Annotated in this window: 52 protein-coding genes (1 of these 52 only partly in view); 19 read left to right on the top strand and 33 right to left on the bottom strand. The window is 35.9% G+C overall.

The features are described from left to right. The first annotated feature begins 407 nt into the window (after nucleotides 1-407). The 5 genes from ACP5P5_RS09550 to ACP5P5_RS09530 all read left to right on the top strand — a co-directional run bounded on the left by ACP5P5_RS09550 (nucleotide 408) and on the right by ACP5P5_RS09530 (nucleotide 4,848). A complete protein-coding gene (locus ACP5P5_RS09550; RefSeq protein ID WP_428285879.1) occupies nucleotides 408-875 on the top strand; it encodes a VOC family protein in 468 nt (155 codons plus the stop codon). A 77-nt stretch (nucleotides 876-952) separates the two neighbouring features. Then, entirely contained in the window at nucleotides 953-1,603 is a 651-nt protein-coding gene (locus ACP5P5_RS09545) for a tetratricopeptide repeat protein (protein WP_428285878.1), read from the top strand. Nucleotides 1,604-1,622: 19 nt separating this feature from the next. Next, complete coding sequence (locus ACP5P5_RS09540) at nucleotides 1,623-2,063, top strand: hypothetical protein (protein ID WP_428285877.1); 441 nt, start codon at nucleotides 1,623-1,625, stop codon at nucleotides 2,061-2,063. Nucleotides 2,064-2,228: 165 nt separating this feature from the next. After that, nucleotides 2,229-4,406, top strand: coding sequence for a TonB-dependent receptor (locus ACP5P5_RS09535; RefSeq protein ID WP_428285876.1), 2,178 nt, complete (start codon nucleotides 2,229-2,231; stop codon nucleotides 4,404-4,406). Nucleotides 4,407-4,632: 226 nt separating this feature from the next. Further along, on the top strand, nucleotides 4,633-4,848 hold the full coding sequence (locus ACP5P5_RS09530; RefSeq protein ID WP_428285875.1) for a YgaP family membrane protein: 216 nt from the start codon (nucleotides 4,633-4,635) through the stop codon (nucleotides 4,846-4,848). Between the two features lie 64 nt (nucleotides 4,849-4,912). Here ACP5P5_RS09530 and pgl read toward each other — a convergent pair whose 3' ends face one another. The 3 genes from pgl to gndA all read right to left on the bottom strand — a co-directional run bounded on the left by pgl (nucleotide 4,913) and on the right by gndA (nucleotide 8,739). Next, nucleotides 4,913-5,644, bottom strand: a complete 732-nt coding sequence (pgl, locus tag ACP5P5_RS09525; RefSeq protein WP_428285874.1) for a 6-phosphogluconolactonase — start codon at nucleotides 5,642-5,644, stop codon at nucleotides 4,913-4,915. Between the two features lie 114 nt (nucleotides 5,645-5,758). Further along, a complete protein-coding gene (gene zwf / locus ACP5P5_RS09520) occupies nucleotides 5,759-7,282 on the bottom strand; it encodes a glucose-6-phosphate dehydrogenase (protein WP_428285873.1) in 1,524 nt (507 codons plus the stop codon). Between the two features lie 44 nt (nucleotides 7,283-7,326). Beyond that, nucleotides 7,327-8,739, bottom strand: coding sequence for an NADP-dependent phosphogluconate dehydrogenase (gene gndA, locus ACP5P5_RS09515; protein ID WP_428285872.1), 1,413 nt, complete (start codon nucleotides 8,737-8,739; stop codon nucleotides 7,327-7,329). Nucleotides 8,740-8,865: 126 nt separating this feature from the next. Here gndA and ACP5P5_RS09510 point away from each other — a divergent pair, with 126 nt between their 5' ends. Further along, nucleotides 8,866-9,210, top strand: coding sequence for a carboxymuconolactone decarboxylase family protein (locus ACP5P5_RS09510; RefSeq protein ID WP_428285871.1), 345 nt, complete (start codon nucleotides 8,866-8,868; stop codon nucleotides 9,208-9,210). Nucleotides 9,211-9,270: 60 nt separating this feature from the next. Further along, on the top strand, nucleotides 9,271-10,305 hold the full coding sequence (locus tag ACP5P5_RS09505) for a 2-oxoacid:ferredoxin oxidoreductase subunit beta (RefSeq protein WP_428285870.1): 1,035 nt from the start codon (nucleotides 9,271-9,273) through the stop codon (nucleotides 10,303-10,305). Nucleotides 10,306-10,376: 71 nt separating this feature from the next. On the opposite strand, the gene ACP5P5_RS09500 is transcribed toward ACP5P5_RS09505, so the two are convergent. Both ACP5P5_RS09500 and ACP5P5_RS09495 read right to left on the bottom strand, forming a co-directional pair. After that, nucleotides 10,377-10,985 carry a hypothetical protein gene (locus tag ACP5P5_RS09500; protein WP_428285869.1) on the bottom strand — a complete coding sequence of 203 codons (609 nt, stop codon included), beginning with the start codon at nucleotides 10,983-10,985 and terminating at the stop codon, nucleotides 10,377-10,379. 197 nt (nucleotides 10,986-11,182) lie between these two features. Then, the gene (locus tag ACP5P5_RS09495) at nucleotides 11,183-12,082 is read right to left on the bottom strand and encodes a cupin-like domain-containing protein (RefSeq protein WP_428285868.1); all 900 of its coding nucleotides are present in this window, start codon (nucleotides 12,080-12,082) and stop codon (nucleotides 11,183-11,185) included. Nucleotides 12,083-12,270: 188 nt separating this feature from the next. Between ACP5P5_RS09495 and ACP5P5_RS09490 the strand changes: the two genes are divergently transcribed. Further along, a complete protein-coding gene (locus ACP5P5_RS09490) occupies nucleotides 12,271-12,879 on the top strand; it encodes an L-threonylcarbamoyladenylate synthase (protein ID WP_428285867.1) in 609 nt (202 codons plus the stop codon). A gap of 7 nt (nucleotides 12,880-12,886) precedes the next feature. On the opposite strand, the gene ACP5P5_RS09485 is transcribed toward ACP5P5_RS09490, so the two are convergent. Further along, nucleotides 12,887-13,462, bottom strand: coding sequence for a ribonuclease HII (locus ACP5P5_RS09485; RefSeq protein ID WP_428285866.1), 576 nt, complete (start codon nucleotides 13,460-13,462; stop codon nucleotides 12,887-12,889). 104 nt (nucleotides 13,463-13,566) lie between these two features. Here ACP5P5_RS09485 and ACP5P5_RS09480 point away from each other — a divergent pair, with 104 nt between their 5' ends. Next, nucleotides 13,567-14,634 (top strand): COX15/CtaA family protein, encoded by a 1,068-nt coding sequence (locus ACP5P5_RS09480; RefSeq protein WP_428285865.1) that lies wholly within the window; start codon nucleotides 13,567-13,569, stop codon nucleotides 14,632-14,634. A 116-nt stretch (nucleotides 14,635-14,750) separates the two neighbouring features. Continuing rightward, entirely contained in the window at nucleotides 14,751-17,006 is a 2,256-nt protein-coding gene (locus ACP5P5_RS09475; protein WP_428285864.1) for a hypothetical protein, read from the top strand. Nucleotides 17,007-17,011: 5 nt separating this feature from the next. Here ACP5P5_RS09475 and ACP5P5_RS09470 read toward each other — a convergent pair whose 3' ends face one another. The 3 genes from ACP5P5_RS09470 to ACP5P5_RS09460 form a co-directional block, all read right to left on the bottom strand. Beyond that, complete coding sequence (locus tag ACP5P5_RS09470; RefSeq protein WP_428285863.1) at nucleotides 17,012-18,229, bottom strand: N-acetylmuramoyl-L-alanine amidase family protein; 1,218 nt, start codon at nucleotides 18,227-18,229, stop codon at nucleotides 17,012-17,014. Between the two features lie 81 nt (nucleotides 18,230-18,310). Continuing rightward, nucleotides 18,311-19,579: a hypothetical protein gene (locus ACP5P5_RS09465; RefSeq protein ID WP_428285862.1), complete on the bottom strand. Its 1,269-nt coding sequence runs from the start codon at nucleotides 19,577-19,579 to the stop codon at nucleotides 18,311-18,313. A 9-nt stretch (nucleotides 19,580-19,588) separates the two neighbouring features. Continuing rightward, nucleotides 19,589-20,959: a DUF4270 family protein gene (locus ACP5P5_RS09460; protein WP_428285861.1), complete on the bottom strand. Its 1,371-nt coding sequence runs from the start codon at nucleotides 20,957-20,959 to the stop codon at nucleotides 19,589-19,591. Between the two features lie 346 nt (nucleotides 20,960-21,305). On the opposite strand from ACP5P5_RS09460, the gene ACP5P5_RS09455 reads away from it, so the two are divergent. Together ACP5P5_RS09455 and ACP5P5_RS09450 are read left to right on the top strand one after the other, a co-directional pair. Then, nucleotides 21,306-22,352 (top strand): Kelch repeat-containing protein, encoded by a 1,047-nt coding sequence (locus tag ACP5P5_RS09455; RefSeq protein WP_428285860.1) that lies wholly within the window; start codon nucleotides 21,306-21,308, stop codon nucleotides 22,350-22,352. Continuing rightward, nucleotides 22,345-22,692 (top strand): DUF4907 domain-containing protein, encoded by a 348-nt coding sequence (locus tag ACP5P5_RS09450; protein ID WP_428285859.1) that lies wholly within the window; start codon nucleotides 22,345-22,347, stop codon nucleotides 22,690-22,692. The genes ACP5P5_RS09455 and ACP5P5_RS09450 overlap by 8 nt, the downstream gene beginning before the upstream one ends. Nucleotides 22,693-22,793: 101 nt before the next feature. On the opposite strand, the gene ACP5P5_RS09445 is transcribed toward ACP5P5_RS09450, so the two are convergent. Next, on the bottom strand, nucleotides 22,794-24,587 hold the full coding sequence (locus ACP5P5_RS09445; RefSeq protein ID WP_428285858.1) for an acyl-CoA dehydrogenase family protein: 1,794 nt from the start codon (nucleotides 24,585-24,587) through the stop codon (nucleotides 22,794-22,796). Nucleotides 24,588-24,633: 46 nt separating this feature from the next. Further along, the gene (locus tag ACP5P5_RS09440; protein WP_428285857.1) at nucleotides 24,634-25,074 is read right to left on the bottom strand and encodes a MarR family winged helix-turn-helix transcriptional regulator; all 441 of its coding nucleotides are present in this window, start codon (nucleotides 25,072-25,074) and stop codon (nucleotides 24,634-24,636) included. Between the two features lie 96 nt (nucleotides 25,075-25,170). Between ACP5P5_RS09440 and ACP5P5_RS09435 the strand changes: the two genes are divergently transcribed. From ACP5P5_RS09435 to ACP5P5_RS09425, 3 genes are all read left to right on the top strand, one after another. After that, nucleotides 25,171-25,977, top strand: coding sequence for an alpha/beta hydrolase (locus ACP5P5_RS09435; RefSeq protein WP_428285856.1), 807 nt, complete (start codon nucleotides 25,171-25,173; stop codon nucleotides 25,975-25,977). Between the two features lie 20 nt (nucleotides 25,978-25,997). Then, nucleotides 25,998-27,149 (top strand): glycosyltransferase family 2 protein, encoded by a 1,152-nt coding sequence (locus tag ACP5P5_RS09430; protein ID WP_428285855.1) that lies wholly within the window; start codon nucleotides 25,998-26,000, stop codon nucleotides 27,147-27,149. Between the two features lie 244 nt (nucleotides 27,150-27,393). Then, the gene (locus ACP5P5_RS09425; RefSeq protein ID WP_428285854.1) at nucleotides 27,394-28,506 is read left to right on the top strand and encodes an ABC transporter permease; all 1,113 of its coding nucleotides are present in this window, start codon (nucleotides 27,394-27,396) and stop codon (nucleotides 28,504-28,506) included. Here the strand turns inward: ACP5P5_RS09425 and ACP5P5_RS09420 are convergent. The 7 genes from ACP5P5_RS09420 to cysC form a co-directional block, all read right to left on the bottom strand. Further along, entirely contained in the window at nucleotides 28,459-29,946 is a 1,488-nt protein-coding gene (locus tag ACP5P5_RS09420) for an O-antigen ligase family protein (RefSeq protein WP_428285853.1), read from the bottom strand. The genes ACP5P5_RS09425 and ACP5P5_RS09420 overlap by 48 nt on opposite strands. Beyond that, complete coding sequence (locus ACP5P5_RS09415; RefSeq protein ID WP_428285852.1) at nucleotides 29,946-30,794, bottom strand: Wzz/FepE/Etk N-terminal domain-containing protein; 849 nt, start codon at nucleotides 30,792-30,794, stop codon at nucleotides 29,946-29,948. Before ACP5P5_RS09415 ends, ACP5P5_RS09420 begins: the two co-directional genes overlap by 1 nt. Nucleotides 30,795-30,827: 33 nt before the next feature. Beyond that, complete coding sequence (locus ACP5P5_RS09410) at nucleotides 30,828-31,295, bottom strand: Lrp/AsnC ligand binding domain-containing protein (RefSeq protein ID WP_428285851.1); 468 nt, start codon at nucleotides 31,293-31,295, stop codon at nucleotides 30,828-30,830. 391 nt (nucleotides 31,296-31,686) lie between these two features. Further along, nucleotides 31,687-32,745, bottom strand: coding sequence for a sulfotransferase (locus ACP5P5_RS09405; RefSeq protein ID WP_428285850.1), 1,059 nt, complete (start codon nucleotides 32,743-32,745; stop codon nucleotides 31,687-31,689). A gap of 363 nt (nucleotides 32,746-33,108) precedes the next feature. Continuing rightward, a complete protein-coding gene (locus tag ACP5P5_RS09400) occupies nucleotides 33,109-33,285 on the bottom strand; it encodes a hypothetical protein (RefSeq protein WP_170120430.1) in 177 nt (58 codons plus the stop codon). Between the two features lie 11 nt (nucleotides 33,286-33,296). Continuing rightward, a complete protein-coding gene (locus ACP5P5_RS09395; RefSeq protein WP_428285849.1) occupies nucleotides 33,297-34,631 on the bottom strand; it encodes an arylsulfotransferase family protein in 1,335 nt (444 codons plus the stop codon). After that, a complete protein-coding gene (cysC, locus tag ACP5P5_RS09390) occupies nucleotides 34,615-35,238 on the bottom strand; it encodes an adenylyl-sulfate kinase (protein ID WP_428285848.1) in 624 nt (207 codons plus the stop codon). The genes ACP5P5_RS09395 and cysC overlap by 17 nt, the downstream gene beginning before the upstream one ends. 121 nt (nucleotides 35,239-35,359) lie before the next feature. Between cysC and trmB the strand changes: the two genes are divergently transcribed. The 3 genes from trmB to ACP5P5_RS09375 are packed head-to-tail and all read left to right on the top strand — an operon-like array spanning nucleotide 35,360 to nucleotide 36,635. After that, nucleotides 35,360-36,064: a tRNA (guanosine(46)-N7)-methyltransferase TrmB gene (gene trmB / locus ACP5P5_RS09385; RefSeq protein ID WP_428285847.1), complete on the top strand. Its 705-nt coding sequence runs from the start codon at nucleotides 35,360-35,362 to the stop codon at nucleotides 36,062-36,064. Further along, a complete protein-coding gene (locus ACP5P5_RS09380; RefSeq protein ID WP_428285846.1) occupies nucleotides 36,051-36,260 on the top strand; it encodes a DUF5522 domain-containing protein in 210 nt (69 codons plus the stop codon). Before trmB ends, ACP5P5_RS09380 begins: the two co-directional genes overlap by 14 nt. Nucleotides 36,261-36,266: 6 nt before the next feature. Next, nucleotides 36,267-36,635, top strand: a complete 369-nt coding sequence (locus ACP5P5_RS09375) for an MGMT family protein (protein WP_428285845.1) — start codon at nucleotides 36,267-36,269, stop codon at nucleotides 36,633-36,635. A gap of 11 nt (nucleotides 36,636-36,646) precedes the next feature. On the opposite strand, the gene ACP5P5_RS09370 is transcribed toward ACP5P5_RS09375, so the two are convergent. From ACP5P5_RS09370 to ACP5P5_RS09305, 14 genes are all read right to left on the bottom strand, one after another. Beyond that, entirely contained in the window at nucleotides 36,647-37,189 is a 543-nt protein-coding gene (locus ACP5P5_RS09370; protein WP_428285844.1) for a DUF420 domain-containing protein, read from the bottom strand. Nucleotides 37,190-37,228: 39 nt separating this feature from the next. Beyond that, entirely contained in the window at nucleotides 37,229-38,053 is an 825-nt protein-coding gene (locus ACP5P5_RS09365) for an SCO family protein (RefSeq protein WP_428285843.1), read from the bottom strand. A gap of 103 nt (nucleotides 38,054-38,156) precedes the next feature. Beyond that, a complete protein-coding gene (locus ACP5P5_RS09360; protein WP_428285842.1) occupies nucleotides 38,157-38,594 on the bottom strand; it encodes a cytochrome C oxidase subunit IV family protein in 438 nt (145 codons plus the stop codon). 52 nt (nucleotides 38,595-38,646) lie between these two features. Further along, entirely contained in the window at nucleotides 38,647-39,321 is a 675-nt protein-coding gene (locus ACP5P5_RS09355; protein WP_428285841.1) for a cytochrome c oxidase subunit 3, read from the bottom strand. Between the two features lie 79 nt (nucleotides 39,322-39,400). Beyond that, nucleotides 39,401-39,982 carry a cytochrome c oxidase subunit 3 gene (locus tag ACP5P5_RS09350; protein WP_428285840.1) on the bottom strand — a complete coding sequence of 194 codons (582 nt, stop codon included), beginning with the start codon at nucleotides 39,980-39,982 and terminating at the stop codon, nucleotides 39,401-39,403. A gap of 31 nt (nucleotides 39,983-40,013) precedes the next feature. Next, nucleotides 40,014-40,925 carry a heme o synthase gene (cyoE, locus tag ACP5P5_RS09345; RefSeq protein ID WP_428285839.1) on the bottom strand — a complete coding sequence of 304 codons (912 nt, stop codon included), beginning with the start codon at nucleotides 40,923-40,925 and terminating at the stop codon, nucleotides 40,014-40,016. A 93-nt stretch (nucleotides 40,926-41,018) separates the two neighbouring features. Then, nucleotides 41,019-42,839, bottom strand: coding sequence for a cytochrome c oxidase subunit I (locus ACP5P5_RS09340; RefSeq protein WP_428285838.1), 1,821 nt, complete (start codon nucleotides 42,837-42,839; stop codon nucleotides 41,019-41,021). A 62-nt stretch (nucleotides 42,840-42,901) separates the two neighbouring features. Beyond that, nucleotides 42,902-44,005, bottom strand: a complete 1,104-nt coding sequence (locus tag ACP5P5_RS09335; protein WP_428285837.1) for a cytochrome c oxidase subunit II — start codon at nucleotides 44,003-44,005, stop codon at nucleotides 42,902-42,904. Nucleotides 44,006-44,051: 46 nt separating this feature from the next. Beyond that, complete coding sequence (locus tag ACP5P5_RS09330) at nucleotides 44,052-45,290, bottom strand: quinol:cytochrome C oxidoreductase (RefSeq protein WP_428285836.1); 1,239 nt, start codon at nucleotides 45,288-45,290, stop codon at nucleotides 44,052-44,054. A gap of 45 nt (nucleotides 45,291-45,335) precedes the next feature. Then, complete coding sequence (locus tag ACP5P5_RS09325) at nucleotides 45,336-45,953, bottom strand: c-type cytochrome (protein WP_428285835.1); 618 nt, start codon at nucleotides 45,951-45,953, stop codon at nucleotides 45,336-45,338. A gap of 23 nt (nucleotides 45,954-45,976) precedes the next feature. Continuing rightward, the gene (locus ACP5P5_RS09320; RefSeq protein ID WP_428285834.1) at nucleotides 45,977-46,567 is read right to left on the bottom strand and encodes a DUF3341 domain-containing protein; all 591 of its coding nucleotides are present in this window, start codon (nucleotides 46,565-46,567) and stop codon (nucleotides 45,977-45,979) included. A gap of 49 nt (nucleotides 46,568-46,616) precedes the next feature. After that, nucleotides 46,617-48,056 carry an NrfD/PsrC family molybdoenzyme membrane anchor subunit gene (gene nrfD / locus ACP5P5_RS09315; protein WP_428285833.1) on the bottom strand — a complete coding sequence of 480 codons (1,440 nt, stop codon included), beginning with the start codon at nucleotides 48,054-48,056 and terminating at the stop codon, nucleotides 46,617-46,619. 86 nt (nucleotides 48,057-48,142) lie between these two features. Next, entirely contained in the window at nucleotides 48,143-51,250 is a 3,108-nt protein-coding gene (locus ACP5P5_RS09310) for a TAT-variant-translocated molybdopterin oxidoreductase (protein ID WP_428285832.1), read from the bottom strand. A 99-nt stretch (nucleotides 51,251-51,349) separates the two neighbouring features. Continuing rightward, nucleotides 51,350-52,588 carry a c-type cytochrome gene (locus ACP5P5_RS09305; RefSeq protein WP_428285831.1) on the bottom strand — a complete coding sequence of 413 codons (1,239 nt, stop codon included), beginning with the start codon at nucleotides 52,586-52,588 and terminating at the stop codon, nucleotides 51,350-51,352. A gap of 337 nt (nucleotides 52,589-52,925) precedes the next feature. On the opposite strand from ACP5P5_RS09305, the gene ACP5P5_RS09300 reads away from it, so the two are divergent. Then, nucleotides 52,926-53,528, top strand: a complete 603-nt coding sequence (locus tag ACP5P5_RS09300) for a phosphoribosylglycinamide formyltransferase (RefSeq protein ID WP_428285830.1) — start codon at nucleotides 52,926-52,928, stop codon at nucleotides 53,526-53,528. A gap of 60 nt (nucleotides 53,529-53,588) precedes the next feature. Here ACP5P5_RS09300 and ACP5P5_RS09295 read toward each other — a convergent pair whose 3' ends face one another. Beyond that, nucleotides 53,589-54,185 carry the 3' portion of an NAD(P)H-binding protein gene (locus ACP5P5_RS09295; RefSeq protein WP_428285829.1) on the bottom strand. 87 nt of this gene lie beyond the right edge of the window, so only the last 597 of its 684 coding nucleotides appear in the window; its start codon lies off the right edge, out of view — the gene reads right to left on this strand; its stop codon occupies nucleotides 53,589-53,591.

Genomic DNA, 54,185 nt, shown 5'->3' with positions numbered 1-54,185 from the left:
AAATACTAAAATAATTATTACTCATCATACATCAAAACGTATTTCTACGTATTGGAATAGCATTTTTAATTAATTTATTTTTTGGCTCAATGGCTTTTTTAGTTTCTGCTTTGCTTTTATCCACCTTTCTACTCCCCCCCTCCCATACCGCTTCGAGATTGCTTCGGGTCAACAGCGTTGCGCAACGCTGTTGAGTGGGCGTTGTATCGAAGAGGAATAGAAGTTGAATGGCTGGTATAACAGTTTTACCCTTTTTTGCCTACTCGTAAATCACCGGGTGTCATCATCACCATTTTACCTATGGTAGCACTATATTTTGTGGTTTTAAAACCTTAAATAAACCTTATACAGCTAATTTGGGCGTAGTAGCCGGCTAAAATTGGTATCTTCCCATTTAAAATTGAAGTATGAAATCACTTGCTATGGCCTTTTTAGCTATCTTATTATGCAGCGGCCACACTTTGTTTGCTCAAAAAAATGCCATGGCCGGCATGCATCCTACCCTTAATCATATTGCAGTATATGTGTTTGATTTGCAAAAGCAAGCCGATTTTTATCATGATGTGATGTATTTAGACACCATACCCGAACCTTTTCACGATGGCAAGCATGTTTGGTACCGTATAGGCCCGCATAGTCAATTACACCTTATTCAAGGTGCCAAAGCGGTTAAAAACCACGATATTAATACCCATATTTGCTTCAGCGTGCCTAACTTAAAAGCTTTTATTGAGCATTTAAGTAATTTGGGCGTTGCTTATCAAAGCTGGACGGGCGAAAAGCATGGCATTACCAAAAGGCAAGATGGCGTTCAACAAATTTACCTGCAGGATACAGAGGGGAATTGGATAGAAGTAAATGACGACCGCTTTTAAAGTGCAAAAGCTGCTTTAAAATCAGGCATCTGCTTTGTACTTTTGCACCCTATCTTTGCAGCCCATAAAAAAAGCATATGAAGTTTTATAACCTGATTATTAAATATAGATTCTGGCTAGGTATTTTAGCACTTATATTAGCGGTGGTAGTAACCATTACCAGTGGTTTTTGGCCTGCTTTTGTATTGTATTTACTGGCAGTAATTGCTATTTTCACCCATTTCTTTATCGGACCCTTGCGTTTAATTCAAGACCCCATGGAACAAGGAAATGTAGAAGAAGTAGAAAAAATATTGAATTCCATTTGGTTTCCTAATTTGTTATACAAACCCGTTCGCTCAACCTATTTTACCATTAAAGGTAATTTGGCTATGATGAACCAGGATTTTGATACAGCCGAAAAACACCTGAAAAAAAGTAACGATTTGGGGGCTCCGATGCCGGAAGCAGAAGGCGCCAATAAATTGCAGTTGGGTATGATGGCTATGCAAAAGGGCGACTTAAAACAAGCCGAAACCTATATGCGAGCAGCCATACGTTTAGGTATTCCTGATAAAGAAAGTGAAGCTGTTGCCTTTTTAGGCATGTGCCAAATATTTATGAATAAGCGGGAGTTTAGAGCGGCTAAAGACTATTTCAGAAAAGCCAAAGCCTGTAAGCCCAAAACCAAACAGGTGGTTGATCAGATTAAAGAAATTGAAAAATACATTTCCCGTATTCCCGGCTAATGAACCAATACCATAACTTATGCATGTGCAGGTAATATTGCAGAATGGGCTAAAAAAAATAACGGCATTATGCCTTATTGCTGCATTAAGTTTGCATACATTGGTTACTTTACCCAACCACATAAACGCAGGTAGAAGTTTTGTTGCCTTATACAATTACTGCCTGCAAGAAGACGATAACTTGAATTTATTGGAATTTATTGGCGATAAATTATTGTGCGCCGGATTTGACCCCACCGAACAACAGGAAACGCACAAAAATGGTAGCCATCCTTTTGTGCCGGTACCCAATACTGCTGCCATTAGTTTCTCTATTTTATTTTTTCATCCGTTGCATATTTTCAACAATATCCTTTATTTTATTCCACAACAACCCTATACCGTTATTACAACTTTTAATGGCCTTGCAACCGGCTATATTGGTAATGTATTCCACCCACCTTTACCTACTGTTATTTAAGCAACACTTCCATAAAAAGTTAACTGAGCGGCATTCAAAAAATGCTTGTTGAAAACCGCTACATCATACAATTGTTGATGCAGGTGTGCAAATACTGTTTTCACAATGATTACAACGGTATACCCCTGCTGTAAATGTTTATCATTTTAACCATTTTATTTAACCATGTTACGTATATATAGCACATTATTACTTTTAATGTTTTACCAGGCAACCCTGTCGCAGCAAATATTGCGGGGTGTGGTATTGGATAGTGCCGGGCTACAGCCATTAAGTGGCGTTACTGTTAAATTGCCTGAAATAAAACAAACAACTATTACCGATAGCACCGGCCATTTTATTTTTCACTTAAAAACTGCTGAACTAAAACAAAAAATTCGCTTCAGCTATACCGGCTTAGCTAATAAAGACACTACTATTCAAATACCTGCAAAAGGCGAACTAATGCTACAAATACATTTGCAGCATACAACCAACCAACTAGCCGATGTAATAGTGGTAGCCGCTTCAAAAACCAATTCCAGAATAGAAGACTTACCGACCCGAGTGGAAGTAATTGGCTCAGAAGAAATTGAGGAAGAAACACAAATTAACCCGGGTAATATGTTGGGTTTATTGGGCGATGTAGCAGGTATACAGGTACAACAAACCAATGCCGCTACCGGTAATGCCGATTTACGTATTCAAGGATTACCGGGAAGGTATACGCAAATATTGCGCGATGGAATGCCTTTATTTGCCGGATATTCAGGCAGTTTTGGCTTGTTACAAATTCCGCCATTAGATTTAAAGCAGGTTGAATTAATTAAAGGTGCAGCGTCTACTTTGTATGGGGGAGGTGCCATTGCCGGTATGATGAACTTAGTTTCTAAAACACCCAAACGAAACCAACCCGAAAACAGTATTTTATTCAACAGAACTTCCCTATTGGAAAATAATGTGAACCTGTTTTCTTCTGCCCGTAATCAGCAACTGGGCTACACTGTATTTGCAGGCGGCAATACACAACAAGCCATTGATATTTATCATAATGGCTTTAGTACAGTACCCAATGTAAAAAGCCTGTTTATACATCCGCGTTTATTTGTTTACAATAATGCCAACAGTACCTTTATTGTGGGTTATACCCTTAATGCAGAAGACCGAAAAGGTGGAGATATGCAGGTGTTAGACGGGAAAGTGAATGCAGCGCATCAGTTCTTCATTCAAAATAAAAGCTTACGCAATACCTTTGACGCAGATTGGGAATACCAATTAACCAATGGCGCACATTTAAGCTTAAAAGGTACAACCAGTTTATATAACCGCAAGGTACTTACTAATTTATTTGGTATGCAAGCCAATCAAAATTTATGGTATACGGAATTGGCTTACAGCAAAAAAAATGATCACCATAACTGGGTTGCCGGGTTAAATTTTAACGGCGATGCCTTTGTGAAGAAACTACCTGATAGCACTTTTTTAACCAATGAAAATGGTTATACCATAGGGGCATACCTACAAGACGATTGGAAAATTACACCCAAATTAACGGCAGAAGCCGGAATGCGTGCTGACCACCATAGTGTATATGGTAATTTTTTACTGCCGCGTATATCGTTCATGTATCGGTTTAGCCCGCAACTTACCTTTCGATTGGGTGGTGGCATGGGTTATAAAACACCTTCTTTATTTTCGGGAGATGTAGATGAACGCTTTTACCGTTACCTGGCCGGATATAAAGCCGGTACCGTTGCAGAAAAAAGTGCCGGTGTAAACTTTGATGTTAATTATAAATGGCGTGCCGATGAATGGCAGTTTACCTTAAATCAAAGCTTTTTTTATACCGCCATTCAACACCCATTGCTTCTGGACTCAATTACGAACCCCTACAATATGCACTGGTACAATGCGGCACAAAACATAACTACTGCCGGTTTTGAAACCTATTTACAGGCAAGAGAAGAAGAAACCGAATTATACCTTGGATATGTATATACCAATACTAAACGGCAGTATGATGCGCAGGCTCCCAATTTTCCATTAATAGCCAAGCACAAAATTGCAGCTTTGGCCAATGTTGAGTTGGAGGATAATTTTAGAATAGGGTTAGAATTATCCTATACCGGCCAACAATATTTGGAAGATGGAACTAGCACAAGAGGTTATATACTTTCTGCCGCCATGCTGAATTATCGTTTTAAAAAAATATCATTTGTTTTAAATTGTGAAAATCTATTTAACTTTAAACAAGGCAATTACGGGCAGTTGGTTTATCCACCCTATACCAATCCGGTATTCAGTGATATTTGGGGTCCTTTAGAGGGTAGGGTCTTTAATTTGTCGGTACAAATAAAGTGGTAAAGATTAGGTGTGTGACATTTGTCATTTTTTAATGAACAATAACCCTATAATTTTATATCTTTAATGAAAGGCACCTGGTTAAAATTAATATTGGTTTGTATTATTTGTGCTTTATTAGCTTGGGGTGTGGCGGGCATTATACAATACTTTTTGCCTGATTGACAACAACAAACAATAGTATTAAAGTAGCTATTTTTAAACCAAACAAAAACATAAAAATAAAAATATGAAAAAAAACATGGGCGGTGCAGACCGCATTATCCGCGTAATACTGGCCATTGTATTTGCCATTTTGTATTTTACGCATACTGTAACCGGTACATTAGGCATAATTTTATTGGTATTAGGGGCGGTGTTTTTGGCTACCTCTTTTATTTCATTTTGCCCTTTATATACCATTTTTGGTATTAAAACCTGTAAGGTAAACCCTCAAAAACAATAATACCGCCTCAGGTTTATTGCAATTTGTTCAGTAAAAAAATCGGATGGATTACCACCCGATTTTTTTATATATCAGGTGTTAGTAATGCCGCAGCTGCCGCATCGGCAAACCAATGCAAATTACCCTTAGGCTGAATAATCTGCGAAGGGTATAAATCTACATTGCTTGGCCCTTCCAATACTTCTTTTAATGCATGGGCTTTATTGCTACCGGTAGTTATAAATGCCACATGGGCGGATTGGTTTACAATGGGTGCAGTTAATGTAATTCTATACATATTTTGTGCTGCTAACCATAATGAAGTAACCCATTTTTGGGTTTCATGAATAACAGGGGTTCCGGGAAATAACGACAAAGTATGTCCGTCATCGCCCATGCCCAATAAAACCAAATCGAAACTAAAGGGTTGGTTATTGAAGTAGGTATGCAAAATGCTTTCATAAGCTTGTGCGGAAGCTTCCGGAGTTATGTTTTCTGTTTGCATAATGTGTATGTGTTCCTTTTTAACCGGAACACTATTCAACAAGGTATCAAAAGCCATTTTGGCATTGTTACGTTCATCATTAAAAGGCACAAAGCGTTCATCGCCCCAAAAAATGTGTAGCTTATCCCATTCAATTTTATTGCGGTAAGTTGGTGAGGCTAATAATTGATGCAGACTTTTAGGGGTATTACCACCTGATAACGCTATGGTAAATCGGCTTTGTTTTTGCAGCGTATTGGCCATTAACTCAACCATCCAATTAGCAACAGTTTGCATTAATGCATTGTCATTAGGTGCTACATGAAGTGACATTTGTTGGCATTTTAAAATGAGGAATGAATTTATACTATAATGGCATAATGTTATTGTGGTGTGCCAATACTGTTCAAGCTATTTGGCCGTGCCGTTCATACATTATTATCTGCTTTATTCCTTATGGGGTAACGGCAAGGTAATCCAGTTATGTCCATCTCTGGCAATCAACGCTTCGGCATCTTCGGGGCCCCAGCTATCCGGACTATAATTTGGAAAATCAACCGGAGGCCTTATTTGCCATGCTTCTAAAATAGGCATAATAATTTTCCAGGCAGCTTCAACCTGATCGTCGCGCATAAATAGGGTGGCGTTACCCTGCATTACATCTAATAAAAGGGTTTCGTAGGCTTCCGGTTCATGGCCATCGTAAGCATCGGCATAGCTAAAAATCATATCCACCGGATTAAGGGTAATATCCTGTCCGGGCTTTTTAGCCTGAAAACGCAACCGAATATCCATATTGGGTTGAATACTAATGGTAAGCCGATTGGGGCGCCAGGTTTCTGCAGCTTCGGGCGGAAAAGCAAATTTAGGCGCCTGCTTAAACTGAATGGTGATAATGGTAGTTTTTTCGTGTAAATATTTACCTGTGCGTACATAAAAAGGCACATCTTGCCAACGCCAGTTATCAATAAAAAACTTAACAGCGGCAAAAGTTTCTACATTTGAATTGGGGTTTACATTGTCTTCTTCTCTGTATCCTTTTACTTCTTTCCCCTTCATCCATCCTGCACTGTATTGGCCTCTAACCGCATGCTCATGTGCCTGGTCTCTGGTAATTTTTCTAATGGCGTTTAATACATCTACTTTTTTATTCCGTATTTCATTGGCATCAAAACTAACGGGGGCTTCCATGGCAATCATACAAATTAATTGTAGTATATGGTTTTGCACCATATCGCGCAGTGCCCCACTTTTTTCATAATACCCACCGCGCTCTTCTACACCAACTGTTTCAGCGTTGGTAATTTGCACGTGGTCAATATAATTCCTATTCCAAATAGGTTCAAATAATGCATTGGCAAAGCGAAAAGCTAAAATATTTTGTACGGTTTCTTTCCCTAAATAGTGGTCAATTCTATAAATCTGCTCTTCTTTAAACATGCTTTTAAGTAAAGCATTTAATTCGTGCGCACTTTGCAAATCGTGCCCAAAGGGCTTTTCAATTACAATTCGCACACAATGTGCAATGTCTTCTAAATTTAATTTACCCAAACTGGTGGCAATGTCGGGTACAAGTTGTGGTGCAACGGCCAAATAAAAAATTACTTGTGGTTTAACCGCCCATTCCGATTGTTTAGCTGCTGAAAATTCTTTTAATTTATTGTAAGCAGAAGCATCTTCCCCATCCATTGATATATAGTGAATATTCTGGCTATACTCATTCCAATGTTGTTCAGATTTAGGATCGTTTTTACTGCGGCTGTACAAATCAATGCCTTTCCATAATCTTTCGCGGAAGTTTTCATCGGTGTATTTACTTCTGCCCAAGCCTACTATGGCAAATTTTTCAGGCATATAACCATCTAAAAACAAATTATATAAGGCGGGTGACAATTTCCGTTGATTCAAATCACCGCTACCACCAAAAATAAATATGATGGTGGGTGGTGGTAACAAATTTTCATTCGGCATAACCTAAGAATTAAACTTTAAATAAATAATGTATCTGTTCGCAACTAATCCCATTGAGTATGAAAGCTGCCCGGTTTATCAATGCGTTGATAAGTATGTGCACCAAAATAATCGCGCTGTGCCTGTATTAAATTCACCGGCATATGTGCATTGGTATAGGCATCTAAATAGCCTAATGCACTCATTAACCCGGCTACGGCAATTTTACTTTGAACAGCCTGAATTATTACTTGGCGTAAGGCATTTTCCTTTGACTGCAGTAATTCAGCCAATTGCGTATTTAATAGTATGTTAGACAAATCGGGATTTTTTTGGTAAGCAGTGTAAAAATCTTCTAATAAAACAGAGCGAATAATGCAACCACCACGCCAAATTTTTACCACATCTTTTAAAGGAATTTCCATGTTATAAGCGGAAGAGGCTTTATGTAACATGGCTAAACCTTGCGCATAACAAATTATAATAGCTGCTTGTAATGCATTTTCAAGCTGTGTAATAAATTCAGTTTTGTTAACAGCAATGGAGGTACGTTGTGGTTTAAAAATATTGGCTGCAGCAACCCGTTCCTCTTTATACACTGAAATATCGCGGAAAGCAACCGCAATATCAATAGTTGGAATACTGACAGGTAGGTTCATGGCTTCCTGGCTGGTCCATTTACCGGTACCTTTTGAGCCGGCTTTATCTAAAATAACATCTACCAAATCTTTACCGGTTTCCGGATCTTTTTGCAGAAAAATTTGCGCGGTAATTTCAATTAAAAAGCTTTTTAGTTGGCCTTCATTCCACTGCTTAAATACTTGGTGTAATTCACTATTTGTTAAGCCTAAACCTGTTTTCAACACATCATAAACCTCACTAATTAATTGCATAATGGCATATTCAATACCGTTGTGCACCATTTTAACATAATGGCCAGCCGCATCTTTGCCCATATAAGCCACACAAGGTTCACCATTTACCTTAGCAGATACCGCTTCTAATAAAGGTTGCAAATTTTTCCAGGCAGCAACATCGCCACCGGGCATTATACTGGGACCAAAACGAGCCCCTTTTTCGCCACCCGAAACACCCATTCCTACAAAATGTAATTGTTTACTCTGTAAATAGGTTGTTCGGCGTAATGTATCTTCAAAAAAAGAATTACCGCCATCTATAATAATATCACCCGGTTGCAATAATGGTAATAAGCTTTCAATTACATCATCAACCGGTTTACCGGCAGGTACTAACATCATTATTTTACGTGGCTGCTCTAATTGTTGCACCATTGCCTCTAAACTACTAACCGCTTTAACCGAATGCTGTGGCGTTGATTCGTTCAACAAGGCAGCGCCTTTCTGTTCATCTTTATCAAAACCTATTACCGAAAATCCATGGTCGGCAAGGTTTAATAACAAATTCCTACCCATTGTACCCAAGCCAATCATGCCAAAGTGAAACAAATTGTTGCTCATAACCTATTGTATTAATACTGCAAATTAATCAATAACCACCTAAAAAAGCTGTTTGGCACATTACATTTAACTTATTTCGTAACACGCAATCGATTGCTTACAATATTTTTACAAAAAATTTGAAACATGAGTAACATTGTTAATGAGTTTAATACATACCGTGAGAAAATGAATGAGGTTATTTTAAGTAAAAATAACCTGGTATTAAAACGTTTGTGGAATTTAGATACCAACACCTACGAGCCGGGTGAATTAGATGCAGCCACTAAGGAAATGTTAGGTTTGGTAGCCAGCATGGTTTTGCGTTGTGATGATTGTATTAAATACCATTTAGGCAAATGCAAAGAATTGGGCATAAGCACCGAAGCTATTTATGAAGTTTTTGCGGTGGCTAATATAGTGGGCGGAACTATTGTAATACCTCATACGCGCCGTGGGGCCGAATATTGGGAAGAATTACAAAAAATTTAATGAACAGCCATAGGAATTACGTAAATTCGTTAATCTATATTTTCAATTAAATCTTTATCCATGAGTGCAACTGCAGCTCCGGTTAATTTAACCGCCAAAGATTTTGCCACCGATCAGGAAGTGCGCTGGTGTCCGGGATGTGGCGATTATTCTATTTTAGCACAAGTACAAAAAGTAATGCCCACTTTAGGTATCCCTAAAGAAAATTTTGCCATTATTTCCGGAATAGGTTGTAGCAGCCGTTTCCCTTATTATATGAATACGTTTGGTATGCACTCCATTCATGGGCGTGCTACTGCCATAGCCAGTGGTTTAAAAGCTGCACGCCCCGAATTAAGTGTTTGGATTGTAAGTGGTGATGGCGACAGCATGAGTATTGGTGGCAACCATACTATTCACTTATTGCGCAGAAATTTTGATGTAAATTTTTTGGTTTTCAATAACCAAATATATGGGTTAACCAAAGGACAATATTCGCCTACATCGGAAGAACATAAAATAACCAAATCAACCCCTTACGGTAGTATTGACCACCCCTTTAACCCACTGGCTTTAGCACTAGGTGCAGATGGTACTTTTATTGCCCGCAGTATGGACCGCGACCCTAAACACTTACAGGAAACCCTTACCCGTGCTGCTAAACACAAAGGCACATCGTTTGTCGAAATATACCAAAACTGCAATATTTTTAACGATGGTACTTTTGAAATATTTACAGAAAAGGCAACCAAATTTGACGAAGGTCTTTATTTAGAACAAGGTAAGCCCCTTATTTTTGGCACCAATAAAAATAAAGGCATTCGATTAAATGGTTTACAGCCGGAAGTGGTTGAATTGGGCAATGGTTTTTCTGCCGATGATTTGTGGATACATGATGAGCATGATTTTTACAAAGCGCAAATTTTAGTACGCATGTTTGACGACCCACATAAAACAGGCATTCATTTTCCACGTCCATTTGGTGTTTTTTATGAAACTTCAAGGCCTTGTTATGAAGCAGAAATGGCGTTACAAATAGAAGACGTAATTACTTCAAAAGGCAAAGGCGATTTAGATAAATTGCTTCGCGGCCGAGAAGTATGGGAAATTGCATAATCTTGCATTTTTATATATAACGAAAAGCCATTACCGTTGTGTAATGGCTTTTATTTTGAATATTATGTAGCTTACTGAATAATCCACCTAAAATTAAGGGTTGCAGCATTTAAAATATTGCTGGCCGTTACAGTACTGTTAAAGGCAAATGAATTGCCAATATTGGGTGCTGTTTGATAGTTGTTTCCAATAATATTGGCTCGATCATTTTTTTGATGCGAAAATGTTGCCGTTAAAAAATTAGTCAACGAAATATCTACCAAAAAATTCTTTTTTATAAAATACGTAATGCCGGGATAAGCAAATGCACTAATGTTATAGCCATTTGACTTAGTATACATATAGGTGCTTGCGTAGCTACCCGATTGGTCGTACTTGGTATTATTATACCCACCGGCAATGCCTACATCATAAAATAAACTCCATTTCTCATGAATGGGAAAATATTTTCTTCTAAAAAAAGATAAGGAAACATAATTGTAATGATACCGTGCATAATCGGCCGGCGTTAATCCTGTAGTATTACTTTTTGCAAAAGTATAATTCAAGCCAACTCCATAGCCAACCGTGGCTGTTTTCATCTTTATCCAATCAACACCTAACCCTACACCATAAGTTTTTCCATTACCATAGGCATCATATGTATTGTTATTAGAATTAATACTTATGGCAGGCCCCAATAACTAATTACCCGCCACTAATTGAGACCAACTTGTAGATGCAATGACTACACCAATAAATAAAAGGAGTAATTTTTGTTTCATTGAATAAGGTTTTGTTTAGATATAAAAATAATGCATTAACATATAAAACCATGTTAATGCATTAAGTAATTAGTTAAATTTTTGTTGATATGAAATTATCAGTGTTGAATAGATTATGAATTACTAAAAACCGGTTGTTGCTGAACATAGGGAGCAGCATGGCGGTGTATGCGCTCTATTTTCCAGTTGTACCAAGGCTTTGGAGCCGTTTTTTTCATGAATGTATCAATAGTACGCATACCAAATAAATTCCATACGCCTTTAGCTTTACCGACTAAAGAAGACTGTAAGGCACGTAAGCTCATGGCAAAGCCACTATCTAAATATTCCATATGGTGCCAGTAGCCGGCAGGGATAAACAGCGTATCACCATGTTCTAAAATCACTTCATAGCCTTTGGCTTGTTTTAAAGCAGGAAAGGCTTCATAGTCAGGCAATCCATTATCCTTGTAATAGTTACTAAAGTCGGCCAAACTTAATACTTCAAAAGGTTTTCTATACAGTTTATATTGTTCTTCATAAGGAAACAACAACACCCTTTTACGCCCCATGAATTGGGTATGCAAAATATGGCTTAAATCAATATCAAAATGCATGTGGGTAATGGAGCCTTCACCACCGGTAAATAACATGGGATATTTTTTTACAAAGCCTTTCATTAATTCATCGGGCCATGTAAAATCGTTAATTAATTGTGGAGCATGTTCAAAAATATTAAATAAAAAAATGCGCCATCCGGCAGGCCCTTTGCGAATCATTTCAATGTATTCACCAAATGTTTTATAATCATCGGCTTTGTTAATGGGGGTATAAGCATCACTTTTTATGTTGTTATATAGTGCCACTTTATGGTGCCCTAATAATTCATTAAAATAATCCCAATTCCATTTTTTATATGCGGGCCACTTTTGGCTTAGGTTTTTAATAACCAAAGGTTTTAAAGGAACATAATACTGTTGTTGAAAATCAACACCCAAAATTTCATGAACTACGTCAACCGATTGTAACTGCATACACAACATTTAAGTACAAAAGTAATCACAAAACTATGATTATATGAGTGTTAGTAATGATGGACGGCAAAGAACATTTTAAAGCATCATTAGCCTGTTTATACCATACAAGGTTATTTGCGTTTATAAGCATTGATTTTACAACATAAGCATTAGCATGATTTGCCTTTTACGTATTAACTTTAACTATGCTTTTAAAATTACATCCTCAAAATCCTGAGCCAAGGTATTTGAACATGATTAAGGAGTGCTTGTTAGATGGTGGCGTAATTATTTACCCTACTGATACTATTTATGGAATAGGTTGCGATATTTTTCAACACAAAGCCATTGAACGTATTGCCCGCTTAAAACATATTGATACTCAGAAGGCACAACTCAGTTTTGTTTGTTATGACCTGAGCGATTTAAGTAAATACACGAAAAGTATTGACACTCCTTTGTATCGTATTTTAAAAAAATATTTGCCTGGGCCTTATACTTTTATTTTACCTGCCAGTAAACAGGTGCCTAAAATTTTACAAAGTAAAAAAAACACCATTGGGTTAAGAATTCCCAATAATACTATTGCTTTATCTATTGTACAACAATTGGGTCATCCTTTATTAAGCGCCTCCTTACCCGGCGAAAGAGTAGAAGAATATACTGACCCTGAAATTATTCATGCCAACTTTGAGAAATTGGTAGACATAGTAATTGATGGTGGCATTGGTGGTATAACCCCATCAACTATTATTGATTGTACACATGATGGCTATGAAATAGTACGAATGGGTGCTGGCGAATGGGAAGAATAGTCAGCGGCTATATATCAAAACTTTTCCGATGATACTTACACAAACCAAACTGAGCAATGGCATTACGATGTTCTGCCGTACCATAGCCTTTATTTTTTTGCCAATTATAGTACGGAAACTGTTGGTGTAATTGCAGCATAAATGCATCGCGGTGGGTTTTGGCTAAAATGCTGGCAGCGGCAATGGCAGCATATTTGCCATCGCCTTTTACAATGCAGTGATGGACAATGCCTAAATAAGGCTTAAATCGGTTGCCATCAATTAATAACAATTCTGGTTTTATAGTTAAGCCATCAATGGCCAAATGCATGGCCTTGTAAGTAGCTTGTAAAATATTAATATTATCAATTTCGTCATTATTGACCATTGCTACCGACCAAGCAATGGCTTGTTTTTCAATTACAGTTCGTAAAAGTTCGCGGTTGCTTTCAGTTACTTGCTTACTATCGTTTAATAAAGGATGATAAAAATGAGCAGGCAAAATAACGGCTGCGGCAAATACAGGCCCTGCATAGCATCCCCTACCGGCTTCATCGCATCCTGCTTCATAAATATCACTATTGCTAAATGTACTCGCTAACATATTGTACACCTGTTTCCCTGCAAAAATGCATTTCTTTTCATCAAAAAATAAAAAATGCTGCCGGCATAATACCTTTGCGGCAACGGATTTAAAAAGTTAAAAGCATGATGCAACAGGAAGAAAAGTCGCGAATATGGGTATCAAACTGGTTATTTGTGGGCGTAGCAATGCTCGTAGTACAGGTAATTTTAGGCGGAATTACACGATTAACCGGCTCGGGCCTTTCTATTACTGAATGGGATCCTATTATGGGTGCTATTCCCCCCACCACTGAAAGTCAGTGGCAGCATGCTTTTCAACAATACCAACAAATTGCACAGTTCAAATACATGAACTATAACTTTACACTTACCGATTTTAAACACATTTTCTTTTGGGAATGGTTTCACCGCCTTTGGGCCAGAAGTATTGGCGTTGTATTCATTATTCCTTTTGTTTACTTTATTATTAAAAAGCACATTAAGCCATGGATGATTCAGCCCTTAATAGGCTTATTTATTTTAGGCGGCTTTCAGGGATTAATTGGCTGGATTATGGTAAAGAGTGGTTTGAATGATGAAAACTTATATGTAAGTCATATAAAATTAGCTGTTCATTTTATTGCAGCCATGGTATTAATTACTTATACCTTGTTATTTGCTTTAATGATTCGTGTGCCTCAAAGCCAAAAACTAGTTAATCCTTCACTAAAAAAATTCACCCTTATCATAATAATTATTCTTTTTGTACAACTACTATACGGAGCATTTATGGCTGGTTTAAAAGCCGCTAGTGCTGCCCCAACCTGGCCAACCATTAATGGGATGTGGGTACCCGATGCTTTGGGAAATAGCCCTTTGCAACAAAGTTTATTCTTCAATAAAATTACCATTCATTTCATCCATCGCACATTGGCATATATTTTATTAATATTAATTATATTTTGGTATGCCAAAACAGCGAATATCAAACAATCGAGCTGGTTTAATTTCACCAAAAAAATGGCGATAATTTTGGTTTGTACGCAAGTGGTATTGGGTGTAGTTGCCGTATTAAGCAGTACCGGCATTGTATTGGGCAAATTTGGATTGTTTGAATGGTTGGCAGAGTTACATCAAACCATTGGTATGTTATTATTACTAACCATGATTGCCAATAGTTATTTATTATTATTTAGGCCTGCTCAATCCTAAATCACATACAGCAACAATTGGTTGTTTTATGGTTTGCCATTAACTTTATAAGTAATACACGATGATAAGTTGAAGAACAATACGTTTACGTTAGTGTATAAGTACCTTTACTTGTCATGGCATTACTTATAAAAATACCCATGAAAAAATACATTATAGGCTTTTGGTATTCGCTGCCGGTTCAGCTTTTTATTCTTCATTTCAGAAAATATCAGATTTTATTATTGTTCTGGTACATTTTATTTGCTACGGTGGCCGGATATTTTATGAATAGCTTTGGCGCTTATTCCCTTTACCTGGCCCCTGAATATTTTGACAATGTTAGTCCTTTTAGTGCAGCCATTGTTGGTTTTGCCATTGGTATTTTTATTATGAGCTGGAATATTACCACCTTTATTTTAAATGCCCGGTACATTAAATTTTTAGCAACAACCGCTGCTCCATTTTTAAAATATTGCATTAACAATGCCATTTTACCGCTTATATTCTTAGTTTTTTACTTTATAAGAGGCTTACAATTTTCGCAACAACAACAATTACAAACGTTGGGTGAATCATTATTAACCGCATTAGGATTTACAGGTGGTTTATTTCTATCTATTTTGCTGGCTTTTGTGTATTTTTTTAGTGCAGACAAAACTATTTATTATAGCATAAAGCAAGGCATATCCGATGCGAATAAACGTTATAATGCCATTATTAATAAAAATGTATTACCATTAACCAAACAAGAAATGCGTGTTGACTGGTTTTTGAGTGCCAGTTTTAAGTTGAGAAGGCCTAGAGATATTAGGCATTATAACGAATCATTTTTAGATGATGTTTTTTCTAAACACCACATTTCTGCTGTTATTGCTATACTAATTGCGTTTATCTTTTTAATTGTTTTGGGCTTTAGTGCCGACAGCAGATTGTTTCAAATACCTGCTGCTGCCAGTATTTCAATTCTATTTGCTATATTAATAGCTGTATCAGGCGCCATTTCATTATTCTTTAAAAGTTGGAGTATTCCTTTAATCATTATTATTTACCTAATACTCAATTATTTGTATCAAATTGGCATCATTGACCCCCGAAATAAAGCCTATGGTTTAAATTATGATAATAAACTAGAACGTCCTTTATATGATTCATCTGACATACGGAAACTTTGTAGCGATAGTATTATGGAGGCAGATAGGGCCTACTATTTAAAGATTTTAAATAAATGGAAGGCTCGGCAAAAAGAAGAAAAACCCATTATGTACATTATTAATACCAGTGGTGGTGGTTTAAGGAGTGCCGTATTTACCATGAATACTTTACAAAAAATAGATAGTGCATTACATGGGCAACTGATGCAACATACCTTATTTATTAATGGTGCCTCAGGGGGTTTATTAGGCGCAGCTTATTTTAGAGAGCTGTATTACCAAACCCTTTTAGGCAATAAAAATATTAACTTATATAATCCTGCCTATGTTGATGATATTGCCAAAGATTTACTGAATCCTTTATTTTCGTCGTTTGTAACGAGAGATATAATTGGTCCCGTGCAAAAATTTAATTATGAAGGGTTTGAATATATTAAAGACCGAGGTTATGCATTTGAAGAGAAATTAAATGAAAATACGCATGGTTATTTAAATAAAAACATTTACGCTTATGCCCAACCGGAAGCCAATGCCACCATACCCATTATGTTTTACAATGCTACTATTAGCCGTGATGCAAGAAGAATGATTATAGCAACACACCCCGCCCGTTTTTTAATGCGCCCTCTGTCTGACTCTTCCCATTTAACCGCGTATAATGCAGATGGAGTTGATTTTAATAGCTATTTTAAAAACCAAAATAGTGATAGCCTTAGAGTATTATCGGCTTTAAGAATGAATGCAACTTTCCCTCTTGTATTACCCAATGTTTGGCTACCCTCAAAGCCCATTATTGATGTAATGGATGCAGGCTTACGTGATAACTTTGGCCAAGAACTTACCTTACGTTTTTTGAATGTATTTAAAGATTGGCTGCAACAAAACACACAAAAAGTAATTGTTATTGAACTTCGCGATCGTAGTATTGATGATTGGGAGAACCCTTATGATAATACCAGTTTATTAAGCTTACTAACAAAGCCTTTACTAATACTACAATACAATTGGTTCCGCTTACAAGATTATTATCAACATAATGCCTTGGACTATTTTGCTGAAAGCTATGGTCCGCATTTTTATAGTTTATCATTTCAGTATTTAGCTTCTAAAACTGATGCAGCTGCCACATTAAACTTTCATTTAACAACTGCCGAAAAGAAAAGCGTAATAGATGCGTTTTATAATCAAGTAAACTTAAATGCATTACAAGTTTTATTAAAACAATCCAACTTACGTTAATATGTTTAGTTTTTTTCAGTTGCGGCATACATAAGCCAATCTTTCAGTCCGGCTACAATTTGTCGTGCTACAGCAACTCTAAATGCGGGATTTTTAATTTTAGTTTCATCGGTTTTATTGCTTAAAAAAGCAATTTCAACCAAACAGTTCACAAAGTCGGTAGGCGCATTCAACGCAAAGTTGAAACTTCCTACATTACCAAATTCGTTCAAATGAATGGCTAACATTCTTTTTAAAATATAAGTACTAAGCGGCCTAAAGCCAATGTGTTTATAATAAGTGCTTACCCCATTTACACTTGCATCATCGGCCGAGTTGAAATGTAAGCTAATTAATGCATCAGGATTTTTTTGTTGCAAAAACAATATTCTGTCTTTATTATCAAACGTTGTATCGCTTGTGCGCGTCATTATTACTTTTGCATGTGCCAATTTTAATTGTCTTTCCAGTTCTTTGGCAAATAATAACGTATAATTTTTTTCAACTAAGCCATATACATTTCCTGAAGCACCGGAATTTGAGCCTCCATGTCCCGCATCTATGGCAATAGTTAAATGTGACAAACTAACTATGGTGGGTTGACGTTTAACTTTTACCAACAATTTATGCCCCTCATAATTGATGCTATATCCCCAATGTTGAGCATGTTTTAATTGAATGGTTACTTCTAATACATCATTTTCTGTTTGGCGATAGTATAGATTTTTAATTTCTTTCAGCGACTGCAATTGGGTAATCCAATTGGTATTACTTTGAACACCATACAACTGAATTTTAATGGTGGATGGATTTAACTCCATGTGCGATGTATAAGCAACTTTTTGAGGAAGATAAATAGATACTATATCATAACAACTATCCGTTCCCCATGCTTTCCATGAGCCACTTAATACAGTAGGTTTATATTGAATGGTTGTATCGGGTAAAATCATTGATGTATCAATTAAAGCTGTGTGGTATTGCGATAATTGAACTTGAAAAAATTTTTGTGTTTTGCCAATTACTTTACAAATAACACCTGTATCAATATATCCCATAGTAGCGCCACCTAATCTGTCGGTGCCATCACCATATAAAAAAGCAGGAAGTTTTCCGACGGTTTTTCCATACCAAACTGTATCAACAGATTGTGCATGATTAGTCGGTTTTTCAGTTGTGTTAGCAGAATGACTGCAGCCTATGAATAAAAATGAAAATAAAAAAGATAAACAAATGTACTTCATGGTATAAGGTTAAGCGCCATTGCATTGCTAACCATGAAAATACTATTATTTCAACAAAGAAAATAAAGTAAAAGATTTGTCCTAATCATATCTTCTAAAATGTCGAGGCAACCAAAATTCACGAAATCCTAAAATAAAGGTTATTTGCAAATAGTCTTCTTGCACTAACCCATTAATGGTAGTACCACGAACGCCACCTTCTAAGCTAATTTGTCCGGTTAATGAACTGCGAAGAGCATTGAATCCAATGCCTACTGTTCCACCAACATTATCAATTTGTTGACCCGATACATTTACGTATGATTTACCGGCAAAAAAGCCTGCCTGATAAAATGTTTTTTCAGCTTTTAAATCACGGTAAGTATTTTTCTTACTGTACTCAAAACCCAAGTTCAACCGACTACTATTTACCAAATTATAAGAAAGCCCTCTGTAACTTAAATTTTGCCAATTTTGAAAAGTGTAATCGGCTGCAAAAGTATAATCATCTTTATAAGTAAGAGCAATACCCGCTGTATACATGTTAGGTAAGGTAAAATAGCCGACACTAAATTGCGGGTTATCTATTAAGGTAGTAGTGCCATCAGTAACCAATAATGAAGTTAAGCTATTTAGTTTGGTTTGTATTGACCCTGTAGCACCAATTGCTAATTTCCATTTTTTAGCAATTTTAGTTCGGTATTGCATACCAAACTTCAAGTAAGGATTATTTAAATAGGTATTCTTATTGGTTACAAGATTACTATCTAAACCCGTTCCTGAAATTGTTTCTGTTTGTCCTAATTGACCAAATAAATAAGAGGCTTGTAGTCCAACTGAAAAATGGTCTGAAAATTTGTAACTATTGGTTATATAGAATAAGTTAGTACTTCCTGTACCTGTATAATAAGCAGAAAATGTTTGAGGTGTACCCTGAATGACTTTGTTGGCATAAAAAGAATAGTTAGCTGTACTAAAAGGAGCCAACCCAAAGCCAATAGCCCATTTTGGCTTTACTTTAATGGCCATAGCAATTCGCTTGAATTGAATATCGGCACTTTGGTTATTGTTTACAATATCAATGGGTTGCCCATAGTAGTTTACACCACGGTATCTTACAGCAACTTCAAAATTAAAGAAATGCTCATCCAACATACTTAATGAAGCAGGATTAGCCATATATTGTGCCCTTGCGCCTGATAATGCCACCCCTGCATGCCCCATTCCCGATGTACGATCTAAATAACTTTGTTCTAAATCGCCAATGCCAATAATTGAATAAGGAGAGTTGTTATTTTGTGCATTTAGTTTTGTAAAAACACAAGTAGAAGCCAGCACTATAAAATATATGTAGTATTCAATTTTCTTCATGGGTAAGAATTAGTACGATTTTACGGATGCATAATATAAATCTAACTCAATTTGGCAATTTATGTTAGGATAAAGCCTATTGCCGGCAATTAAACGGGCAAACTGTGATTGGAAAGCCGGATTGGGAGGCGTTAGTAATAAACCAGATTGGTAAAAAGGATATTCAGGATCAGCCAAAATAGTTTTTACATAATTGGTTAAATCGTAAGAATAATAACTTTTGCCATTAAAATAATCGGTAACTAAATTCCCATATTGAACACCGGCAGCTGTTCCCGGCGATGCAACCGAAGTAATATCTTGTCCTAATTGATTCAAAATAGTGGTATTTGATAACCTTAATTGCGGAGGTAAATAGTAAAGCGGACTATATGTTCCTGCAACCGGCCTAACAATAAGTTGGGCCTTTAAAAATTTGGCGTAATAGGGTAATTTTTGAATATCCTGAATATTGGGAAAGCGAATTTTTATCATGGTATTGGAAATAGGCTGAGAAAAAGCCATATTCCCAGTTTGAGTGCTGTTAATAACATTGGTTTTACCAGCCTGATTAAGACCGCCCAAATTATTTAACATAGTTGTGGACCTGTCGGCCGTTACATGAATGAAATGTAAGTTCCGGTTTACTAAAGGAAATGCAAGCCTGGCACTATCTTTATTTAAGTTAGGATTATGATAGGCCAAATAAACTGTGCCAGAATCTGCACAAGTATAAACTGCATTACTATTACTATTAGAAGCTATTCGCAATCCATAAAAATAGCTTAGAAAATTAGCAGTGCTTTGCAAATCTAAACTCGCTGTTTGAATTTTATTAAATAACTCTTGCCCTAAAGCATCATCTAATTTTATATGAATAGAGTCATCTACTGATGGGCGGATATAAGTATTAATTACACCCAGTGGCGTAGGGAAAACGGCAAAACTGTTTTTACTATATAAAATGGTTCCCGGATCGCCATAAAATGAAGGGGGGACGATTGGTTCTGATAGTCTTGATACCTGTATTTGTATAGGTTTTGTGGTATCACCATAAAAAGTATTGCGCAATTTCAAGGTAATATACAAGGAATCGTAAATAGATTTTACATAATCAGTGGCTTTGGTGGTGGGTGGCGCTATTTCGTAAAATGTTTGGGCATCCAATCTTCCAAAGTAAGGATCATTATAACCACCAAAAACTGTTACGCCGGTTTGGCCGGTTGAAAAAGAGTCAATATAAACGGTGGATAAGTCTACACTAAATGTGTCAGTCATAATAATTTGGGTAATATTATTGTCTAATAACTGACTACTAAAATTAATGTCAGCCCGCTTACAGGCATTCATCAACAATACAGAAGCAAGGATAAAAAATAAAAAAAGTAATTTCTTAGGCATTATAATTAGTCTTAACTATTTAAAGCTTTTAGGTTTAAAGGTTTAATTTTATGTTTACACTTTTGAAATTTGCATTTCAAAGTAGCATAATTTACAAATATACAGCTACAACATTTGCAAATATGCACTTCGCCAACATATTCAAAAACAAATACAACGCAAGGTTACAAAACATAGCAGCAGCCAAAACAAAAAAACTTGTTAAATCAGTTATTTCATACAAAAAAAAGCACGCTCAAAAGTTTGACCATACCACTATTATTCACTTATCTTTGAAACCTTAATAGAAAACCGTTTTGCTTTTTTATAAAAAAAGGCAACCTAATTTCAAAAAAACTAAATGTAAATGAAGCGAATTCAGTATTATTTCTTTTTACCCGCCAGCTTGGTATTGCTGCTTATTTCTTGCGCCAGAACTGTATTAGACCCTACCCAAAGTAGTGGAAACTGGGTACTTTCACCCAATGATTTTGTGGGCGACCAACGTACTGCAGCCTGTGCATTCACTGTTGGGAATGTGGCTTATATTGGTACCGGTTACAACTTAGCTAAAAATATTCGGTATTCCGATTTATACTCTTTCGATCCTACCAAAGGTTCAAATGGCAGCTGGACACAATTAGCCAATGCCCCTAATAACTTTACACCTCGTAGCAATGCTGTTGCTTTTGCTATTGGCACCAATGGATACATTACAACCGGACAGGATAATTACAATAATTTCTTGAATGATACCTGGCAATACAACACTGTTACTAATACTTGGGTTCAAAAAGCAAGCTTCGCCGGTACTCCCCGCATTGATGCTTTAGCCTTTTCAATTGGCAACCTGGGTTATTTGTTGTGCGGATATGATGGAGGTTCTAATAAAAAAGACTCTTGGCAATATGACCCTAATGCAGATACATGGAACCTAACAGCTACCCAATTTACAGGTAGTAAACGCCAAGGTGGTATTGTATTTGTTTACCAAAACAAAGCATACATTGTTACAGGTACTAACAACGGCGAAGTAAACGACTTCACTGTTTTCGACCCCTCAAATACAACTAACCCTTGGAATCAATTACGCCCCATTACCAATGTGAGCGCTGATACTTATGATGATTTATATACGAATATTATCCGCGACCATGGTGTTGGATTTGTATTAGGTGATTCTGCTTACATTACTACCGGCCAAAATGGTAGTTACAACATTAGCACTTGGGGTTACGACTTTAAAAACGATTTATGGTTCCAAAAAACCAATTTTGAAAGAGCTGGTCGTTCCGGAGCTATTGGATTTTCTGTAGCCGGAAGAGCTTTTGTTACAACCGGTGCCAGTGGTTCTGCATACTATGATGATTTGAATGAGTGGTTACCTTACCAACCTTATAATCCAAATGATTAAAAAGAATTGGATTTATATATTATTTGGAATAGCGGTAATTATTTATGTAATTACAGGTTGGCTGAAAGATAAACAAACAAGTGCCGCTAAAATTCCGGAAATAACTTATAAAACCTATTACTCTGATAGTTTGCACTGGGGTTATGATATTTATGTAAATAATGAATTACGATTTCATCAACCCATTATTCCCGGTGCAACCGGTAAAAATGGTTTTATTTCTGAAGAACAAGCAGCAACCATTGCTCGCCTTGTGATTCAAAAAATGAAAAACCATGAAACCCATTTCCCAACTATTTCAAATGCAGAGTTAGATAGTTGCGGAATTACCAGAAATTAATCAATTCATGATATAAAAAAACCCGACAATATTAAATTGCCGGGTTTTTTATTGGTTCAAACTTACAGTTAATTTTCTCTTATACTCAATCTTGTGGTATACTAAAAAGGATAACGATTTGCTTCAATCATTACTTTAGCTATGGTTCTGCGTGCGGTTTTAGTATTGTAAGGTTCAACTTTAGTAAAGCGCTTTAAGCCAATGTGCATCATACGTAACTCATCACCATCCGCAAAACTATTTAGAGCATCTTTACCAGCCTTATTAATTCTATCAGCAGCATCGTATAAATAAGTACGCACCATAGCTGCCTGAACAGCAACTGCCTCTTCGCCCTTTTGTTGTGCCAGTTTAATTAAACGAAGCAAAGCACTTTCTACATGGTACACTTCAATAGCCATATCAGCAATATTCATCAATAGCTCTTGTTCTTTTTCCAACTGCATCATTAATTTTTGTACCGCAGCACCTGCTACTAATAAAATTGCTTTTTTAAAGTTGGCAACATATTGTAGTTCTTTTGCAAATAAACCATCCGGCTGGTTACCAAAATCAGGAATACTCATTAGTTCTTTTGCTACAGCCATTGCCGGCGACATTAAATCTAGTTTTCCTTTCATGGCTCGTTTCAACATCATATCAACCGTCAATAATCGGTTAATTTCATTAGTGCCTTCATAAATGCGGTTAATACGTGAATCACGGTAAGCTTTACTAATAATATATTCATCACTAAAACCATTACCGCCATGAATTTGAACACCTTCGTCTACCACAAAATCCAATAATTCACTGCCGAACACTTTTAACATAGCACATTCAATGGCGAATTCTTCTGCAGCACCTAATAATGATTTATCAAAACCGGCTCCATTTTCCATTAATTCGGCTTCTTTTAAATCAATCCATTTGGCAGTTCTGTATAAAGCCGATTCAGCCACCCAAATACGAATGCACATTTCAGCTAGTTTATGTTGTATAGCTCCGAAAGTAGCAATGGGCACTTTAAATTGTTCGCGGGTATTGGCATATTGTACTGAAATGGTAGCTGCCTTTTTACTGGCACCCAATGCAGCCGCATCTAATTTTAATCGACCAATATTTAAAATATTGAAAGCAATAATATGTCCACGACCAATTTCACCTAATACATTTTCAACTGGTACTTTACAATCTTGAAAATAAAGCTGAACGGTTGAGGAACCTTTAATACCCATTTTATGTTCTTCAGGCCCCTGCGTAAATCCTTCAAAGCCCCTTTCAACAATAAATGCGGTAAACTTGTCTCCGTCAATTTTTGCGAAAACCGTGTAAACATCAGCAAAACCACCATTTGTAATCCAGCATTTTTGGCCATTCAGCAAATAGTACTTTCCATCGGCACTTAAAGTGGCGGTTGTTTTAGCACTTAATGCATCACTACCACTATTGGGCTCGGTTAATCCATATGAACCTTTCCATTCACCGGAAGCCAACTTGGGAATATATTTTTGTTTTTGTTCAGGGGTTCCAAAATATAAAATAGGTAAAGAGCCAATACCTGTATGGGCTGCTATGGCTACTGAAAAAGAAAAGCCTCCGCCTAAACCTTCATTAACAATTGTAGAGGTAATAAAATCTTTACCCAAGCCTCCTAATGATTCGGGAAAAGAAGTGGAAAGCAGTCCTTGTTCGCCGGCTTTCTGCAATAATGTAGGCATTAAGCCGGGTTCTAATTGGTCAATTCTATCAATAATAGGTTCAATTTCAGCGGCAACAAACTGATGGCACATTTCCATCACCATTTGTTGTTCCTCATTAAATTCTTCCGGAATAAAAGTTTGTTCGGGCAAACTTTCTTTAATAAGCCATTCACCCCCATTAATGGCTATTGTAGTAGTATTTTTTGTTGACATATTGTACAATTTTATGGTTGAGCAATTATTTTATTGGCAGTGTTTATTATTTTAAATTATCATATACCTGCTGCAATACTTTCTTAACAATTTCTACTTCATCTTTATTAATGCCTGTTAAAGCCTCTTCCATAGTTGCATTTGCTAATTGCAGGGTTAATTCCTGCAAGCCTCGGGCAGCGGGTGTTAAACATACCAAATTAATTCGTCTGTCTGTTGGCGATGGGTGACGGTTAACTAATCCTTGCTTTTCTAAATTATCTACTAATCGGGTAATACTGGGCTTATCTCTAAATGTGCGATTGCATAATTCCTGTTGGCTTAAACAATCTTCTTTCCATAAATGATATAAAATACTCCATTGCTCAATGGTAATATCCAATCCTGCCTGCCTGAAGTTTTTTTGTAAACGTCTGGCCACTGCTATTGATGCCATTCCATTAATAACACTGTATAATTCGCCGCGTTTAAATTGGTTGTTTGGCATATAGTTAGTTATGCAACTATTTTCAAAATTGGTGTATCTTTACCAAACTGCCAATTAATATTTGCGAAATTTTTGTTGGTATTTAAATTAGTGGCCGTGATTCAAGAAAAAATTAGTTTTCAAAACTCGGTTATTCAATATTACACTACCGGAACCGGTGCACAGTACATTATTGCACTACATGGTTATGGTGAAGATGGCAATAGTTTTGCCTTTTTGGAACCCCTATTATCCCCCAACTATTCGCTTATTGCAATTGACCTTCCTTTTCACGGCGGAAGCATTTGGCAGGAAGGATTGCATTTTTCATCGGAAGATTTGTGGCAAATAATACGATGTATTACTAACAATACAACTGTACCCTATATTTTATTAGGTTACAGTATGGGCGGCAGAATGGCGTTGCAATTGTTACAATATTATCCTCAATATTTTCAAAAGGCAGTTTTATTGGCACCCGATGGATTGCACCATAACAAATGGCATTTTCTATCAACACAAACACGCTTGGGCAATAGAACCTTTAAGTGGGTAATGAAGCATCCTAAACCTTTATTTGTAGCTATGGATATATCGTGCAAACTAAAACTCTTTAATAAAAGTGTATATAATTTTGCACATTATTATTTAGATGATGCACTTGCAAGAGAACAGTTATATGTGCGATGGACTACTTTGCGGAAATTTATGCCGAACCAGGCTATATTAAAAAAAAACATAAGAAAACATCAGATACCAATACATTTGTTTTTTGGAAAATATGACAGGGTAATTAGGGCAAAGTATGGCCGGTTGTTTAAAAAAGGAATTGAGACTTGGGTTACAATTGAAGAATTGGACAGCGGCCATCAATTACTAAAAGAAAAAAATGCAGCATACATAGCACAAGCTATTTGTAAATAAAATTGTTTCTTTACAGCATCATGATTAGCTACATACTTATTATTATTTCAGCTATACTAACTTTATTGTATGCAGCGCTAATTTTATTGTACAGAAAATGGTTTTTACAGTTACGCTTATTTAATTTCAACCCATTATTTATTCCCACCACACAATTCAGTATTATTATTCCTGCCCGAAATGAAGCTGCAAATATTGGCAGCTGCTTACAAAGTATTACACAACAAAACTACCCGCAACATTTATTTGAAGTAATTGTGATTGATGATTTTTCAACGGATGAAACTTCAAGTATTGTGGAACAATGGCAACAACAATACAGCAATATTCGTTTAATGCCTTTAGCCAATGAAGTACCCACGGAACACAACTCCTATAAAAAATGGGCCATTGAAAAAGCAATAGAAAAAGCCAATGGAACCTGGATTGTTACTACGGATGCCGATTGTATTGCCAATGCGAATTGGTTGCACAGTTTAGCACAATGCATTGAAGAGAAAAAACCGGTTTTGGTTGTTGCTCCCGTTAGTTTTATTTACCATCCAACCTTACTTGGTATATTTCAGTATTTAGATTTTTTAAGCTTACAAGGTATTACAGCGGCATCAGTATCGGCAGGCATTCACAGCATGTGCAATGGTGCTAACTTAGCCTATTTAAAATCGGCTTTTTATACCGTTAATGGTTTTAAAGGCATTAACCATATTGCCAGCGGTGATGATATGTTGTTAATGAATAAGATTAAACAGCATTTTCCCAACAGCATTGCTTATTTATTTCATCCTAACGCTATTGTATTGACGCAACCTGTATTCAGCTGGAAGGAATTTTTCAATCAACGTATTCGTTGGGCCAGCAAGGCAGACAAGTATGATGATAAATCAATTTTTTGGGTTTTAGTACTGGTGTACCTTTATAATTTTATGCTGCTTGTGTTACCCATTTTGGCACTGGTATTTTTAAGTTGGCCATTATTGATTTGCTGGATTGTTTGTGTTTTAATAAAAACGATTGCCGAACTCAGCTTTATGAGGCCTGTTAGCCGCTTTTTTGGAAGTCAGCATTTAAAATGGTTTCCTTGGTTACAACCACTACATATTACCTATACCGTTATAGCAGGATGGCTGGGAAAATTTGGGCATTACGAATGGAAAGGTAGAAGGGTAGTATAATTTATTTTCTTACCAAAAATCGCTTCTTTTTTTCGGGGAATCCGACATAAAGAATTAAAACTACTAACGATAATAATACTACTGGCAAGAATAAAAAATTTTTAATTGCATGTAACATATTAGTCAATATTTTAAGTGAATAATACCGGCAAACCAACTTTTACAAACAATAAGACCAATTACCGAAATAAATGTTTAACTATATTGCTTCAATTAATTTTCAAATTAGTAAGTAAACAATAAAATGGCCGCATCAATAGGTAAACACATAAAAAATTTCGGCCAATTAATGTTGCTACACAAAAGCATGAGTATTGGTGTTGTCATCATTAGTATTGCAATCTTTATTGCAATCTTTGCCTATGTTCTTGCACCGGATAGTAGTACCAATGCCAATCGTATAATACCCGAAATAGGCAGCAAACCTCCTGGCTTTAGTATTCAACTTTTAAAATTGCCTTTGCATAAAACGAAGGAGGAGACGAGCGGTTTTATAAACAGCTTGAAGTTTTTTTTTAATGGAGAGCCCAATAGATTTAATTATATTCCTATTACGTCATACACAACTAAGAATGGCCAACTATATGCCCAAAAATATGTTGGCGATGGCGTAGAACAGCCCATAGAATTTCCGCTAAATGAACTCCCTAAACAATTTATAACAAAAACAACTTTTTATTTAGGTACTGATACTTTAGGTAGAGATATCTTAAGTCGCTTACTCATTGGCACCCGCATAAGTTTGGCTGTTGGTTTAATTGCCGTAGTAATTTCATTAACCATAGGCATTTTATTGGGCTTAATGGCAGGCTATTTTGGTGGGAAAACCGATGCAGCCATTATGTGGCTAATTAATGTAATTTGGAGTATTCCTACCATATTATTGGTTTTTGCTGTTACATTGGTATTAGGCAAAGGTTTTTGGCAAGTATTTATTGCGGTAGGATTAACCATGTGGGTAAATGTAGCCCGTATGGTACGTGGGCAAACCATGGCAGTGAAGCAACTTGATTATATAACTGCTGCCAAGGTTTTAGGGTATAGTAATAGTCGAATATTATTGAAACATGTTTTACCCAATATTGCTGCGCCTGTAATGGTTATTGCAGCAAATAACTTTGCCGGGGCTATTGTGATTGAAGCGGGATTAAGCTTTTTAGGTATAGGCATTCAACCACCGCAACCCAGCTGGGGATTGATGATGAAGGAAAACTACAATTTTATTATTACACATCAACCTGCATTAGCCTTGGCTCCAGGTATTGCCATAATGCTATTGGTAGTAGGCTTTAATTTACTGGGCAACGGCCTAAGCGATATTTTGAATGTGCCCGGTAGTATTAGAATTGGCAATTGATTGCTGTTCTAGCTTCAATTGTTTTGAAACTAACATTAACATTCCTAAGCACAACCAAAATATGCTGCCAATTTTATCGGTTTCAATTAAATCGCTCAAAAAATTTAAAGTACCCAATATGGCAATAATTACGCCTATTGTTAAGGCAGTAACTGCCCAAAATTTACTTTGCAAATGAATATATAAATATTGCGAATATCCCAACATGGCAATGTATAAACACAAAAAAATGAATAAGCCTGGCACACCTTGTTCTAATGCTGTTAATAGAAAATAATTGTGCACGGATGAGTGCTCAGGATTACTGCTTACCCAAGTTTTAAAACCACTATTAGCATACCCTTTATAAAAGTCGTAAAAATTATTGGGACCAAATCCGATGATGGGCTTTTCAATAACCATATTAGTGCCTGCTACCCAGCGATAAATTCGTTCTGCGTTCGATACATCTTTCATAGCAATAGTAGCCTTTAAATGCGCTTCAAAGTTGGTGTGAAAAATGGTATGTTGATAATCGGGCTCAAATTGCAAATACTTCTTTTGCATTACTAAACTTAAGGCCGTTATTAATAGTAAAATACTTAACACAATTAATGATGGCCAAAGAAAATTTTTATAAATTATTATTGCCATACCCAAGCCAATTACAGCAGCCAACCAAGCCCCACGTGAATAAGATAGAACCAGGCCAATTGTCATAACTATTAATGAAACCAATAACCATTTTTTTAATTGATTTGTATTGGGTGTTAGTATCCACATGGCTATTGCCATAGGCATTATGCAAACCAACATTGCAGAATAATCAACATGATTCCGAAAAAAAGGAGAAAGCATTTTTTTAATTCCTTCAAAACTAAACCCATACAAAGCATGTCTAAAAATAGCTTGTATAACCACAAAAAGCATGGGTATTAACAAACACAATACTAACTTTTTTAATTGTTGTTGTGAATACACTAAAATATTAGGCAGGAATACAAAAGGAATAATAAACCAGCTTTTAGCCAATAAAAACTTAACTGATAGTAAAATATTTTGAGAATAAATACAGGCTAAAGCAATCCATGCTATATGTATTGCTAACAGCAAAAACAAAGGATGTTTGTATACATGAGCAGGAATAACTGTTGTTTGTAATAACCACTTAAAAAAAAATAATCCTGTTATAAACATCATTATTGCTTCGTCCGGAAAATCGAGTGATAAAGATGAAGTTACTCCCCATTCGGTTGACAAAGGCAATAAACAAATTAAAATCCAAAACAAATATTGTGTGTGATGTACAACTAAATTAATTAATGGCTGAATAACCAATAATAAAAACGGGAAAATCCAAATGATGGGTTGTTGTAATACAATACCTGCAACCAATGCGGCAAACCACGTTAGTATAATTACAATAAACTGATTTTTAACATGTAAATTCAGCAATCGCATTACTCCCTTTTGTTTCTATAAAAAAGCAATACCGCGCTAGTTGCAATAACAAAACTAATACAAGCTACAGCAACTAATACCAATAAGGGTTTGGGTTTATCGGGCTTAACAGCAGGCCTAGCATATTGCACTACATACAACCCTGGTGCTACATTTTGTATTGCCAGCTGCAAATCGTTTAAATTTTTTTGGTATTGTACTAATTGTTGCAGATAAGCTTGCTCTATAATTAGTTGAGAATTAGCATTATTGTTTGTTTGCTTAGGTAACAAACTAAGTTGTTGCTGCAAATTTATTATTTGATTTTTGATGGCATTATAGGTTTTTTCATAATTATTCAACCACAAACTTTCTTCACTTTGCTTTAAAAATAAAACGGCAGCATTGGCAATAGCAGTAGCTTTTATATTGCTTTTATCCCATACACTTATTTCAAGTTGATTATTTTCGTTCTTTTTAAATTCAATATTTTTTTTCAATAATTGTTTGGCCTTAAAACGATTTACACTGGCATTCATTTCATTTAGTGCATAATAATTAACCAAATTAAAACTATCAGTTAAACGAAAATACAGCGTATCTAACTTAGTCATACCGTACAATAAATCTAAATCATCATTGTTTCCGAAGTAAGAATATAAGCGTTGTAAATTATTGTAAGCAGCGCGCTCTTTATCGGCTAATTCAGGATTAGAAGGCAATACAATGGCAGTAGCTTTATAGTATTTAGGCACCAATAGCAAGGTGATGCTTGCAATTATGAGTGATAAAACAACAACCGTAATAATTTTAAATTTATGCAAGCCAACCATTCGCAACACATCAGATAAATTAAAAGAATCGGACATAGATATTTTTTAAACTGTTATTGTATGGAATCACTATTGGTCAACCACTACATTTCGGCTAAAACTTTCTTCTAACGAAATAAAGGTTTCAGTTCGTTCAATGCCCTTAATATTTTGCAATTTATCATGTAAAACAAATCTTAGTTGTTGAATGTCTTTCGTAACAATTTCTGCGAACATACTATAATTACCGGTTGTATAGTTCAGTCGTACAATTTCAGGAATAGATCGCAATTCTTTGGCAACTGAATCGTATAGCGAACTTTTTTCTAAATATATTCCTATAAATGCAATTACGTCATAACCTAAAGCTTTTAAATCTACTGCCAACTTTCTTCCTTTCACAATATTCTGTTCCTCTAGTTTCTTAATACGAACATGGATGGTACCACCGGAAACAAATAACTTTTTCCCTAAATCGGCATAGGAAATTTCAGCATCTTCCATCATTGCCTGTATAATTTGTAAATCGAGTTTGTCAAGATTTAATTTAAGGCTCATATTGCAGTTGGTTTTTAAATAAATTTAATTAAACAATAAAAATAATGAACATTTTCTAAATTTTTAAAAATATTGTTGATTTATTTTTAAATAATGGGCAAATCTGTTTAATATTGTGCTGTCAATAACAAAAATAGTTCTTTATACTGTGGGGTGATGAAACTTTTGGCAGACATGCCCTCTCGTCTCGGGGGTGAGGACAAAAGGATAAACGTAACATAGAGCCTTTCGCAAGAAAGACCGGGGTTGACCACCGGACTTTGTGTTATAGCTAACTTCCTCGTGTAGGTTCGACTCCTACCCCTACAGCTCTCTCTAATTCTCATGTGCATTTGGGCCTTCGGAGTTTTTACTTTGAAGGCTTTTTTGTGCCGCAATGCAATCGTTACATTTATTTACATGCCTGCATGGCTTTGTCCCGCAGTGCTTCATAGACAAACATACATGCTTTTAATAAACTATCATCAATTTTTTCTTTAACAGGAAAATTAGCATTTTTAAATATAAGTGTTGATTGTTTTATTGGGATTTCTATTCGCTTTAATAAGTGTTGAAATTGCTCGGCATTATGGATAGATAAATCTTCATAACAAATGGGCACAGCATTATTCCCTACTAAGCTTAAAACTTGTTCATAATAGTTTTTCCAACAATACAGCCAGTAATTAATATCTTCAATGGAATGCTGTTGCAAAATATTGTATTGATGTTCATTCCAAATAAATGGTTTATGACCTAAACCAAATTCATAATGCCCCAACCAATTCATGTATTTTAACACAAAGGCATTTTGCTTTTGCATTTGGGTAAAATGCTTGTGCTGCTTTAATAAAGAAAAGGCATGTGCAACCGGCAACCGAAAAGGAATAACAAATGTTGCTTGTGGCATATTTGCCATTAGCGCCGGCAATCGCAATAATTGATTATTATTTTTTGATAAATAACGTTTAGCAGTATTGGTAGTATTGGAATTTAATAATACATGTTTTATGAACAACTGAAATTTTTGAAGCACTTCATTATTGGGTTCATGTGGCACTAAAAAACTTTTCCGGATATAATCATTCCCACAAAAACATTTCCAAAAAATTTCTTCAAAAGCCTCCGGACTGTTAATACTAACCATAATTCCATCAGCATGCGCTCTCTCTTTTTCTTCAACAGTTTTGTTTTTTTGAACTTTCATTTTACTCCATACTCCCGGCATTAACACAAATGGCATATCGTTATAGGTTAAGCAGGTAAAACTTTCCGTTTCATATAGTGCACGCATTAGTATGGTAGTGCCACTACGTGCAAGGCCTGTTACAATAACAGCATTTTCAGTATTTGCGAATTTATTTTTTTGAAATGCAGTTTCCCAATCAAAACTTAATTCCATTACGCTTTTATTGCCCAATGCTATTTGATGTAATATTTTGCTACTAAGCGAATAGTTGAAGTCGTACATACATTTTTTTAGCTAGATAATAAACAATGAATGCAATAATTGAAACTACAAATGCGCGTAAACTAATGAGATACGCAAACCAATGAATAGAGGGAAAAATTTGATTGATAGCCATTAATATAAGCAAAAAGGCACCTAATAATATTGTCAATAACAAAAGCAGGATAAGGCTATTTTTAAATAAACGAATAGCATACCCTAAAATAAATTGTTGCTTATAATTATCTGAACATTTAGCAAACCTTACAAAAACCGTAAAAAGTTTTGAATAACAACGAATAGAAGATTTTAAGTAACGAGCAAAAGGAAATTGTTCAGCAGCTGCATACAGCCCAATAAACCATAGGAATAATACAAAATCGTTCATTTAGTGGTTGTATGGGTTGTGTTATCGGTGTTAGATTTCCCTTTGAATTTCTTAATCAGGCGTTTTATAGGATACCAAACAATAGCAAACAATGCCATAAAAAAGGATATTAAAATTCCAATTATTACCGATAATGCTCCGCCGTCCATACCCGGCCCAATGTAGTTAAGCATATGCCTAAAATTTAGTTTTCACAATAGTTATATTTTCCTTCGCCTTTTTTAAACAGATAACGCCCCCACGATAACATACTGATATGTGTGTCATCAATTGGATATTTGAATTCCCAAAGAACATTAGTAGGGCTTACACGAAATGCTCTGCCAAAATTGGTTTCTTCCACAAAGGCAGTACCGTTAGGTAAAATTTTTGCTCTTCCTTCCGTTAATGTTCCAATACTTTTTTCGCTGAATACTTTTGAAAAGGGTTTTGTAATACTATCATTAGCAAAGTTGTACAAATACACTTCATTGTTTTTTTTAAATAGCTTATCGCCGCCTAAAGCAAATGTTCTAATAATATTGTTGCCAAATACACTAATGTGAGTACTGTCAACAAAATCGGGGCAATGCTGATTTAACCAAGGGCCGGTTTTTAACCAAATAATTTTGTGTGTAGATAGTCGGTATAAAAACACGGTACTTTTATGGCGAAGGCTAATCAGCAAATCGCCTTTTTGCCAATATTTGCTGCTATATAATGCCGGCTTAATTTCATTTAAGTGCAAAGGATCTTCTTCAATTTCCGATGTCCCCAACAACAAAGCTTTATAACCATTATCCATTAATATCTGTGCAACCGATTCTTTCAATAATACTTTTCCCTGTGGCGAAATACAAGCAATGGCATCATTTCTGTTTTTATTGGCTAATGATTCCGGTATAAAAGAGGTGTCCAAAACAGTAGGTGTCCAAATATTTCCATCAGCATCTATTTCGGTTGAATGGTGAAACACTCCATCAATCAACCACAATAAATGGTTATTGGTATCTAACCTAAACAAAGGGCCTTCATTAATTTTTGCTATTACACTTCCATCGGGTAATAGTAATGGGTGCAATGCACGGGCTCTGGTTGCATTTAGAATGTTAGAATAAAAAAAAGGATTTTGATTATGTGTAGCTGAACGAATTGCTTTTAAAGGAGGCAGCCATTGATGCACAATAGTTCCATTATTTAAATTAATGAGTTGAATGGCTGTTTGACTGTATTGGGGATTATATACTGTTGTTAATAAAGCAGCAGTATCTTTTTGAGGGATAAAATATACCAAGCCTTTAATGTTGGTATTTTTATTTGGAAGAATTTGCTGATTAAACCCAAATAAATCTTGAACTGCATCTTTCACTTCTTTAGGATATGCTGCTACTTTTACTGCCCACACACCCACAACACCTAATTTTTTACCTCCCAATAACTGATGCCTAACCAAAGCACCAAAAACTACAGTAATTAAAACACCTAGCCATATTATTACCAACAACCAACGCACCGTCACTTTTTTATGCAGTAAAGCCATTCTTTATCCATTTATTTTTTTCTAAAAATTGTAATAGCATTACTCCGGCTTCATTCACTGAAATTTGCTCTGTATTTATTTGAGCATCAGGTTGTTTCGGTATATCATAAGGAGCATCAATACCTGTAAAATTTTTTATTTCACCCGCCAATGCTTTTTTGTATAAGCCTTTCGGATCTCGTTTCATACAAGTTTCAATTGTAGCATGTACATACACTTCAATAAATAAGTCATTCCCAACAATTTGAGCGGCCAATTGTCTTTCTGTTTCTAGTGGCGCAATTGAAGCTACAATGACAACAATACCGGATTGCACTAATATTTTGGCAACTTCTGCTATACGTCTTATATTTTCATCCCTGTCTTTTTGCGAATAACCTAAATCATTACATAATCCTTTTCTTACCACATCTCCATCTAACACAACTACAGATATTTCATAAAGTTTAAGTAATCTGCTACATTCATTAGCTAAAGTTGTTTTTCCTGCACCACTTAATCCTGTTAACCATATAACAAAAGGCTTAACATTAATATTACTTTTAACCGATGAATTATCCGAAAATAAAAAAGCCGGTTTTATAGGTTCACTAAAATTAGCATGCATACTTAGCTATTAATTTAAAACAGTAAAAGTCTGCTTTCTACAGAGCAATTGCAATAAGACTCATATTTTTTAATGTAGTTTAATACAATTTCAATACAGCACGTTATTTTTGTTGTATAACATGGCACATAAAAAATTACAACGATTTCAGGAAATTAAAACCTTTCCCAATGTGTTTGAAATGCCTGAAAATATGGCTCACAAATGGGTCACACACTTCAATAATCAGCACCCGTTGGTATTGGAATTAGCTTGTGGTAAAGGTGAATATACCGTGGGACTGGCGAGGCTTCACTCTGAAAACAATCATATTGGCGTTGATATTAAAGGTAACCGAATTTGGCGGGGTGCACTCACCGCTTTGAATGAAGGGTTGCATAATGTTGCTTTTTTAAGAACCCCTATTGAACAAATTCAACAATATTTTTTACCTAATAGCGTTGCTGCCATTTGGATTACTTTTCCCGATCCTCAACTGCGATTGTCAAAAGCAAAAAAACGTTTAACCCATCCTCGTTTTTTACGATTATATCAACAAATTTTGCAACCGAATGGAGTGGTACATTTAAAAACAGATAGTCCTAACATGTACCAATTTACAAAAACTGTTATCAACCTATTTGGTTTAGAATTGTTACAAGATTATGATAACTTATATGCCGATCCGAATTTATTACCCGAGCATACTATAAAAACCCATTATGAACAATTAGATATTGCACAAAGTAACCGTATTCATTTTTTGGCGTTTAAGCTAAACCATACATTGCCAATAGAAAAAGATGTTGAATTAAAAAAATTAATTGAATTACATGGCACTGATTGAAGGAGTTGATTTTTATTACGATGAACAAGGCTTTATGGTATTAACCGAAAAATTTCATCTGGAAAAAGGATATTGTTGCGGATATGGGTGTCGGCATTGCCCATATGACTATGAAAATGTTCCTGAACCCAAGCGTTCGAATTTATTAGAAGCATCTAATAATGAATCCTCCAGTAATTCTCTCAAAGCTTCCTAATTAGTGATGGCTCCCATTAAAAAAATATTACCCAGCGGTAAAAAAGATGCTTCGTTTTTTGAACAAGTGTATGCTGTAGTAGCCTTAATTCCATTTGGAAGGGTTACCAGTTATGGTGCCATTGCTAAATTTTTAGGAACCAAAATGAGTGCCAGAATGGTGGGTTGGGCTTTAAATAATGCACATCATTTACCAAATGTACCGGCTCATCGTGTGGTTAACAGAAATGGGCAACTAAGCGGAAAAGCTCATTTCGAAACCCCTAATCAAATGCAAGAATTACTGGAATTGGAAGGTATTACCATACATAATGATTGCATTGTGAGTTTCAACACTATATTTTGGGATCCTTCAAAAGAATTGGCCATTGAATAAGTTATAAACTACTATTTATAATAAGGGCTTATAAATAAGTAAACAATAGGACCAGTAATAGCCACATACATCCACAATGGCCAAGTGTACCGAGCAATTTTTTTGTGTAAAGAAAATTCAGCAGTTAACGCTCTGTAAGCAGTAAATAATATAAAGGGTAAAATAATTGCTGCTAAAAATATATGGGTAAATAAAATAATTAAATAAATTACTTTAATGGTGCCTGTTCCACCAAATTTAGTTTCGCCGGCCAATAAATGATGAGCAATATAACTCACCAAAAACAAAATAGAAAAGATCAACGCTAAAAGCATTAAATTTTTATGTAAGGCATATTTTTTACTTTTAACCGCAATTAATGCAACTACTAATAGTATTGCTATGATGGTATTAATTATGGCATTAAAGGTGGCAAATATGTGTACGTTAAAACCAAGATTCAAATTCAGTTTGAAATTACTTAATATGATGATCACAGTAAAAACAACAAACGAAAAAATACCAATAAGCCATTTAGCTTGTGTATCATTTTTCTTTATAACTGCAGTTAACATAAAAATTAAACAGGGATTTGAATTTGAAATAACAACCAATTAATTATTTTGTTTAGGTATTTGACCAGGCTTACGTGTTAAAATAAAGATGAAGCCAATAATTAGTAACACGATAATTACCCATAACCACTTTAAAGCAACAATGGAGGCAAATACCTCACTTTTTTCTCCTTTGTCTTTTTCCAACATTAATAACCCAACATCACGAGCAAGTTTGCTTAATTCAACAGAGTCTCTTCCATCATACAAACCACGTACTACATAATTTCTATCTAAAAGTATAAATGAGGGAGTATGTAAAAATGCAGTATCTACATTGTGGCCATCAATTAATGCAATCTTTAATTCATTAAAAGCAAAATCGTAAATAGTTTTTTTGGGGCCGGTGAGCATCCACCAATTGTCGGGATTAACACCATATTGATTAGCATAAGCTTTTAATGCTGCTACACTATCTCTATCAGGATCTACAGAAAATGATATGAATTGCACAATAGAAGAATCTACCACTCGTCTACCTTGTTCATAATTTGAAAATGATTGTTGCAATTTGCGCATATTGCGTGTCAATGTAGGGCATGGATTAGGGCAACGCGTAAAAAAGAAATCCATTACAATTATTTTGCCGGGCCTATCGTACAAACTAACGGTATCACCCAACTGATTCACCAATGTAATATTTGCTGTACGATGCCAAAAACTGTCTGTTACCTCTTTCCCTTTAACAATACGGGTACTTACACTATCAAGCAGCAATTTACGCGGCATAATAGTTGCTTTATCGCTATATGACTTTAATAACACATAACTAACTACGGGAATTAAAATTGCAATTAATAGCGCCAATATGGCCTTCTTATTCATCCTGCAAATTTAGTATTGTAAATTAAAACAACCATTGTAATATTACAATGGTTGCTAAAACACTTGTTAAAAGTATAACAAAAAATATAATGCTATTACTCTACTATTCTACTGCTTTTTTCAGTTCAATAGTACCTTTTTCTTGTTCACTGTGCTGATTTTGTTTTACAGGTATATTGCTCTCCTGATCATAAGGAGCATATTTATTTCTCAACTCACGGAAGGAATTACCATCTGCTAAAAACGCAATTATAAACCAAACAAATAAGCCCAATGGCAACACAATAGTCATAATCATATTTCTTAATTCATGCTTTAAGTGCATAAAATAAGCAACTATGTAAAAGGCTTTAGCCAACATTAATATCAAAATGATACCTTTTATTAAATGTCTTGAAAAACTTTGTTCTGACATATTCACCATGGAAAAACCTAAAGCCAATTCAACAACGGTTAATATACTTAATATAATAGTAACCCTATAAACCTCTTTACGAGCAGCTTTTGCATGTGCATCGTCTAATACCCTTAAATCTTGCATATAAAATATTTTAGATAGTGATTGACTGTTAAATAACCCAATGAATTATACTTTAAACCAAATAAAAACAGGTGAATACAAATACCCACACTAAATCTACAAAGTGCCAGTATAATCCTGCTTTTTCAATCATTAAATAATGACCACGCTTTTCAAAGGTATTGTTTAAAGTCATAATAAGCATTATTACATTGATAACAACACCACTAAATACATGAAATCCGTGAAAGCCGGTAATAGTAAAAAAGAAGTTTGTAAAGTTAGTTGTAGATTGTGTTCCATCTGCATTTAAGAATGGATTACGGCCCCACCAAGCACCTTCATGATGCAAGTGCGTCCATTCCCAAGCTTGACAACCCAAGAAAGCCAAACCACCAATGATGGTAAAAATTAAGTTTGATACCACCGCACGTTTATTCATATTTTGACCAGCCTGCACAGCTAATACCATAGTTACAGAACTTAAAATCAAAATAAATGTCATTAAGCTTACAAATAATAGCGGATACCCACTGCCTAAGCCGGGAAACGAATTAAACACATGGTTTGGGTCGGGCCAGCCTTGTGTAGCAAAACGAGTGGTACCGTAAGATATAAGCAATGCACCAAAAGTAAATGCATCACTCATTAAAAAATACCACATCATTATTTTTCCGTACTCTACATTGAAGGGGCTTCTTCCGCCACTCCACCATTTAGTTGTTGCAGTTGCTGTTGTTGTTGACATGTTGGTTCATTAATTACGTTCGCAAATTTATTAGCTAATGTTTAAAAAAAATGCATAAAGTGCATAATTTTTAAACTACTTATCTGGAAAAATATAGAAATAAATATAAATAAATCCAAAGTATATCTACAAAATGCCAATAAGTACTTACCAGTTCTATAGGCATAGTGCTATATGATTTTACACGAGTACGAAATGCTCGGAAAAAAGTAACCAAAAGCGCAACAACACCTCCCAATACATGCACTACGTGTAAACCAATAATTACCACCAAAAATGATGCAGCAGCATTACTTCCGGGTCCTAATAACAAAATTCCATGATTGGCCATGGCTCTAAAACCCAAATATTGCAATACAGCAAAAAGCACTCCCAATGCCGCAGTCACTGTTATTAGTCTTTTATACTGTTGCATTTCCCTACTTTTAAATGCTTTGTAGGATAAATACATAGTAAGGCTGCTAATAAGAATTACTATGGTTGAATAAAGAAATATGGGCGACAAAGGAACTTCTTCCCAATTAGCTTGATTACGCTTTACAATATATGCACTGGTAAGGCCTGCAAACATCATACAAATGCTTCCAATACTAATCCACAATAAAAATTTATGTGGATGAATTTTCTTGCTTTTGTTCGTTGTTTCTGTTACTGCCATCATTACTTTCTATTTAAAAAAATTGTTTTAAATATTAAACCCCAGGTATTTTATTGGCTAATAAAGCAAATAATACAATGGGCAAATAAATGTAGCTGCTAAACATTACTCTACGCGCAGCTTTTACAGTCATTTCTTTATATAAACGAATGGATTGAATAACCATGAAAAGATTACAAGCCAACAATATCCACATACTTACCTGCCCGCTCATGTTTAAATAAGCAGGCAATAACCCTACAGGCACCATTAAAACACTGTACATTATTGTTTGTAAGGCAGTAAATTTTGTAGGCCCCGTTTCATTGGGTAATAATTTAAATCCGGCTTTTGAATAGTCATTATGAGCTACCCAGGCAATTGCCCAAAAATGTGGAAACTGCCATAAAAATTGAATAGCAAATAATACCCATCCTCCTGCTGAAAAGTTGTCTTGCCCTGCAACCCAGCCAATTAAACAAGGTAATGCACCCGGCACGCCTCCAATTAATACTGCTATAGAATTAATTTTTTTTAATGGGGTGTATATAAAGGCATACAAAAACAAACTAAATGCTGATAATAGGGCTGAAGACAAATTGAAAAAATACCACATCATTAATACACCAATAATGCCAGTAATGGCGGCAAAGTAAAAAGCTTCTTCCGCACTCATACGACCACTGGCCACTGGTCGTTTTGCCGTACGTTTCATTACGGCGTCTGTATCCTTTTCAACAGCCTGATTAATGGCATTGGCACTACCTGTAATTAGCAAACCGGCTATAAAAAGTAGAATAATCATTAACCAATTATACTCTACCACTTTTGGTGCCATTAAATAGCAAATAACACATGAAAAAACCACAGTAAAGCTTAGGGTAAATTTCATTAACTGAAAATAATCCTTCACTTTCGCTACAATGGCAAAAGAAACAGAAGAAGAAGTATCAATGGTTTTTGTCATGTTCATTTTACTAAAAATCAATGCCCTGATATCTCAGGGCATTGCACCTATTTTAAGTGAAGCTGAGATATATACTTCACATTGGTTAAATAATTAATGATGCTCCGTTTCATCGGCACCAATAGGCTCGGTTTGAGGAATAAACTCTCTACCATCCTTATTGTAGTCATAAGCCCAACGATGTACTTCAGGAATTTCTCCTTCCCAGTTACCATGTCCAGGTCTAATCGGCGTAGTCCATTCTAATGTAGTTGCACCCCATGGATTTTTATCTTTAACCACTCTTCCTTTGAATATAGAATAGAAGAAGTTGAAAATAAACAGAATTTGAGTAGCAAAAGTGATAATTACAACGGTACTGATAAAGCGATTTAATTCTGCAAATTGTTTAAAGCTTTCCCAGCTGCTGTAATCGTAATAACGACGTGGCATACCTGCTAATCCCTCGTAGTGCATGGGCCAGAAAATTAAATAGGCACCAACCAATGTAATCCAAAAATGGATATAAGCCAGAGTATTATTCATGTAGCGACCATACATTTTGGGGAACCAGTGGTAAATTCCGGCAAACATACCGAACATAGAAGCCACACCCATTACTAAGTGAAAGTGTGCAATAACGAAATAGGTATCATGCAGGTGAATATCAATAGCTGAATTACCAAGCCAAATACCTGTTAAGCCACCTGAAATAAATAAGCTTACGAAACCAATGGTAAATAACATACCTGGTGTAAAGCGAATATTACCGCGCCATAAAGTTGTTAACCAGTTAAATACTTTAATAGACGAAGGAACAGCGATTAATAAAGTAAGTAAAACAAATATAGAGCCAACAAAAGGATTTAAACCAGATACAAACATGTGGTGTGCCCATACCATGAAGGAAAGAATACAAATGGCAAATAAAGAACCAATCATTGCCATGTAACCAAAAATTGGTTTTCTTGAATTTACCGACATAATTTCTGAAGCCATACCCATAGCAGGTAATAATACAATATATACTTCAGGATGACCTAAGAACCAAAACAAGTGTTGATATAGAATGGCTGTACCGCCTTCATTAGGTAATGCACCTACACCATTTATGTAAATATCAGACAAGTAGAAACTGGTACCGAAATTTCTATCGAATATTAACAAAATAAAGCCAGAGAACAATACAGGGAAAGAAAGAATACCGATAACAGCAGTAAAGAATAAAGCCCAAATACTTAAAGGAAGGCGCGTCATACTCATACCTTTAGTACGCATATTTAATACTGTAGCCACATAGTTCAATCCGCCCATTAATGAAGAAACCACAAATAAAATCATGGCAATTAACCATAAATCCATACCGGTTTTTGAACCTGGTGAAGCATCACGAACTGCACTTAAAGGTGCATAAGCAACCCATCCACCACTGAACGGACCAGTTTGTACAAATAAAGAAGAAAGCATTACCAAACCACCGGCAGCAAAAAACCAGTAGGAAAGCATATTCATAAATGGAGAGGCCATATCACGAGCTCCAATTTGCAAAGGAATTAAGAAATTGGCGAAGGTTCCACTTAATCCGGCTGTAAGTACGAAGAAGATCATTACAGTTCCGTGAATAGTAACCAATGCATAATAGGCTTGAGGTGTTATGCGACCATCGTCTACCCAGAATTTACCTAATACATCTTGTAACCAATAAAAATGCGCATCAGGATATCCTAGTTGTAAACGGAACAACACACTCATCAATCCACCAATAAATGCCCAAACAATACCTGTTATCAGGAATTGCTTAGAAATCATTTTATGGTCAGTACTAAATACATATTTGGTTAAAAATGACTGATGGTGGTCATGATGTTCATGATGTTCGTGTGCCAATTCGGTCGTTAGTCCGGCACCTGCCCCCAATGCAATTTCGTTACTCATAACTTTATAATTTTAAAAGTTCTTCTTTAACAACAAATCAAACAGTTCGGTTTATAAAATAGTTAATTTTTGGCAACTGCTTTATTTAAAATTTTACTTGCAGCCATGGTTGGTTGCTTAGCAGTACTATCTGTAGCCTTTTTATTATCTGGGTCTTGGTCAGGGAAAGCCAAATAATAATAAGGTTTTTGTTTAGCCATCCAAATATCAAATTCTTCTTGCGTTACAACTTTTATAATCCCTTTCATTGAGTAATGGCCATTGCCACATAATTGATCACAAGCAATCTCATAATCAAAATTGGGATTATTAGTTATTTTACGCATTTCATCTGTAGTATATTTAGGTGTTAACCACATGGTAGTAGGTATACCCGGTACAGCATCCATTTTTAAACGAAACTGAGGCAAGCCCACATCATGTATTACATCTCTTGATCCAATAATGAATTTAACAGGTTTATCTTTAACTAAATACAAGGTTTGCTCCATTACGATATCATCGTGGGTAGCTGGATCATCTTTTAAATTATAGGTAGGATCATTTTTCCAAACTAAACCTAAGGAATTGGTAGCTGGATCAATTTCTTTATAGTATTTCTTTCCTAAAATACCATCAGCGCCCGGATATCTGAATATCCATCCAAATTGTTTTCCGGTAATTTCAACCTGCATTGCATTTTTAGGAGCATCGCCGGTAAAATAAAACCAATCGCGTAAGCCAATAATAATAAGAATGGTTAAAACGATAGCCGGAACTACTGTCCAAATAAATTCTAATTTACTATTATGTGGAAAGAAATATGATTTATTGTTTTCTTTTTCTTGATAACGGAAGGAAAACCAAAATAACAATATTTGAGTAGCCAAAAAAACTGCTCCGGTTATTATTAGTGTAAGCCATAGAATTGAATCTACCTTTTCACCCTGAACACTAGCAGAAGGATGAACCAGTAATGTTTTTTTGAACAATAACTCGTTACACCAATATAATCCTATAAGGCCCAGTACTAAAAAGGCTATCATGAAAAAGCCATTGATCTTGTTGGCTTGTTTCCTAGACTCCTTTTCACCTTTCAATATACCAACATATTCGCTGGCTTTGGCAATTTGAAAAATTACCAAGAAAAACAAAACAATTACTGCTATCGTTAAAAACATAGTCATAACACTACAATTAAAATTTCATTCAATTTCAAAACAAAGTTCAATTTTATGTATGGTGCACAATACTTTCTTTTAAGAAAGGATTGTATTTGGCTATTAATGGTTTTGATGCCAAAGCTCTTCCAACAAAATGTATCATTAAACCAACGAATAAGGCCAATATTCCAAAATCAAACCAACTTAAAGAAACATGCTCTTTACTAATGCCGGGCATTACCATTTGGTAAAAATCTATCCAGTGTCCAAACAGAATTAATACAGCCATGAATGTCATTAATGTATAATTTCTTTTAGAAGAACGCTTCATCAAAATTAAAAGCGGACAAACAAAGTTGATAATTATGTTTAAGAAAAAGATGCCTTTAAAGGGTCCTTGCACTCTTCCTTTGAAATAAACGGTTTCTTCCGGCTGATTCGAATACCAAATAAGCATGTATTGAGAAAACCATAAATAAGTCCAAAAGATGGAAAATGCAAAAATAAATTTACCCAAATCATGCAAATGTTCTTGATTGGTATATTCTAAATAACCTTTGTTTTTTAAATAAATTACCCACAAGGTAATTAGGGCTACACCAGCTACAAATGAACTTGCAAATACATACCAGCTGTACAAAGTGCTGTACCAGTGTGCATCAATACTCATTAACCATAGCCAAGGTAAAGTTGAACCAATTGTTAAAGCAAACCACACAATAAATAAACTTGCAGTAACAGTATTTTTCCATACATATGCACTTCCCGAATTAAAATCCATAGATTCAATATCAGCCTCACTACTTATTTTACGCATTCTCCAACCTAATAAACTCCATAACCCTACTGCTAAAATTGACCAAACAATAAAGAATTTTACATTTAAGAAACCTGATTTACCTTTTAAAACCTCGTCGGCAGCCACTTGTTTGCTATCTAACCAATGATAAATTTCATGGTTGCCTGTAGCAATAACATAAAATAAAATTACAAGTGTAATAGCACCGAATATGGGTACTAATGTTGAAATAGCTTCTGCAACGCGCCTAAAAGTCATTTGCCAACCACCCATTGCCAATGTTGTGGCACAAATAAAGAACATGGAAGCATTACAAATCAAGGTCCAAAATATAGTATTATACATTAAAGTACCTAAGAATACAGCTTTCTCTTCTTCCGTTCCTGTTCCTTTGGTAAACAATCCGATAAGGAATGTCAAAAGCCCAACAATAATTAAGGCTAATGACCATTTTTTCATGCCTGAAGGAATTTCGAATTGCTCTTTAAAATCTAATGTGTGTTCTGCCATGATAATTCATTTATTGTTAGTTAGATGCAGTATTAGTTATTGCCATTATTTGCTAGCCGTTGCACTATTAGCTTTTGCTTCAGCTTGTTTCATTTTAATATAACGAATAATTTGCCAGCGCTGCTGTCTGCTTAATTGTGAAGCATAACTTCCCATTAAGTTTTTGCCATATTCCACTGAATAAAACATTTGGCCTTCAGGCATTGCTTCATATTTAGCGTCTCCTACTAATTGAGCTGGCTTAGCAGGATAAGGGCCTTCGCCTCCTTTATACAATGGGCCGTTGCCATCTAATTTAGGACCATGACAAATAGCACAATTAATTAAAAACAATCGTTCTGTTTCTACGTATTGTTGTTGGGTTAAGCTATCAATTGGGCTTTTTATAAGTTTTGAAGCTGCATAATTGGTTGTGTCACCCGGTGCATCTTTCGATAAAGGGAAAGGCATATCCTCTCCACGAGCAATGGTACCTGCAACTGGCTTTTCATTGTAAAATACTCCTTCTTTTGTTAAATTACTATGATCGGAATAAGTTTGATAGGCACGGCTATAAAACATATCGGGCATATAAATGCGATTGGGCTTACGCTTAATATCGCTACAGCTAATTAAAACAGCAGTTGTAGCAAACAAAACGACTAAAATAGATAGTTTTTTCATTGTAAATCAGTTCAATAATTATTTTAAGCAGCAACTATTTCTTTTTCTAATGTTTTTTCGTCGTCTTTATCATAACGACCCCACCACCAGCCTTCTTCAGCTATTTGTTCATTTACTTCAATAGCGCCATTACTCGATAAAAAACCTTTCAAATCATCAACATTGGTTTTATCAGTACACTCAATTACCATTACAAATAAATCGTCAGTGGCACGTGGATGGAAGTGATGTTTTTTTACAAAAGGAGCTAGTTGGCATAAATAACAGAAGGTGTATACCATTCCTACTGCCGCAAACAATACGGTTAACTCGAAAGTAATCGGTATCCAGGCAGGCAGGGCAAAATGTGGCTTACCACCAATATTTAAAGGCCAATCGTAGGTCAAAATCCAGCTTATACCACCTAATGCAGTAGCAGTTCCGGTAATACCGTAAATGAAACCTGCAGTATGTAAACTGGTTTCTCTCAGTCCTAATGCATGGTCTAAACCATGAACAGGAAAAGGCGTATATACATCTCTTATTTTATATCCAGCAGTACGTACTTTTTTTACAGCCGGAAATAAAACTTCCTCATTATCAAAACAGCCTACAACAAATTTCTTTTTAGCCATATAATTAATTTAGGTCGTCAATTAATTTTTCTATCAGCAATTCTTTCAATTAGTGCGCATATTCATGTGCAAATTCTTCTACCGGTTCACGCTCAATAGCTCCCATTTCATTCTTGTAGCTTTCTCCGGTAGTTTTCAATACATACTTAATTTCATGTACCGCAATAACCGGAGCATATTTACTAAACAAGAAGAAGCATGTAAAGAATAAACCAAATGTTCCTAAGTAGAAACCAATTTCCCAAATAGAGGGACTATAATAAACAGACCATGATGAAGGTAAGTAGTCTCTGTAAATAGAGGTAACAATAATTACAAAGCGCTCAAACCACATACCCACATTTACTAATACTGAAATGAAGAAGGTGATAAATAAGTTTCTTCTTGCTTTGCGTAGCCAGAAAATTTGTGGGGTTAAAACGTTACAAGTCATCATACCCCAATAGCTCCATCCATAAGGGCTGAATAGGTTGGCACGGCTGTACCAGAAAGTGTAACCTTCATATTTACTTTGGCTATACCAACCCATGAACAATTCGGTTAAATAAGCCACCCCTACTATTGAACCGGTAAGCACAATAATTTTATTCATGGCTTCAATGTGGCCTATAGTAATATAATCTTCCAAATGATATACTTTTCTTACCACCAACAATAATGACTGTGTCATTGCGAAACCTGAGAACACCGCACCAGCCACAAAATAGGGCGGGAAGATAGTAGTATGCCAGCCGGGAATAACAGAAGTGGCAAAGTCCATAGATACTATGGTGTGTACTGAAAGTACCAGCGGTGTAGCCAAACCGGCCAATACCAATGATAAAGATTCAATTCTTTGCCAGTGTTTGGTTGATCCAGTCCAGCCAAAGGCAGCAACGCCATATAATAGTTTGCGTAATTTAGTCTTTGCTCTGTCGCGAACGGTAGCCATATCAGGAATTAAACCACTATACCAGAACAATACAGAAACGGTAAAGTAAGTTGAAATCGCAAACACGTCCCACAACAATGGCGAGTTAAAGTTTACCCATACCGGTCCTCTTGTATTGGGATAAGGCATAATGAAGAAAGCTAACCATACACGGCCCATGTGGAAAATGGGAAATTGCCCAGCACACATTACCGCAAAAATGGTCATGGCTTCAGCAGCACGGTTTACACCGGTACGCCAACCCTGGCGGAATAGCAATAAAATTGCAGAAATCAATGTTCCGGCGTGACCAATACCTACCCACCATACAAAGTTGGTAATATCCCAACCCCATCCTACAGTTTTATTCAGGTTCCATTGACCAATACCATAGGTAACATCGCGGTAAACACTGTATACGCCAAAAAGCAATAATGCTACGGCAATATAAAATCCTACATACCAAAGCTTACCCGGTTTCGCTTCTATAGGGCGAATAATTTCTTCCGTAACATCATGGTAGGTTTTCCTGCCATTTACTAACGGCTCTCTTAACTGTGATTCGTACTTTAAATGCATTGCTTCTTACTGTTTTGCGTTTCTTAAATGTTTAAGAAACTGTGTTTACATTTTCAAAGTATACTTCTCTTTCTGCTCAATTTATTTTATCCTTCTGCTTTTTCTGCTACCTCTTCTACATTACGAACTTTTGCTAAGTAAGTAACATTGGGTAACACGTGCAGCTGCTCTAACGACTTAAATAATCTTAACTCATTCTCCTTACGGGTAATTGTAATGGCACTGTGTGAATCGTTTACATTACCAAATACTATGGCATCGGTAGGACAAGCTTGCTGACAAGCAGTTTTTAAATCCCATTTATTGTCTTCACCTGTAATTAATGGACGACTTTCTTTCTTAGCTTTTAACTTACCCTCTTGTAAACGTTGTACGCAGAATGAACATTTTTCCATTACACCACGAGAACGTACAGTAACATCAGGATTTAACACCATGCGGGTTAAGCCGTCGTTCATCATTAATACTACATCATTTACAATACCTTTTTGGTTATCGGGGAAGCTATCAGCTCCGGTATAATCTGCCCAGTTAAAACGACGTACTTTATAAGGACAGTTGTTTGCACAATAACGAGTACCAATACAACGGTTATAAGCCATTTGGTTTAAACCTTCGCTGCTGTGGTTGGTAGCTCCTACAGGACAAACGTTTTCGCAAGGAGCGTTATCACACTGCTGGCACATCATGGGTTGGAATACCACTTTAGGATTGTCAGGATTACCACTATAATAACGGTCAATCCTTAACCAGTGCATATCATGGAAACGCAATACTTCAGGTTTCCCTACAACTGGTACATTGTTTTCAGCGTGGCAAGCTATAACGCAGGCACCACAACCGGTACAAGCATTAAGGTCTATATTCATGCCCCAGTGAATACCCGGCTTATCATAATAAGGATAGATTGTACCCTCTTTTTCAAAGTTTTTCAATCCGCCAAATGGAGCTAATTCTTTTTGACGGTCATTTATAATTTCTTCCGGATCTTTCTTGAATTCACTTAAGGTTAATTCTTTCATAACCTCAGTACGCTTCCCTTGTGGGGTATCGTACACATTGTGGGTTTGCATTAAAGCAACCGGATAAGTAGTGCCTGTTTTTTCAACAGTTGCATCAATAGCGGCAAAGCTTAAAGTAGCTCCACTCATGCTGGCTAATGGGAATACATTTTGACCAACACCATCTGCAGCCTTACCAATTTCTTTGGTACGACCATATCCTAACGCAATACCCACTGTATCAGGATGAACACCGGGAATTATTAATACCGGTAAAGAGTAAGACTTACCATTAGCGGTAACTTTTACAACAGGCTTCTCAGGCGTAACTTCATAATTATCTGCTTCACGAGCAATGTTTAAATCAATGCCTAATAAGGTTCTTGCCATTGCAGGTGAAATCATAATATAGTTATCCCAAGTAGCGCGGGTAACCGGATCGGGCATTTCTTGTAACCATGGGTTTGAAGCTGTTTGGCCGGCTCCCATACTTACTTTTTGATACAATACCACTTCCACTTTTCCACCTTTTTTGTAGGCAGCAATCGCAGCTAAAGCCCCATTTACAGCACCACTATTAAATGCTGCGCCAATTGATGCAGGGGTAGCTGCAGGATTTAAAACGCCATCTTGCATGGCTTTCTCCCAACCAGTTTCACCACCTGCTTTAGCACTCCAAAAGGTTTTTAAATACCCCAAGTAATCAGTTGAAGCACCACTCCATTTTAACAAACTATCTTGCCATTGGCGAGTTTTGAACAATGGATAAATAGTGGGCTGCATTAAAGAATAATAACCAGTTTTGGGTTCTGCATCACCCCAACTTTCTAAGAAGTGGTGGTTAGGAATAACATATTTACACAATTGCGTTGTTTCATCATTTTTAGGATTGAATGAAACTGCAAATTTTAATTTTTTCATTCCGGCAACAAAGCGGGCACTATCAAACCATGTATATGCAGGATTTGCACCCACAATTAATAAGGCACCAACGTTTCCGGCATTCATATCTTCAACCAAACGGGCAAAATCTGTATCAATGCCCTGGTAGGTGTTATAGGTGCTTGACCAATCAATGGTTTTACCACCTGACTGCAAAGCCTCATTAATGGCATTTACTATAATTTGAACATTTACATCATTGCTGCCACTTACAACCAAAGCATTGCCTTTGTTGGCAACTAAATCTGCAGCAGCTTTTTTCACGCCTTCTTTTAAAGCTGCATCACTTAAGTTAATAGACTGCCCGTTGATAGCATTTAATAATGCAACAGCTACTGCTCCGGTTTCAGATGGACGGTGTAAAAATCTTTCATCAGCATTTGAACCTGTTAAGCTGGCAATACTTTCAAATTGATAGTGCTTGCTTAAAGTAGGAGCCTTTTCATTAATTTTTCTGTTCTTAGCATATTGCTTAGCAAATTCAATTGGGCTTAACCAAGTGCCTAAGAAATCAGCACCAAGGCTTACAATTACTTTTGCATTATCAAATTTATAAGAAGGAATAGCTCTTTTACCATAAGTAGCCTCATTAGCCAATAACATACCACTATATGATATAGCATCATAAGTTACCTGACGTGAGCCAGGGTGTTTGGCAATGAACTGGTTAATTACATCTTTAGATGATGGCGATGCAATAGAAGTAGTTAAAATAACTATGGGTGCACTGCCTAAACCATTAATGGCTTTGGCAACTTCTGCATCAATATTTTCAAAAGTAGCTTCTTTGCCATCTATAGTTGGGAAACGTAAACGAGCGGTATCATACAAATCCAATACAGAAGATTGTACACGAGCTGAAGTACCACCTTGTGTAATGGGGCTTAAGTCGTTTCCTTCTAATTTAATGGGACGGCCATCTCTTACTTTAGCCAAAACGCTTACTGCTTCCCCATCCTGAATATATGTAGTAGCATAATAGTTAGCCACACCGGGAATAACATCTTCGGGCTTATTCGCAAAAGGAATAATTTTACGAACCGGCACTTCACAACTAGCTGCAACCATAGCAGCAGCAGTACTAAATCCTAAATATTTTAAAAAATCTCTACGGGGAGTGGCAGCACTAAACAAACCCTTATCATCTTCCCACACGGGTAAATCTTCCTTAAACTCATCTTTTGCTGATTCCTGATAACCTTCAGAATTTGTCAACTCTCCAAAACTTTGCCAGTGTTTTTTTTGCTCCATAATTTGTTTTGTTAGGTGTAAAATAGCCGATATCGGCACTCTACATTTTATCGTTGATGCGGTTAATGTTTCCTTTAATTTACTTTATGCCAAGGCACATTAATAGTGGCATTTTTGACATTCGGTACCACCAATCATTTCCACTGTTACGCCTTTGGTACTATCAATTTTACCATCTTTTAAATCTTGGTGATATTTTTCATAAATGCTGTAAAATCCATTGTCTTTGAATTGAACCTGAGTACTACGGTGACAGTTAATACACCAGCCCATACTTAATTCAGACACTTGTTTTACTTCATCCATTTTATTGATTTCGCCATGGCAAATCTGACATTGAATTTTACCTACACGGGTATGCTGTGAGTGGTTGAAATAAACGTGTGCAGGTAACATGTGTATTTTAGTCCATTCAATGGGTTTGGCTTTGCTGGCATCCCAGGGTTGGCCGGGTGTAAAGTTGGCGTATTCGTATAATTTTTTAATCTCTTCCGTACCATTTACTTCTTCCCCATCGGCAGTGTATAATTTTTCACCTTTGTATTCATTAATGGCCATGTGGCAATTCATACAAACGTTTACGGAAGGCACATTTGAATATTTACTATCCATTGCACCACTGTGGCAATACAAACAGTTTATTTGATTGATGCCGGCGTGTACTTTATGTGAATAGAAAATGGGTTGTTTGGGCTCATAATTAATATTGCGTCCTAAACCAATAGCACCTTTAGTAGTTAAATAACCACCTATCAAGAACAAGATAACAGTTACAATAGCAATATAGGTTTTATTTCTCCAGAAAGGAACCGGTTCCGGACTTTCAACGCCTTCTTTAACATCGGTTAATTTTTTCAAATTGCTATTTACCTGCATTAATGTAAATGCAATTACTGCCAATATTAAAGTAAGAATACCAAATAATAAGGTATTATCACTTTCTGCAGCAGGCTGCCCGGCAGCAGCTCCGGCAGCAGGTTGTGCTGAAGCGGGTTTATAATCGGAAATATATTTTAAAATAGCACCAATTTCTGCATCAGTTAACTGCGGAAATAGGTTCATAGCTGTTTTGTTGTATTCTTCATACAACTTATTAGCATAAGGATCACCGGTTTTTAAGAAAGCCTGATTATTTCGAATCCACTCGTACAAATGTTTTTTATTAGGCCATCTATCTTCTACTCCCATAAGGGCCGGACCTACTAACTTTTTGTCAATAGCATGGCAGGATGCACAGTTCTGGCTAAATAACGATTTTCCATCTTGGGCTTTTACAGTTATGCCAAATGCAAATGAAAAACATACAAAAATTCCTGCGACTACAGCTCGGATTATCATGCGATGAGGTATCATATTCACAATCTGGTTGGTCTAATGTGGAAAAATATCCTTAAACGAGTGCAAAAATATGACACGGGGCTGACAAAAACTCAATGTTGCAAAAAAAATTTTAGCCAGTGCTGGTGTGGGTTTTAGCGGATTGTTGTATTTTTATTTGTTTTTAATACCCTTTTCAATACACATTTTTGTGTATTCTACCAATGCACTTCGTTTTAAAAAAATTCAACATTAAACGCTGTCAACCCACTCTAATTCCCCCTAAAAAAGTATTGCATATATTGCAGACTCAATTTTTCTATTTACATGTTATATATAATCAGCATATAATTGATTCATGTCTTCAATTCAATCAAAACAACGGATAGCCATTTTTGCTTCAGGTGCCGGCACCAATGCAGCCAATTTAATCCAGTATTTTAAACGCCATCACCTTATTTCCATTGCCCTAATTGTTTGCAATAAACCCCAAGCAGGTGTTATTCAGGTGGCTGCACAACACCAGATTCCTGTTTTAATGATTGAAAAAGACAGGTTTTTCAATCAAGATGCTTATTTACCTGAACTAATGACACATAGTATTCACTGGCTAATATTAGCCGGTTTTTTATGGAAAATACCTTTACCCTTAATTGAAGCCTTTCCGCAACATATTATTAATATACATCCCGCTCTTCTTCCAAAATATGGTGGCAAAGGCATGTATGGCATTAAAGTTCATCAGGCCATTGCCGAAGCCGGCGAATCGGAAACAGGCATTACCATTCATTATGTAAATGAGCATTATGATGATGGACCTCCCATCTTTCAGGCCACTTGCACGGTAAGTCCAAACGATACACCCGAACAAATTGCCGCAAAAGTGCATGCGTTGGAGTATGCACATTTTCCTCATGTCATTGAAAATACCATTCTACAGCAAATTCAAACCAAACATTAATACTATAATATTTTTTGATAAAGTCAAACTATGTAGTTGTAACGATTCATTCCTAATTAATTATTCAGTTGCCGCTACTCGTTTGATGTCGTTGACTTCTATTATTCTTTTTGCATCTGCATGTGCTACCAGCCTTATCATTGCCTTTCCAATTTGTTGTAACGAGCAAATACTGTTAGGCATCATTAATTTAAACAATGGTATTAACCATCCTAAATAATGGTACAATTTCAATGTGTTTTTTAAGCCCGGGGTTGGAATAATAATTCCCGGCCGAAACATATATGCTGCTTTAAAGGGCATTTGTAACAAGGCATTTTCGGTTTTACCTTTCACTCTAGCCCACATTAATACCCCTTTTTCAGAACTATCTGTTCCTTTACCCGAAACATAGCAAAATACCATGTTGGGATTTTGTTCACAAAGCAACCTGGCAAAACCGGTAGTTAATGTATAAGTTAATTGATTATAGGTTGCTTCTTTCATGCCAACAGAAGAAACACCCAGACAAAAGAAACAGGCATCATAACCCTTTACTACGGAAGCCAAAACACCAACATCCATAAAATCTTGGTGTATTACTTCTGTAAGTTTAGGGTGTTGTAAACCAATCTGGCGCCGATTAATGACTAATATTGATGCTACTTGTTCGCTTTG

It is taken from the genome of Hydrotalea sp. (assembly GCF_049968455.1).
Classification (GTDB): domain Bacteria; phylum Bacteroidota; class Bacteroidia; order Chitinophagales; family Chitinophagaceae; genus Hydrotalea.
The sequence above is the reverse complement of the archived record's forward strand: the minus strand, read 5'-3'. Positions and strand labels throughout refer to the sequence as shown.

What these genes read in the sequence shown, in the direction of transcription:
- ACP5P5_RS09470 (WP_428285863.1), bottom strand. Translation starts at nt 18,229, where the DNA reads ATGAAGTACATTTGTTTATCTTTTTTATTTTCATTTTTATTCATAGGC.
- ACP5P5_RS09430 (WP_428285855.1), top strand. Translation starts at nt 25,998, where the DNA reads ATGATTAGCTACATACTTATTATTATTTCAGCTATACTAACTTTATTG.
- ACP5P5_RS09310 (WP_428285832.1), bottom strand. Translation starts at nt 51,250, where the DNA reads ATGGAGCAAAAAAAACACTGGCAAAGTTTTGGAGAGTTGACAAATTCT.
- ACP5P5_RS09485 (WP_428285866.1), bottom strand. Translation starts at nt 13,462, where the DNA reads ATGTTAGCGAGTACATTTAGCAATAGTGATATTTATGAAGCAGGATGC.
- ACP5P5_RS09325 (WP_428285835.1), bottom strand. Translation starts at nt 45,953, where the DNA reads ATGAAAAAACTATCTATTTTAGTCGTTTTGTTTGCTACAACTGCTGTT.
- ACP5P5_RS09535 (WP_428285876.1), top strand. Translation starts at nt 2,229, where the DNA reads ATGTTACGTATATATAGCACATTATTACTTTTAATGTTTTACCAGGCA.
- ACP5P5_RS09320 (WP_428285834.1), bottom strand. Translation starts at nt 46,567, where the DNA reads ATGGCTAAAAAGAAATTTGTTGTAGGCTGTTTTGATAATGAGGAAGTT.
- ACP5P5_RS09300 (WP_428285830.1), top strand. Translation starts at nt 52,926, where the DNA reads ATGTCTTCAATTCAATCAAAACAACGGATAGCCATTTTTGCTTCAGGT.
- ACP5P5_RS09510 (WP_428285871.1), top strand. Translation starts at nt 8,866, where the DNA reads ATGAGTAACATTGTTAATGAGTTTAATACATACCGTGAGAAAATGAAT.
- trmB (WP_428285847.1), top strand. Translation starts at nt 35,360, where the DNA reads ATGGCACATAAAAAATTACAACGATTTCAGGAAATTAAAACCTTTCCC.
- ACP5P5_RS09425 (WP_428285854.1), top strand. Translation starts at nt 27,394, where the DNA reads ATGGCCGCATCAATAGGTAAACACATAAAAAATTTCGGCCAATTAATG.
- ACP5P5_RS09305 (WP_428285831.1), bottom strand. Translation starts at nt 52,588, where the DNA reads ATGATAATCCGAGCTGTAGTCGCAGGAATTTTTGTATGTTTTTCATTT.
- ACP5P5_RS09370 (WP_428285844.1), bottom strand. Translation starts at nt 37,189, where the DNA reads ATGTTAACTGCAGTTATAAAGAAAAATGATACACAAGCTAAATGGCTT.
- ACP5P5_RS09550 (WP_428285879.1), top strand. Translation starts at nt 408, where the DNA reads ATGAAATCACTTGCTATGGCCTTTTTAGCTATCTTATTATGCAGCGGC.
- ACP5P5_RS09495 (WP_428285868.1), bottom strand. Translation starts at nt 12,082, where the DNA reads ATGCAGTTACAATCGGTTGACGTAGTTCATGAAATTTTGGGTGTTGAT.
- ACP5P5_RS09415 (WP_428285852.1), bottom strand. Translation starts at nt 30,794, where the DNA reads ATGTCCGATTCTTTTAATTTATCTGATGTGTTGCGAATGGTTGGCTTG.
- ACP5P5_RS09400 (WP_170120430.1), bottom strand. Translation starts at nt 33,285, where the DNA reads ATGCTTAACTACATTGGGCCGGGTATGGACGGCGGAGCATTATCGGTA.
- ACP5P5_RS09405 (WP_428285850.1), bottom strand. Translation starts at nt 32,745, where the DNA reads ATGTACGACTTCAACTATTCGCTTAGTAGCAAAATATTACATCAAATA.
- ACP5P5_RS09340 (WP_428285838.1), bottom strand. Translation starts at nt 42,839, where the DNA reads ATGAGTAACGAAATTGCATTGGGGGCAGGTGCCGGACTAACGACCGAA.
- ACP5P5_RS09335 (WP_428285837.1), bottom strand. Translation starts at nt 44,005, where the DNA reads ATGACTATGTTTTTAACGATAGCAGTAATTGTTTTGTTTTTCTTGGTA.
- ACP5P5_RS09365 (WP_428285843.1), bottom strand. Translation starts at nt 38,053, where the DNA reads ATGAATAAGAAGGCCATATTGGCGCTATTAATTGCAATTTTAATTCCC.
- nrfD (WP_428285833.1), bottom strand. Translation starts at nt 48,056, where the DNA reads ATGCATTTAAAGTACGAATCACAGTTAAGAGAGCCGTTAGTAAATGGC.
- gndA (WP_428285872.1), bottom strand. Translation starts at nt 8,739, where the DNA reads ATGAGCAACAATTTGTTTCACTTTGGCATGATTGGCTTGGGTACAATG.
- ACP5P5_RS09360 (WP_428285842.1), bottom strand. Translation starts at nt 38,594, where the DNA reads ATGCAAGATTTAAGGGTATTAGACGATGCACATGCAAAAGCTGCTCGT.
- zwf (WP_428285873.1), bottom strand. Translation starts at nt 7,282, where the DNA reads ATGCCGAATGAAAATTTGTTACCACCACCCACCATCATATTTATTTTT.
- ACP5P5_RS09375 (WP_428285845.1), top strand. Translation starts at nt 36,267, where the DNA reads ATGGCTCCCATTAAAAAAATATTACCCAGCGGTAAAAAAGATGCTTCG.
- cysC (WP_428285848.1), bottom strand. Translation starts at nt 35,238, where the DNA reads ATGCATGCTAATTTTAGTGAACCTATAAAACCGGCTTTTTTATTTTCG.
- ACP5P5_RS09355 (WP_428285841.1), bottom strand. Translation starts at nt 39,321, where the DNA reads ATGTCAACAACAACAGCAACTGCAACAACTAAATGGTGGAGTGGCGGA.
- ACP5P5_RS09455 (WP_428285860.1), top strand. Translation starts at nt 21,306, where the DNA reads ATGAAGCGAATTCAGTATTATTTCTTTTTACCCGCCAGCTTGGTATTG.
- ACP5P5_RS09350 (WP_428285840.1), bottom strand. Translation starts at nt 39,982, where the DNA reads ATGATGGCAGTAACAGAAACAACGAACAAAAGCAAGAAAATTCATCCA.
- ACP5P5_RS09505 (WP_428285870.1), top strand. Translation starts at nt 9,271, where the DNA reads ATGAGTGCAACTGCAGCTCCGGTTAATTTAACCGCCAAAGATTTTGCC.
- ACP5P5_RS09445 (WP_428285858.1), bottom strand. Translation starts at nt 24,587, where the DNA reads ATGTCAACAAAAAATACTACTACAATAGCCATTAATGGGGGTGAATGG.
- ACP5P5_RS09475 (WP_428285864.1), top strand. Translation starts at nt 14,751, where the DNA reads ATGGCATTACTTATAAAAATACCCATGAAAAAATACATTATAGGCTTT.
- pgl (WP_428285874.1), bottom strand. Translation starts at nt 5,644, where the DNA reads ATGTCACTTCATGTAGCACCTAATGACAATGCATTAATGCAAACTGTT.
- ACP5P5_RS09540 (WP_428285877.1), top strand. Translation starts at nt 1,623, where the DNA reads ATGCATGTGCAGGTAATATTGCAGAATGGGCTAAAAAAAATAACGGCA.
- ACP5P5_RS09395 (WP_428285849.1), bottom strand. Translation starts at nt 34,631, where the DNA reads ATGGCTTTACTGCATAAAAAAGTGACGGTGCGTTGGTTGTTGGTAATA.
- ACP5P5_RS09420 (WP_428285853.1), bottom strand. Translation starts at nt 29,946, where the DNA reads ATGCGATTGCTGAATTTACATGTTAAAAATCAGTTTATTGTAATTATA.
- ACP5P5_RS09380 (WP_428285846.1), top strand. Translation starts at nt 36,051, where the DNA reads ATGGCACTGATTGAAGGAGTTGATTTTTATTACGATGAACAAGGCTTT.
- ACP5P5_RS09480 (WP_428285865.1), top strand. Translation starts at nt 13,567, where the DNA reads ATGATGCAACAGGAAGAAAAGTCGCGAATATGGGTATCAAACTGGTTA.
- ACP5P5_RS09545 (WP_428285878.1), top strand. Translation starts at nt 953, where the DNA reads ATGAAGTTTTATAACCTGATTATTAAATATAGATTCTGGCTAGGTATT.
- ACP5P5_RS09440 (WP_428285857.1), bottom strand. Translation starts at nt 25,074, where the DNA reads ATGCCAAACAACCAATTTAAACGCGGCGAATTATACAGTGTTATTAAT.
- ACP5P5_RS09330 (WP_428285836.1), bottom strand. Translation starts at nt 45,290, where the DNA reads ATGGCAGAACACACATTAGATTTTAAAGAGCAATTCGAAATTCCTTCA.
- ACP5P5_RS09530 (WP_428285875.1), top strand. Translation starts at nt 4,633, where the DNA reads ATGAAAAAAAACATGGGCGGTGCAGACCGCATTATCCGCGTAATACTG.
- ACP5P5_RS09450 (WP_428285859.1), top strand. Translation starts at nt 22,345, where the DNA reads ATGATTAAAAAGAATTGGATTTATATATTATTTGGAATAGCGGTAATT.
- ACP5P5_RS09460 (WP_428285861.1), bottom strand. Translation starts at nt 20,959, where the DNA reads ATGCCTAAGAAATTACTTTTTTTATTTTTTATCCTTGCTTCTGTATTG.
- ACP5P5_RS09410 (WP_428285851.1), bottom strand. Translation starts at nt 31,295, where the DNA reads ATGAGCCTTAAATTAAATCTTGACAAACTCGATTTACAAATTATACAG.
- ACP5P5_RS09465 (WP_428285862.1), bottom strand. Translation starts at nt 19,579, where the DNA reads ATGAAGAAAATTGAATACTACATATATTTTATAGTGCTGGCTTCTACT.
- ACP5P5_RS09490 (WP_428285867.1), top strand. Translation starts at nt 12,271, where the DNA reads ATGCTTTTAAAATTACATCCTCAAAATCCTGAGCCAAGGTATTTGAAC.
- cyoE (WP_428285839.1), bottom strand. Translation starts at nt 40,925, where the DNA reads ATGACAAAAACCATTGATACTTCTTCTTCTGTTTCTTTTGCCATTGTA.